This is a genomic window from Neisseria sp. WLZKY-1 (assembly GCF_046546535.1).
In the GTDB taxonomy this organism is placed as follows: Bacteria; Pseudomonadota; Gammaproteobacteria; order Burkholderiales; family Neisseriaceae; genus Neisseria.
Window position 1 is genome coordinate 56146 of sequence record NZ_JBKGTW010000005.1, and the last position, 45098, is coordinate 101243.

Annotated in this window: 46 protein-coding genes, 1 tRNA gene and 1 pseudogene (1 of these 48 running past the window's edge); 14 read left to right on the forward strand and 34 right to left on the reverse strand. The window is 60.0% G+C overall.

Annotated features, from left to right (window positions below):
• From aroB to folP, 5 genes are all read right to left on the reverse strand, one after another.
• Window positions 1–506, reverse strand: the 5' portion of a protein-coding gene (gene aroB / locus ACLD9W_RS02895; protein WP_410840612.1) for a 3-dehydroquinate synthase. The gene continues 574 nt to the left of window position 1, outside the view; the window shows 506 of its 1080 coding nt (coding positions 1–506); it begins with the start codon at window positions 504–506; the stop codon falls past the left edge of the window.
• Between the two features lie 3 nt (window positions 507–509).
• Window positions 510–1031, reverse strand: a complete 522-nt coding sequence (locus ACLD9W_RS02900) for a shikimate kinase (RefSeq protein WP_410840613.1) — start codon at window positions 1029–1031, stop codon at window positions 510–512.
• 85 nt (window positions 1032–1116) lie between these two features.
• Window positions 1117–1809, reverse strand: a complete 693-nt coding sequence (locus ACLD9W_RS02905; RefSeq protein WP_410840614.1) for a DedA family protein — start codon at window positions 1807–1809, stop codon at window positions 1117–1119.
• 240 nt (window positions 1810–2049) lie between these two features.
• Window positions 2050–3387 (reverse strand): phosphoglucosamine mutase, encoded by a 1338-nt coding sequence (gene glmM / locus ACLD9W_RS02910; protein WP_036495708.1) that lies wholly within the window; start codon window positions 3385–3387, stop codon window positions 2050–2052.
• A 172-nt stretch (window positions 3388–3559) separates the two neighbouring features.
• Window positions 3560–4411 (reverse strand): dihydropteroate synthase, encoded by an 852-nt coding sequence (gene folP, locus ACLD9W_RS02915; RefSeq protein ID WP_410840615.1) that lies wholly within the window; start codon window positions 4409–4411, stop codon window positions 3560–3562.
• A 175-nt stretch (window positions 4412–4586) separates the two neighbouring features.
• On the opposite strand from folP, the gene rnc reads away from it, so the two are divergent.
• Both rnc and ACLD9W_RS02925 read left to right on the forward strand, forming a co-directional pair.
• Window positions 4587–5339, forward strand: a complete 753-nt coding sequence (gene rnc / locus ACLD9W_RS02920; RefSeq protein WP_410840616.1) for a ribonuclease III — start codon at window positions 4587–4589, stop codon at window positions 5337–5339.
• Window positions 5340–5364: 25 nt separating this feature from the next.
• Window positions 5365–5700 carry a hypothetical protein gene (locus ACLD9W_RS02925; RefSeq protein WP_410840617.1) on the forward strand — a complete coding sequence of 112 codons (336 nt, stop codon included), beginning with the start codon at window positions 5365–5367 and terminating at the stop codon, window positions 5698–5700.
• Window positions 5701–5810: 110 nt separating this feature from the next.
• Here the strand turns inward: ACLD9W_RS02925 and ACLD9W_RS02930 are convergent, their stop codons facing one another.
• The 8 genes from ACLD9W_RS02930 to ACLD9W_RS02965 all read right to left on the reverse strand — a co-directional run bounded on the left by ACLD9W_RS02930 (window position 5811) and on the right by ACLD9W_RS02965 (window position 10788).
• Window positions 5811–5966, reverse strand: coding sequence for a hypothetical protein (locus ACLD9W_RS02930; RefSeq protein ID WP_410840618.1), 156 nt, complete (start codon window positions 5964–5966; stop codon window positions 5811–5813).
• 238 nt (window positions 5967–6204) lie between these two features.
• The gene (locus ACLD9W_RS02935) at window positions 6205–7056 is read right to left on the reverse strand and encodes a DUF1853 family protein (protein WP_410840619.1); all 852 of its coding nucleotides are present in this window, start codon (window positions 7054–7056) and stop codon (window positions 6205–6207) included.
• Between the two features lie 73 nt (window positions 7057–7129).
• Complete coding sequence (locus tag ACLD9W_RS02940) at window positions 7130–7717, reverse strand: aminodeoxychorismate/anthranilate synthase component II (protein WP_410840620.1); 588 nt, start codon at window positions 7715–7717, stop codon at window positions 7130–7132.
• Between the two features lie 137 nt (window positions 7718–7854).
• Window positions 7855–8616: a 3-deoxy-manno-octulosonate cytidylyltransferase gene (gene kdsB, locus ACLD9W_RS02945; protein ID WP_410840621.1), complete on the reverse strand. Its 762-nt coding sequence runs from the start codon at window positions 8614–8616 to the stop codon at window positions 7855–7857.
• A complete protein-coding gene (locus tag ACLD9W_RS02950) occupies window positions 8613–8795 on the reverse strand; it encodes a Trm112 family protein (RefSeq protein ID WP_395429540.1) in 183 nt (60 codons plus the stop codon). Before ACLD9W_RS02950 ends, kdsB begins: the two co-directional genes overlap by 4 nt.
• 10 nt (window positions 8796–8805) lie before the next feature.
• Window positions 8806–9333, reverse strand: a complete 528-nt coding sequence (locus tag ACLD9W_RS02955; protein ID WP_410840622.1) for a DUF2059 domain-containing protein — start codon at window positions 9331–9333, stop codon at window positions 8806–8808.
• Window positions 9330–10391, reverse strand: coding sequence for a tetraacyldisaccharide 4'-kinase (lpxK, locus tag ACLD9W_RS02960; protein WP_410840623.1), 1062 nt, complete (start codon window positions 10389–10391; stop codon window positions 9330–9332). The genes ACLD9W_RS02955 and lpxK overlap by 4 nt, the downstream gene beginning before the upstream one ends.
• A 10-nt stretch (window positions 10392–10401) precedes the next feature.
• Complete coding sequence (locus ACLD9W_RS02965; RefSeq protein ID WP_410840624.1) at window positions 10402–10788, reverse strand: Spx/MgsR family RNA polymerase-binding regulatory protein; 387 nt, start codon at window positions 10786–10788, stop codon at window positions 10402–10404.
• A gap of 121 nt (window positions 10789–10909) precedes the next feature.
• Between ACLD9W_RS02965 and ACLD9W_RS02970 the strand changes: the two genes are divergently transcribed.
• Window positions 10910–11548, forward strand: a complete 639-nt coding sequence (locus ACLD9W_RS02970) for a hypothetical protein (protein ID WP_410840625.1) — start codon at window positions 10910–10912, stop codon at window positions 11546–11548.
• A gap of 206 nt (window positions 11549–11754) precedes the next feature.
• On the opposite strand, the gene nadB is transcribed toward ACLD9W_RS02970, so the two are convergent.
• Both nadB and nadA read right to left on the reverse strand, forming a co-directional pair.
• Entirely contained in the window at window positions 11755–13278 is a 1524-nt protein-coding gene (gene nadB, locus ACLD9W_RS02975) for an L-aspartate oxidase (protein ID WP_410840626.1), read from the reverse strand.
• A 51-nt stretch (window positions 13279–13329) separates the two neighbouring features.
• Window positions 13330–14442, reverse strand: a complete 1113-nt coding sequence (nadA, locus tag ACLD9W_RS02980) for a quinolinate synthase NadA (RefSeq protein WP_410840627.1) — start codon at window positions 14440–14442, stop codon at window positions 13330–13332.
• 200 nt (window positions 14443–14642) lie between these two features.
• Between nadA and ACLD9W_RS02985 the strand changes: the two genes are divergently transcribed.
• Both ACLD9W_RS02985 and nadC read left to right on the forward strand, forming a co-directional pair.
• Entirely contained in the window at window positions 14643–15581 is a 939-nt protein-coding gene (locus tag ACLD9W_RS02985; protein ID WP_410840628.1) for an NUDIX hydrolase, read from the forward strand.
• A 63-nt stretch (window positions 15582–15644) separates the two neighbouring features.
• The gene (gene nadC / locus ACLD9W_RS02990) at window positions 15645–16526 is read left to right on the forward strand and encodes a carboxylating nicotinate-nucleotide diphosphorylase (RefSeq protein WP_410840629.1); all 882 of its coding nucleotides are present in this window, start codon (window positions 15645–15647) and stop codon (window positions 16524–16526) included.
• Window positions 16527–16581: 55 nt separating this feature from the next.
• Here the strand turns inward: nadC and ACLD9W_RS02995 are convergent.
• Window positions 16582–16693 (reverse strand): annotated as a pseudogene (locus tag ACLD9W_RS02995) (arsenate reductase); the annotation flags it as partial.
• Window positions 16694–16804: 111 nt separating this feature from the next.
• On the opposite strand from ACLD9W_RS02995, the gene ACLD9W_RS03000 reads away from it, so the two are divergent.
• Window positions 16805–17437 carry a hypothetical protein gene (locus ACLD9W_RS03000; protein ID WP_410840630.1) on the forward strand — a complete coding sequence of 211 codons (633 nt, stop codon included), beginning with the start codon at window positions 16805–16807 and terminating at the stop codon, window positions 17435–17437.
• Between the two features lie 234 nt (window positions 17438–17671).
• On the opposite strand, the gene ACLD9W_RS03005 is transcribed toward ACLD9W_RS03000, so the two are convergent.
• Window positions 17672–18988: a DEAD/DEAH box helicase gene (locus ACLD9W_RS03005; protein WP_410840631.1), complete on the reverse strand. Its 1317-nt coding sequence runs from the start codon at window positions 18986–18988 to the stop codon at window positions 17672–17674.
• Between the two features lie 365 nt (window positions 18989–19353).
• Between ACLD9W_RS03005 and ACLD9W_RS03010 the strand changes: the two genes are divergently transcribed.
• The 4 genes from ACLD9W_RS03010 (at window position 19354) to ACLD9W_RS03025 (ending at window position 22905) form a co-directional block, all read left to right on the forward strand.
• Complete coding sequence (locus tag ACLD9W_RS03010) at window positions 19354–20304, forward strand: class I SAM-dependent methyltransferase (protein ID WP_410840632.1); 951 nt, start codon at window positions 19354–19356, stop codon at window positions 20302–20304.
• A gap of 91 nt (window positions 20305–20395) precedes the next feature.
• On the forward strand, window positions 20396–21625 hold the full coding sequence (locus ACLD9W_RS03015; protein ID WP_410840633.1) for a multifunctional CCA addition/repair protein: 1230 nt from the start codon (window positions 20396–20398) through the stop codon (window positions 21623–21625).
• 75 nt (window positions 21626–21700) lie between these two features.
• On the forward strand, window positions 21701–22345 hold the full coding sequence (locus ACLD9W_RS03020) for a TetR/AcrR family transcriptional regulator (RefSeq protein ID WP_410840634.1): 645 nt from the start codon (window positions 21701–21703) through the stop codon (window positions 22343–22345).
• Between the two features lie 77 nt (window positions 22346–22422).
• Complete coding sequence (locus tag ACLD9W_RS03025; RefSeq protein ID WP_410840635.1) at window positions 22423–22905, forward strand: aminoacyl-tRNA deacylase; 483 nt, start codon at window positions 22423–22425, stop codon at window positions 22903–22905.
• 217 nt (window positions 22906–23122) lie between these two features.
• Here ACLD9W_RS03025 and nudB read toward each other — a convergent pair whose 3' ends face one another.
• From nudB to yajC, 8 genes are all read right to left on the reverse strand, one after another.
• On the reverse strand, window positions 23123–23584 hold the full coding sequence (gene nudB, locus ACLD9W_RS03030) for a dihydroneopterin triphosphate diphosphatase (protein ID WP_410840636.1): 462 nt from the start codon (window positions 23582–23584) through the stop codon (window positions 23123–23125).
• Window positions 23574–24971, reverse strand: coding sequence for a mechanosensitive ion channel domain-containing protein (locus ACLD9W_RS03035; RefSeq protein ID WP_410840637.1), 1398 nt, complete (start codon window positions 24969–24971; stop codon window positions 23574–23576). The genes nudB and ACLD9W_RS03035 overlap by 11 nt, the downstream gene beginning before the upstream one ends.
• 210 nt (window positions 24972–25181) lie before the next feature.
• On the reverse strand, window positions 25182–25664 hold the full coding sequence (locus ACLD9W_RS03040; protein ID WP_410840638.1) for a GNAT family N-acetyltransferase: 483 nt from the start codon (window positions 25662–25664) through the stop codon (window positions 25182–25184).
• Between the two features lie 142 nt (window positions 25665–25806).
• Window positions 25807–26952, reverse strand: a complete 1146-nt coding sequence (locus ACLD9W_RS03045) for a 5-(carboxyamino)imidazole ribonucleotide synthase (protein WP_410840639.1) — start codon at window positions 26950–26952, stop codon at window positions 25807–25809.
• Window positions 26953–27036: 84 nt separating this feature from the next.
• A complete protein-coding gene (gene trpE / locus ACLD9W_RS03050; RefSeq protein WP_410840640.1) occupies window positions 27037–28512 on the reverse strand; it encodes an anthranilate synthase component I in 1476 nt (491 codons plus the stop codon).
• A gap of 93 nt (window positions 28513–28605) precedes the next feature.
• On the reverse strand, window positions 28606–29541 hold the full coding sequence (gene secF / locus ACLD9W_RS03055) for a protein translocase subunit SecF (protein WP_410840641.1): 936 nt from the start codon (window positions 29539–29541) through the stop codon (window positions 28606–28608).
• Between the two features lie 4 nt (window positions 29542–29545).
• A complete protein-coding gene (secD, locus tag ACLD9W_RS03060; RefSeq protein ID WP_410840642.1) occupies window positions 29546–31393 on the reverse strand; it encodes a protein translocase subunit SecD in 1848 nt (615 codons plus the stop codon).
• An 82-nt stretch (window positions 31394–31475) separates the two neighbouring features.
• Complete coding sequence (yajC, locus tag ACLD9W_RS03065; protein ID WP_410840643.1) at window positions 31476–31775, reverse strand: preprotein translocase subunit YajC; 300 nt, start codon at window positions 31773–31775, stop codon at window positions 31476–31478.
• A 226-nt stretch (window positions 31776–32001) separates the two neighbouring features.
• Between yajC and ACLD9W_RS03070 the strand changes: the two genes are divergently transcribed.
• Window positions 32002–32979, forward strand: coding sequence for a class 1 fructose-bisphosphatase (locus ACLD9W_RS03070; RefSeq protein WP_410840644.1), 978 nt, complete (start codon window positions 32002–32004; stop codon window positions 32977–32979).
• 196 nt (window positions 32980–33175) lie between these two features.
• Here the strand turns inward: ACLD9W_RS03070 and rho are convergent, their stop codons facing one another.
• From rho to argH, 3 genes are all read right to left on the reverse strand, one after another.
• The gene (rho, locus tag ACLD9W_RS03075) at window positions 33176–34435 is read right to left on the reverse strand and encodes a transcription termination factor Rho (protein ID WP_410840645.1); all 1260 of its coding nucleotides are present in this window, start codon (window positions 34433–34435) and stop codon (window positions 33176–33178) included.
• 227 nt (window positions 34436–34662) lie between these two features.
• Window positions 34663–34753, reverse strand: a tRNA-Ser gene (locus ACLD9W_RS03080).
• Between the two features lie 100 nt (window positions 34754–34853).
• Entirely contained in the window at window positions 34854–36242 is a 1389-nt protein-coding gene (argH, locus tag ACLD9W_RS03085; RefSeq protein ID WP_410840646.1) for an argininosuccinate lyase, read from the reverse strand.
• A 142-nt stretch (window positions 36243–36384) separates the two neighbouring features.
• On the opposite strand from argH, the gene ACLD9W_RS03090 reads away from it, so the two are divergent.
• Window positions 36385–37425 (forward strand): sensor histidine kinase, encoded by a 1041-nt coding sequence (locus ACLD9W_RS03090; RefSeq protein WP_410840647.1) that lies wholly within the window; start codon window positions 36385–36387, stop codon window positions 37423–37425.
• A gap of 173 nt (window positions 37426–37598) precedes the next feature.
• Here ACLD9W_RS03090 and ACLD9W_RS03095 read toward each other — a convergent pair whose 3' ends face one another.
• The 5 genes from ACLD9W_RS03095 to grxD form a co-directional block, all read right to left on the reverse strand.
• On the reverse strand, window positions 37599–37793 hold the full coding sequence (locus ACLD9W_RS03095) for a hypothetical protein (protein ID WP_410840648.1): 195 nt from the start codon (window positions 37791–37793) through the stop codon (window positions 37599–37601).
• 63 nt (window positions 37794–37856) lie between these two features.
• Entirely contained in the window at window positions 37857–38585 is a 729-nt protein-coding gene (gene pdxJ / locus ACLD9W_RS03100) for a pyridoxine 5'-phosphate synthase (RefSeq protein WP_410840649.1), read from the reverse strand.
• 268 nt (window positions 38586–38853) lie between these two features.
• Window positions 38854–41028, reverse strand: coding sequence for a malate synthase G (locus ACLD9W_RS03105; RefSeq protein ID WP_410840650.1), 2175 nt, complete (start codon window positions 41026–41028; stop codon window positions 38854–38856).
• A 136-nt stretch (window positions 41029–41164) separates the two neighbouring features.
• On the reverse strand, window positions 41165–41398 hold the full coding sequence (locus ACLD9W_RS03110; RefSeq protein ID WP_410840651.1) for a hexameric tyrosine-coordinated heme protein: 234 nt from the start codon (window positions 41396–41398) through the stop codon (window positions 41165–41167).
• Between the two features lie 148 nt (window positions 41399–41546).
• The gene (gene grxD, locus ACLD9W_RS03115; RefSeq protein WP_009427191.1) at window positions 41547–41855 is read right to left on the reverse strand and encodes a Grx4 family monothiol glutaredoxin; all 309 of its coding nucleotides are present in this window, start codon (window positions 41853–41855) and stop codon (window positions 41547–41549) included.
• Window positions 41856–41984: 129 nt separating this feature from the next.
• Here grxD and ACLD9W_RS03120 point away from each other — a divergent pair, with 129 nt between their 5' ends.
• Both ACLD9W_RS03120 and ACLD9W_RS03125 read left to right on the forward strand, forming a co-directional pair.
• Window positions 41985–43913: an ATP-binding cassette domain-containing protein gene (locus ACLD9W_RS03120; RefSeq protein ID WP_410840654.1), complete on the forward strand. Its 1929-nt coding sequence runs from the start codon at window positions 41985–41987 to the stop codon at window positions 43911–43913.
• A gap of 14 nt (window positions 43914–43927) precedes the next feature.
• Window positions 43928–44446 (forward strand): hypothetical protein, encoded by a 519-nt coding sequence (locus ACLD9W_RS03125; protein ID WP_410840652.1) that lies wholly within the window; start codon window positions 43928–43930, stop codon window positions 44444–44446.
• Window positions 44447–44538: 92 nt separating this feature from the next.
• On the opposite strand, the gene ACLD9W_RS03130 is transcribed toward ACLD9W_RS03125, so the two are convergent.
• On the reverse strand, window positions 44539–45009 hold the full coding sequence (locus tag ACLD9W_RS03130; RefSeq protein ID WP_410840655.1) for a C39 family peptidase: 471 nt from the start codon (window positions 45007–45009) through the stop codon (window positions 44539–44541).
• Window positions 45010–45098: the final 89 nt, after the last annotated feature.

A 45098-nucleotide genomic window follows, 5' to 3' on the forward strand; every position in this document is an offset into this window, starting at 1 on the left:
GCGGTGAGGTCGGCGAAGACAGCCTGCGGCTGGTAGAACGCGCCGATCATGTTTTTGCCCAACGGGTGGTTGACGGCGGTTTTGCCGCCGACGGAGGAGTCGACCTGGCTTAGGAGGGTGGTGGGGATTTGGACGAAGGGGGCGCCGCGCTGGTAGGTGGCGGCAGCAAAGCCTGCGGTGTCGCCGATAACGCCGCCGCCGAGGGCGATAAGGGTGGTGCCGCGTTCGGCGTGCCGGCGCAGGAGTTCGTCGTAGATCAGGTTGAGGGAGTCGAAGGTTTTGTAGGCTTCGCCGTCGGGCAGGATGACGGGGAAATGTTCGACGCCGAGGCTGTCTAAGGCCGTCTGAACGTGTTTGAGGTAGAGGGGGGCGACGGTGGTGTTGGTGATGACGGCGGCTTTTTTGCCGACGTAGGGGGCAAGGTGCGGCGCGAGGCCGGACAGCAGGTTTTCGCCGATAAAGATGGGGTAGCTGTGGGAGGGGGCGGCGACGGTGAGGGTGCGCATGGTTTATTCCTGTTGGAGAAGTTGCAGGATGCGGGCGACGGTTTTGCGGCCGTCGTGTTGGTCGGCTTCGACGACAAGGTGGGCGGCGGCACGGTAGACGGCGTCGCGCGCGTCGTAGAGGGCGCGCAGTTTGGCCAGCGGGTCGGCCACTTGCAGCAGGGGGCGGTTTTTGTCGCAGCGGGTGCGCTCGAGCAGGATTTCGGGCGCGGCGTGCAGGTAGACAACGGTGCCGCGCTCGTGCAGGCGGCGACGGTTTTCTTCGCGCATGGCCGCGCCGCCGCCGGTGGCCAGCACGATGCCGTCGAGTGAGGTCAGTTCGTCGATAACGGCGGCTTCGCGGGCGCGGAAGCCCGCTTCGCCTTCCATTTCGAAGATGGTGGGGATGGAGACGCCGGTGCGCTCGCAGATGATTTGGTCGCTGTCGTAAAACGGACGGTCGAGGCGTTGGGCGAGGCGGCGGCCGAGGGTGGTTTTGCCCGCGCCCGGCAGGCCGATCAGGAAAAGGTTGTTTTTGGCTGGGTTCATGGCAACGTATTTTAACCGAAAAATACGGAAATCTGCGCTGCGTGAAAAAGGCTTTCAGACGGCCGTCTGAAAGCCTTTTTCCGGGTTATTTTTTGTCGGCGTTTTGTTTCGCCGCTTTTTTCTCCGCCTTGGCGGCTTTGCGTTTGGCGCGGGATTCGGCCAGTTTTTCGCGGTAAAAGCGAATGCGGGTGCGTTTTTTCCACCAAAACCAGCCGATAACGGCCGCGCCGATGCCGATGGCGGCAAACAGACCGTGTTGCAGTTGGTGGACGGTTTTCATCAGCCATTCGCGGTTGGTGGCGCCGTAGTCGCCGAGATAGACCCAGATGGGCACGGAAATCAGGGCGGCGAGGCCGTCCATAACGATAAAACGCAAAACGGACACTTTGCCGCTGATGCCGGCAGTCATATAGATGGGCGTGCGCAGGCCGGGCAGGAAGCGGGCGACGAAGAGCACCCAGTTGCCGTATTTTTCAAATTTTTCTTCCACCTGCGCGTAGCGTTTGGGCGTCATGACGCGGGCGATGGGTTTGAATTTGAGGATGTTGTCGCCCCAGATGCGTCCGGCGGCAAACACCAGCCCGTCGCCCGCCAAGACGCCCGCCATGCCCACGGCCACCATGATGTGCACGTCGGTGTAGCCGAGGCCGGAGATGATGCCGCCGGTAACGAGGGTGATGTCTTCGGGGATGGGCACGCCGAAACCGCAGGCGATGAGCACCGAGAACACGGCTGCGTATCCGTATTGGAGGAAGAAACTTTCTAAAAAGGCAGCCATAAATCCTGTTTCCTGTCGGGCGTTGTCGAAAAACCGAAACCTGATGCCGCGCGGCATCAGGCCGTCTGAAAGAAGCGGCGGATTATACCGTATCACAAGCCGCGCGGCGCGCCGTTTTTACACCGTTTAGCCCTGCGGGCGCAGCAGCAAATCCGCGCAGAAAAACCGTCTGCGCCGCACAGCTGCGCGGTTCAGACGGCCTGTTTCAGAAACGTCATTCCCGCGCAGGCGGGAACGGCCTTATCCGGCCGCTTGGCGGATGGCGTCGGCGATTTTCTCCGCGCCCTGTTTGGCGGCGTCGGCGCGGCGTGCTTCGACCATCACGCGCACTACCGGCTCGGTGCCCGATGCGCGCAGCACCACGCGGCCTTCGCCCGCAAGGCTCTGCTCCACTTCGGCCAGCACGGCGGCCGACGCGCCCTGCCAGTCGCGCCCTTTTTCGATGCGCACGTTGATCATGGTTTGCGGAAAGGCTTTCCAGTCCACCGCCGTTTCCAAGTCCTGCCCCAGAATTTGCAGGGCGGCGAACACTTGCAGGGCGGAGATGATGCCGTCGCCCGTGTTGTGTTTGTCCATGCACAGCACATGGCCGGAAGCCTCGCCGCCCACCAGCCAGCCGCGCTCGTGCAATTGTTCGAGCACGTAGCGGTCGCCGACTTTGGCGCGTGCGAAGGGGATGTTTTTTTCCTGCAAGGCCAGCTCCATCGCCATATTGGTCATGACCGTGCCGACCACGCCGCCCAACGGCAGCCCTTCCTGCGCGCGGGCTTTGGCGATCACGTAGATGAGTTTGTCGCCGTCGTAGACGCGGCCGTTTTTGTCGGCCATCAGCAGGCGGTCGCCGTCGCCGTCGAGGGCGATGCCGTAGTCGGCTTCGTTCTGCAAAACGGCGGCCTGCAGGTTTTTCGCATAGGTTGCGCCGCAGCGCTCGTTGATGTTGTAGCCGTTGGGTTCGTCGGCGATGCTTACCACTTCCGCGCCCAGCTCGTGGAACACTTTCGGCGCGACGCCGTAGCCCGCGCCGTTGGCACTGTCTACCACCAGTTTCAGGCCGCGCAGGTCGAAATGGTTGGGGAAGGTGGATTTGCAGAACTCGATGTAGCGGTCGTCGGCACCGTTGATGCGGCGGGCGCGGCCGAGGCGGTCGGAATGCTCGGTTTGCGCCGTTTTGTCCAATTCGGCCTCGATTTCCAGCTCGATTTTGTCGGACAGCTTCACGCCGCCTTCAGCAAAAAACTTGATGCCGTTGTCGGCATAGCCGTTGTGCGAGGCGGAAATCATCACGCCCGCCGCCAGCCGCAGCGCGCGCGTCAGATAGGCGATGCCGGGCGTGGGCAGCGGGCCGGTTTGGATAACGTTGACGCCTGCCGAGGTAAAGCCCGCCACCAACGCCGCTTCCAGCATATAACCGGAAATGCGCGTGTCCTTGCCGATAATCACCGTCGGCCTGCCCTTGCCGTCGTGTTTTACCAGCACGCGCCCGGCGGCATAGCCCAGTTTCAACACGAAATCGGGGGTAATCGGAAATTTGCCCACCTCGCCGCGCACGCCGTCGGTGCCGAAATATTTTTTAGCCATGATTCTGCTCCTTTTTTATAGAATGAAAATATAGAATGAAAACGGAAAAATAATTTTGAAAAACAGCAGTTAATCGCGTAATAAACCGCCATATTGAGCCATGCACCACGCTTTCTTGGTCTTTGCGCATCGGAGGCCGTCTGAAAGGCTTTTCAGACGGCCTCATATCCCGTCAAGCCAAATCCCCACCCAGCGCCGCCCACACTTTCAGCGCGTCGGCGGTTTCCTTCACATCGTGCACGCGCAGGATGTTTGCGCCGCGCGACAGCGCCGCCAGCGCCGCCGCCACGCTGCCCGCCGCCCGTTCAGACGGTCTCTCTTCACCCGTCAGCGCGCCTATCATGCGTTTGCGCGACACGCCGATCAAAAGCGGCAGGCCGCATTCCTGCGCCAGCAACCGCAGGCCGCGCATCAGCGCGGTATTGTGTTCCAGCGTTTTGCCGAAACCGAAACCCGGATCGAGCACCAGCCGCCGCCGCGCAATGCCCGCCGCTTCGCAGGCCGCCACGCGTTCGTTCAGATAGGCCGCCACTTCCGCCACCACATCGCCGTAGGCGGGATTGTCCTGCATCGTCTGCGGCAAACCCTTCATGTGCATCAGGCAGACGCCGACCGTCGGATGCCGCGCCAAAAGCGCCGCTGCGCCCGCGTCTTCCAGCGCCTGCACATCATTAATCACGTCCGCCCAGCCCGCATCCAGCAGCAGCCGCATAATCTCCGTGCGCCGCGTGTCCACGCTGAGCGGCACATTCCATTTCACCAGCTCGGGCAACACCGCCGACAGCCGCCGCCATTCCTCTTCCACCGGCACGAAATCCGCGCCCGGCCGCGTCGATTCGCCGCCCACGTCCAAAATGTCCGCGCCGCCGCGCAGCAGCTTTTCCGCGTGCGCGAGCGTGTTTTTCACGTCCGCCGCATAAGTGCCGCCGTCGGAAAACGAATCGGGCGTCACGTTCACAATACCCATGATTTTCGGCGCGGCCAAATCCAATTCAAACCGCCCCGCCTGCCAAATCCGTTCCATACCCTGCCCCGCCCTTGTGAAAAAGGCGCGATTATACAGTAGAGCGCGCAAGACCACGGCAGACTAATCCGCTACAATGCCGCCTTTTTCCGACACGCTTTCAGACGGCCTTTTCACCCGCAAAAGGCCGTCTGAAAGTCATGTTCCAACCCGGTTAAAAACCGCTCCAAATACCATGAACAAAACCCTCCACGCCGCCGCCCTGCGCCGCATCGAAGACAAAATCGGCCACCGCTTCGCCGATCCCGCCCTGCTCTTGCGCGCCCTCACCCACCGCAGCCACTCGTCGGCCCACAACGAGCGCTTCGAGTTTGTCGGCGACTCCATCCTCAACTACACCGTCGCCAAAATGCTGTTCGACGCCTATCCCGACCTGCCCGAAGGCCGCCTCTCCCGCCTCAGAGCCAACCTCGTCAACCAAGACACGCTGGCCGAAACCGCCGCCACCATCGGCCTGGGCGACGGCCTGCTTCTGGGCGCGGGCGAACTCAAAAGCGGCGGTTTCAGACGGCCTTCCATCCTCGCCGACGCCCTCGAAGCCCTGTTTGCCGCCGTCAGCTTCGACGCAGATTTTGCCGCCGCCGAAGCCGTCGTCCGCCGCTTGTTTGCCGAGCGCGTCCGATCCGCCGACTGCGGCGAAACCGAAGCCAAAGACGCCAAAACCCGTTTGCAGGAAGCCTTGCAGGCACACCGCTTCGCCCTGCCCAAATACCGCATCGAACATCAGGAAGGCGAAGGCAGCGACGCCCGTTTTACCGTTTCCTGCGACTTGGGCGAACTCGGCTTCATCTCCACCGCCGAAGCATCCAGCCGCCGCGCCGCCGAACAGCAGGCCGCCGCCGAAGCCTTCACCTGGCTCGCCGAACGCCATCCGGTTTCCGCCCCCGCGAAAAAACGCAAAAGCCGCCACGGCAAAAAGGCCGTCTGAAAGCAAAGTTCCAGCGGAGCGAACAATGAACAGCTTCTCCCCCGATTTGCACGACCGCAAAATCCTCGGCGCCCGCCACCACCCGCAGCAGGAAACATTGGACATCTTCCTCGACGGCGGTACCCTGCATCTCACCGCCACCGTCTCCTTCCTGCTGGAAACGCTGACCGAACAAAACATCATCCTCGACGTCTACACCTGCCCGTCCCGCCAAGCTCCGCAAAGCTGGCTGGACGAATACCCGTGGCTGGAAGACTTCACAGACGACGCCTACCGCTTCGTCTTTATCTGCCCGTCCGCAGGCTGCATCGGCATCATCGTCCAACGCACAGACGGCAGCATCGAATATTCGGCGGAGTAAAACCGATTTCAGACGGCCTTTGCCCGTAAGGCCGTCTGAAAAACAAAAAGGCCGTCTGAAAAGCATTTTGCTGCTTTTCAGACGGCCTTTTTGTTTGCCGACGGCCTGCGTTACGACGGCACAAAAGCGCCGATAAGAGGTTTCAGACGGTCTGCCTGCTGCGCGTTCAGGCGGATTTGAATCAGGGAAATGCCGCTGGATTGCCGAACTTCTGGCGTCGGCCACAACATCAGCAGGCCGCCGCAGGTAAATTCGAGGGTTTTCATGATGCATTCAAACCGTTCGGGGGTGGGTCAAAAATACTGTTGTGTGCGGCAACGCCTGCCTTAGGGCGTGTTGACAATCAACATTTTGGCGGCTTTTCCGTCCTAAAACGGCATCTGCCGCGTTGAAAATACTCGCCTATGGGCGGCATAGGCTCGCATTTTCGCCTTGCATCTGCCGTTTTATGCCAAAAAATCCGCTTCAAAAGTTGAATGTCAACACGCCCTAGCACGGCTGCGTTCAGCCGCGTTTCATTATCCGCACGGTTTCGTGCCAGAAGCCGTCGGGGCGGCGTTCGAGGGCGGCGAAGAGGCCGTGCGGTTCTTGGCGGATTTGCCGCCAGTCTTGCGTTTCATCTTCGCGCACCCGTGCGGGGGCGAGGTAGGACAGGCGTGGCAGGCGGGTGTAGCGCAGGCCGTCTGAAAACCCGTTTTCAGACGGCCATTGGTCGAAATAAAGGCCGTGCCAGCCCAACGGGTTGAGCGGGCTCTGCCAAACGGTGGAGGCGGGGGCGAACAGGGTGCCGCGCAGGATGCTGACGCTGCGCGGTGCAGTGTGGATGCCCGCTGCGGCCAGTGCCGCCCGCCCTGCCCTGCCCTGCGCGGCGGCAAGCTGGTGTTGCAGCTTGGCGGCTTTGGCGGCAAGGCTGTCTTGCGGGTTGAGGCCGACGAAGCTGTCGTATCCGCCGTCGGCCGCGCCGTAGTATTTGCAGGCCAGTTCGATGTGGTAAGGTGTGCCGTCGAGTTCGGCGATGAAATCAAGCTCGCCAGCCGTGTTCAGGCCGTCTGAAAGGCGGAGGTTGCGGGCGATCAGGCGGCTGTGCGGGGCGGTGTCCAGCCAGAAGGCGAGCAGGCTTTCGGCGTAGCGGCCGAGGCGGCCGTGGTGCGGGGCGTCGGCGGCGAGACGGACGACAAGCGGCGCGGGGTCGTCGTCCAAAGCCAAAAGATAGCGGAAGCCGTGTCCACCCAGCAGGGTGCGCACGGGCAGCTCGCAGCCGCTGTGCCACGGGGCGGGGGCAGTGAGGACGGCGGCAAGGGCGCGGACGTGCGGGTCGGCGAGCCGCCACCAGAGGGCGTCGAGGGCGTAGTTCATGGTTCGGCAAAAGTGGGCGGACGGAATGTTTCAAACGGCCTCAAAGTATGTTTGAGGCCGTCTGAAAAAAAGTTTAGCGTTGCGCTTGGAAGGCGGCAAATTCGCGCAGGAAGTTGGCGAGCATGTCGTGGCCGTGTTCGGTGAGCAGGGCTTCGGGGTGGAACTGCACGCCTTCGACGGCGTATTCTTTGTGGCGCAGCCCCATGATTTCGCCGTCCTGCGTCCATGCGGAGATTTCGAGGCAGTCGGGCAGGCTTGCGCGTTCGACGGCGAGGCTGTGGTAGCGCGTGCAGGTAACGGGGTTGGGCAGATTGGCGAAGACGCCGCCGTTGTTGTGGTAGACGGGCGAGACTTTGCCGTGCATCAGCTCTTGGGCGCGCACGACGCGGCCGCCGAAGGCTTCGCCTATGGCCTGGTGGCCGAGGCACACGCCCAAAACAGGCAGCCTGCCCGCGAAATAGCGTATCGCCTCCACCGACACGCCCGCTTCTTTGGGCGAGCAGGGGCCGGGGCCGATCACGAGATACTGCGGCGCGAGGGCGGCGATTTCTTCAAGGGTGATGCCGTCGTTGCTGCGTACCAGCACTTCTTGTCCGAGTTCGCCGAAGTATTGGACGATGTTGTAGGTGAAGCTGTCGTAGTTGTCGATAAAGAGTAGCATGGTTCACTAAGCATTTGATTGGGTTGAAGACGCGGTTTGGCGGGAGGCCGTTCCCGCCTGTGCGGGAATGACGTTTCTGAAAACCGGCGTACCGTCTGCCTTGCTTTTCAGACGGCCTTTTTATCTGCCTGCACGGTTCAGGCCGTCTGAAAAATCTGCCGCACGCGTTCGAGGTCTTCTTGGGTGTCGACGCCGGGGGCGGGGGCTTGGGCGGTGATGCCGACGGCGATGGCGCGGCCGTGCCAGAGAACGCGCAGTTGTTCCAGCGATTCGGTGTGCTCCAAGGGCGAGGGCGGCATGGCGGCGTATTCCTGCAAAAATCCGGCGCGGTAGGCGTAGATGCCGATGTGGCGCAGCGGCAGGGGCTGCGGCAGTTTGCGTTCTCCGGCGCGCATGGTGTCGCGCGGGTAGGCGATGGGGGCGCGGCTGAAATAGAGTGCCTGCCCCTGCGCGTTGGGCACGACTTTGACGACGTTGGGGTTGAGGAATTCGTCGAAATCGTTGATTTCGTGGGCGGCGGTGGCCATCGGTGCCCGGCCGTCGGCAAGGGCGGCGGCGGTTTGGCGGATGAGTTCGGGATCGATCAGCGGCTCGTCGCCCTGCACGTTGACGACGACGGTTTGCGGCGGCAGGCCGAGGATTTGTGCGGCTTCGGCCAGGCGGGTGGTGCCGCTTTCGTGGCTTTCGGCGGTGAGCACGGTTTCGATGCCGTGCGCTTGGCAGGCCGTCTGAATTTCGGCGGCGTCGGTGGCGACGACGATGCGCGCCGCGCCGCTTTTGCCTGCCTGTTCGGCGACGCGCACGACCATCGGTTTGCCGCCGATGTCGGCCAGCGCTTTGCGCGGCAGGCGGCTGGACGAGAGGCGGGCGGGGATGATAACGGTGAATTCGGTGTTCATGCGGCCAGCTCCTCTTCGCTCAGTTCGCGCGCTTCGCTTTCGAGCATATAGGGGATGCCGTCTTTAATCGGGAAGGCGAGTTTGGCCTGGCGGCTCCACAGCTCCTGTTTGTCGCGGCGGTATTCGAGTCTGCCTTTGGTAACGGGGCAGACGAGGATGTCGAAGTATTTTTGTTCCATGGCGGATTCCTTATTTTTCGGGGCGGGCGGAGAGGCGCTCGAGTTCTTTGATGTAGGCGCGGGCGTGGCGGGCGGTGGTTTCCTGCGTCATTTTCATCACCTGCGGCATGATTTTTTTGGCGAAGCCGACCTGTTTGCCGAGTATCGACTGGCCGACGGGTGTGCCGAAGAAGGCGGTCATGGCGTCCACTTCTTCCTGCGTGTAGGTGGCTTTCATTTCCTGCATAACGTATTTTTTCAGACGGCCTTGAAAGGCGGGTGAAGCAGTTTCGGCGGCGGTGTCGCGCAGGAATTTTTCGGTGATTTGGGCAAACCGCTCTTTTTTGCTTTCGGGTACGCGCTCCAACACGGCCTTCATTTCGCCGCTGTCGGCGATGATTTGCTTGGCCATGTCGGGAATGGCGGCGGACATGTTTTTCCACATCTCGTCGATGTGCTGCACTTCCATCAGTTTTTCCAGCGAGGCGTCGGTGGGCGGCGCGGCGAAGGCGGCGGCGCAGACGCAGGAGAGCACGGCGGCCAGCAGGTTTTTTTTCACGGTGTTGTCCTTTCGTTCGGTTCGCAAACGGGTTGCGGGTTTTTCAGACGGCCTGCAAGCTGCGCCGCCAAATCGGGGCGGATTATCGCACAAACGGGCAGCACCCAAACGTTTTCGGGGATGGGGCCGTCTGAAAGTTTGGCCGCGTCTTTTTCGGTGACGAACACCGTATCGGCTGCGGGCAGATCGGCGGCGGACAGGGCGGCATGGTCGGGCAGGGACACGGTTTCGTCGGGCACGATACCCAGCGCGCTCAGGCTGCGGAAAAAGCGTTCGGGCTTGGCAATGGCGGCCAGGGCGGCGGTTTTGCCCGTTTTCAGACGGCCTGTATCGAAGGTTTCGCCGGGGTCGGCGAGGCGGTAGATTGCGCCTGTCTGTACGGTTGAAAAAAACACTTTTTCCGGCGGCAGGCGCAGCGGCGCGGCGTCGGTGTCGTCCGTGCTGCCGCTGATGACGACGTAATCGGCCTGCGCCAGACGGGAGATCGGCTCGCGCAGGCCGCCGTTGGGCAGCAAATCCAAATTGCGCCGCGCCAAATCGGCGGCGGGGAAGACGGCGATTTCGATGTCGCGCGCCAGTGCGTAATGCTGCAAACCGTCGTCGGCGACAACGGCATCCAAATCGGGATGCGCCGCCAACAGGGCGCGGGCGGCATCGGCGCGGCGGCTGCCGACGGCGGCGGGCGCGGCGGTTTGCCGGTAGAGCATCAAAGGCTCGTCGCCCGCCTCGGCGGCGGTGCTGCGCGGGTGTAAAACGTGAACGCCGCCGCCCTGCCGCCCGTAGCCGCGGCTGACGATGCCCACTTTCAGCCCCTGCGCCTGCAAGCCTTTGACCAGCGCGGCGGTAACAGGCGTTTTGCCCGTGCCGCCCGCGTGGATGTTGCCGACGACGATTACGGGCACGGGCAGTTTTTCGCTTTTCAGACGGCCTGTGCGGTACAGATAACGGCGCAGGGCAGAGGCCGTCTGAAACAGGCGAGCAAGCGGCCACAGCAGCAGGGTGAGCGGCAGGCGCGGCCACTGCCAGTGGCTTTCGATGATTTGGTGGAGCTTGGGCATTTCAGACGGCCTATCCGGCAGACGGCGGGTTGCGGCCGTCTGAAAGGAGCGGGGCGAAGAGTTCTTCGTACAAGGCCGTCTGAAAGCCGCAGTGGAAGGCGCCGCCGTGTTCGAGTACGGGGCGTTTGATCAGGCTCGGTTCGGCGGCCATCAGGGCGACGGCAGCCGCGGGATTGTCGGCGGCGGCCTGCTGTTCGGGCGTCAGTCTGCGCCAGGTTGTGCCGCGCCGGTTGAGCAACACGGATAAAGGAATGTCGGCCAGCCAGGCTTGGATTTGGTTTTCAGACGGCCTCTGTTTTTTAAAGTCGGAAAATTCGTAAGCGATGCCGTGTTCCTGCAACCAGAGGCGCACTTTTTTCACCGTGCCGCAGTTGGGGATGCCGTATAAAACCGTCATGTACCGATTCCTTATTTCGCAAAAGCCGCGATTGTAGCAAAGCCGCGCGGCGGTTGCCTCGCGGCGGGATTCTCTATATGCTTGCGGCGTTTTCCGTAAACATATTGCCTTGGAGAGAAACATGAAAAAAACCGTATTCCTGCCCGCTGCCGCCCTGCTGCTGCTTGCCGCCTGCGGCAGCGGCAACGAGGCGGGCGAAGCGAATTTTAAAAAAGCGCTGGAAGAGTCGGGCGGCGGACGCCATGTCTGCCTGCCGCTGGTGCTCGACGTGCAGACGCCCGACGGCCAGCCGGCCTTCCGCAATGTGACGGTGGGCGAGCCGCTGCTGCAATACGCCGTGCGCGATGTATCGGGCAAACGCATCAACGAAACGGCGGCCAAACAGGTTGAAATCCTGGCCAAAGAAGGCTTCTACCGCAAAGTGAAAGCGCAGGGCGGCGAAGACAAAAACGCCCCCGCCGTTTTCGAGCTGACCGAAAAAGGCGCGGATCAGGCACGCGGTACGCCACGCGGGCCGCTATTCTGCGTCGGCAAACAGAAAATCGGCAAAATCAACTGGTTCACCACACCGACGCCCGACAACGGTTTCACCGTGTCCGAGGTGTCCTATCAGGCCGAATTGGACGCGGAAAAATGGGCGGACAAGCTGATTAAGGCGGGCGGCAAGGATTGGGAGAGCCTGCTGGAACCCGGCAACCGCAGCATAACGCTGGTGCAGACCAACAAAGGCTGGAAGGATATGCGCGACTTGAGCCGTTAGGCCGTCTGAAACATATTTTGATATGACAAAAGGCCGTCTGAAAACGGGTTATCCGGTTTTCAGACGGCCTTTTGTGTATCAATGAATAAGAAATGTAGCTTGGGTTGAAAACCCGACAATATTAATGAAAGGCCGTCTGAAGACAAGGTTTCAGACGGCTTCTTCTTCCCATTAGGGAAAAACTGTCAGCCCGCTTTCCGCTCCTGTCAGTTGAAACATGCCGCCAAATCGGTATTGAAATGCGCGCCGATGTTTTGCCGCCTTGCGTATGCGGCTTGGGCGACGGCGAGGCTGCATTCGAGCAGGTTGCGGTTTTCGTATTCGGACGCGGTGTGCGGCTCGGCTTGGTTTTGCTTCCAAAGCCGCAGTTGGGCGATGGCGCGGCGCAGGCCGGTATCGTTGCGGAGGATGCCGAGATGGCGTTGGTTGAACGCTTGCAGGACGGGGCGGCTGAATGTGTTTTGGAGGTCGTCTGAAAAGATGCCTGCTCCGGCGGAGGGGTTTTCAGACGACCTTTGGGGCGGTGCGGTTTGGAACGCTTGCCCATCTGCGATGGTTTGGGCGGCAAGCCTGGCGGTAACGACGCATTCGAGCAGGGAGTTGCTGGCGAGGCGGTTGGCTCCGTGCAGCCCTGTGCAGGCGGTTTCGCCTAAGGCGTAGAGCTGCGGCAGGGAGGTTCTGCCACTGGGGTCGGTTTGGATGCCGCCGCAGGTGTAGTGTTGCACGGGGCGGACGGGGATGGCTTGGCGCGTGATGTCCAAACCGCATTGGGACAGGCAGTGCCGATGGATGGACGGGAAATGCTGACGGACGAACTCTGCAGGTTGATGGCTGATGTCGAGCGAGACGAAATCTTGCGTTTGTTTGGCGATTTCGGCGGCGATGGCGCGGGCAACGATGTCGCGCGGCGCGAGTTCGGCGCGGCGGTCGTAATGCGGCATAAACCGTTCGCCCGCTTGGTTGGTCAGAATGCCGCCTTCGCCGCGCACGGCTTCGGAAATCAGGAAGGTGCGTCCGTTTTCAGACGACCTTGCCAAGCCTGTGGGGTGGAATTGGATAAATTCGAGGTTTTCGACTGCGCAGCCTGCGCGTATCGCCATGGCGATGGCATCGCCCGTGCATTCGGGCGGTGTGGTGGTGGCGGCGTAAATTTGCCCGAGGCCGCCGCCTGCGAGTACGGTATGGCGGGCGCGGATGCGGTAGGTTTCTTGCGTTTGGCGGTCGAGGACGGTCAGTCCGCACGCTGCGCCTGATTCGGTTTGAACGTCCAACGCCATCTGCCGCTCGCAAACGCGGATGTTCGGGCGGCGGCGTATTTGGGCAATCAGGCTCTGCATGACGGCTTCGCCCGTGTAGTCGGCGACGTGGGCGATTCGGCGGCAGGTATGCCCGCCTTCGCGCGTCAGGTGCAGGTCGTTATGATTCCGGTCGAACGCCACGCCCTGCGCCAGCAGCCATTCGATTGCCGGTTTGCCCTGCGACAGGATGGCGCGGACGGCGGCTTCGTCGCACAAACCCGCGCCCGCTTCTAAGGTATCGGCAACGTGTTTTTCGATGTCGTCCTCTCCCGACCACGCCGCCGCAATCCCGCCTTGCGCATGACGGCTTGCGGTGTCGTCCAGCCGGTTCTTGCACAAAATGACGATGCGGAACGATTCAGGCAGAGACAGGGCGAGCGTCAGTGCCGCCAGCCCGTTTCCGGCAATCAATACGTCGCAATCGGTTTGCATGGTGTTGTCCTTGTTTGAGAGGTCGTCTGAAACGGCAATATTGACGGCAAATCAGGCAGGGCCCATGCCGTTGAACACATCCCCGCGTTTGAGTCCTGCCGCGAAGTCGAGCATACGCTGCAAAGGCAGTTTGGCGGCTTCGCCCAGCTTTCTGTCCAACAGGATTTCGTTGTGTCCGCTTGTCAGGGCGTATTTGATGCCGCCCAGCGAATTCATCGCCATCCACGGGCAGAACGCGCAGCTTTTGCAGCTTCCGCCGTTGCCCGCCGTCGGTGCGGCGATAAATTCTTTGTCGGGCGCCTGCTTTTGCATTTCGTGCAGGATGCCTAAATCGGTTGCCACGATGAATTTTTTTTCGGGACGCGATACGGCGGCTTTGAGCAGTTTGCTGGTCGAACCGACCACGTCGCCCAGTTCGATGACGCTTTGCGGCGATTCGGGATGAACCAGCACCACCGCGTCGGGGTGTTCCGCTTTCAACACCGCCAGTTCTTGCCCTTTGAATTCGTTATGGACGATGCACGAACCCTGCCACAACAGCATATCCGCGTCCGTTTCGCGGCGGATGTAGTCGCCGAGGTGGCGGTCGGGTCCCCAAATCAGTTTCTCGCCGCGCGATTTCAGATACGACACGATTTCCAACGCCACCGAAGACGTTACCACCCAATCGGCACGCGCTTTCACGGCGGCGGAAGTGTTGGCGTACACTACCACCGTACGGTCGGGGTGTTGGTCGCAAAACGCCGAAAACGCTTCTTCCGGACAACCCAAATCCAAAGAACATTCCGCTTCCAAATCAGGCATCAGCACCGTTTTTTCAGGGCAGAGGATTTTCGCGCTCTCGCCCATGAAGCGCACGCCCGCCACCACCAATGTACCGGCTTCATGTTCCGCACCGAAGCGCGCCATTTCCAGCGAATCGCCCACACATCCGCCCGTTTCCAAAGCCAAATCCTGAATCAGCGGATCAACATAATAATGCGCCACCAAAACCGCGTTTTTCTCCTTCAGCAAAGCCTTGATTTCGTCTTTCAGACGACCTGCCGTCTCGCGGTCGGGCGTATCGGCAACCTTCGCCCACGCCTGACGGATTTGGCAGGCGGAAGTCGGCGTTTGGATGAGGGGCATATCGTAGTCGAACGAGCGGCGGGCGGCGGTTTGCATGATGTTTCCTTGTAGCTGGTTTTCAGACGACATGAAGGTTTACCGTCTGTTTTTCAAACTGTTTTATATTATGCTCAATTTGAGTATAATATGCAAGGTCGTCTGAAAACAGGTTTGCGATACCGCAAAACCGACCCGCTTCGTTCCGACAAACCGCTTTGGTTTACAATAAAACCTTTCCCACCCGCAGAAAGCCGAGCATGGACGCCTACCCCGAAGCCGAAGCCCCGCCGGAAAGCATCGTCGAGCTGGTTCCTGTATTGATTGCCGTTACCGATGGCGGCCTGCGGGTATTGACCGTCGCCCGGGGCGAACTCCTGCCCAACGGCCCGCTCTCCCCCCTGCGCAACTCCCTGCAGGCGGGCGTGAAACTGTGGGTCGCCAAACAGACTTCGCAGCCCATGGGCTATGTGGAACAGCTTTACACCTTTGTGGATACGCGTCGTCAAAACGGGCAAGGCCTGCCGGTCTTATACGTCAGCTATTTGGGGCTGGTGCGCGAGGCCGCCGACAGCATCCTGCACCCGGATGCGAAATGGCAAGACTGCTACGGCTATTTCCCGTGGGAAGATTTGCGCACCGACGGCGGGCAGCGCGATGCCCTTGTCGGCCGCTTGCGCATTTGGGCCAACTCGGCGGACACGGAGGAAGTGCGCCAAAAGCGGCTCAAGCGCATTCATTTGTGCTGGGGGGTCGAACCAGAAAACTGGTCGGAAGAATACGTTTTGCAACGCTATGAAATGCTGTATGAAAGCGGCCTGATAGCGGAAGCCGCCGAGCCGCAGGCAAACTTCGACTTCGCGCCCACGGGGCAGCCCATGCGTCATGACCACCGCCGCGTGCTGGCAACTGCCCTGTCCCGCCTGCGCGCCAAAATCAAATACCGCCCCGTGATTTTCGAACTGATGCCGCCCGAATTCACGCTGCTGCAACTGCAAAGCAGCGTCGAAGCCATCAGCGGCTGCCTGCTGCACAAGCAAAACTTCCGCCGCCAGATTCAGCAGCAAAACCTCATCGAGCCGTCGGATACCGGCGTATCGGGCGGCAAAGGCCGCCCTGCGCAGCTGTACCGCTTCCGCGACGACGTCCTGCCCGACAGGCTGATTTCGGACATAGGCCTGCCACTGGGCAGCCGTTAGCCCGCTTCCGGACGGCCTCGGAACTGCCGCCTGCTGCCGCCTTCTTTCAACAAAGGAAATCTCATGCCGCTAGAAAACACCCTCTTCCCCCTGCCCGACACCCTGCTGCGCCCCATGGTGGAGCAAGCCCTGAGCGAAGACTTGGGCAGGCGCGGCGACATTACGTCCGCCGCCGTCATCGCGCCCGACAAAACCGCCAAACTCTTCCTCGTCAGCCGCGAAGACGGCGTCATCGCCGGCATGGACTTGGCGCGCCTCGCCTTTCAGACGATGAATCCGTCCGTCCGCTTCCAAGCCGAAATCCACGACGGGCAAGCCGTCCGCGCAGGTCAGACGCTGGCCGCCGTCGAAGGCAATGCCCGCGCCCTGCTCGCCGCCGAACGCACCGCACTCAACTACCTCACCCACCTGAGCGGCATCGCCACCGCCACCGCACTTGCCGTTGCCGAAGTCGCCGAATACGGCACAGACATCGTGTGCAGCCGCAAAACCATCCCCCTGCTGCGCATCCTGCAAAAATACGCCGTCAGGGCGGGCGGCGGCACAAACCACCGCATGGGCTTGGACGACGCCGTGCTCATCAAAGACAACCACCTCGCCTATTGCGGTAGCATCGCCCAAGCCGTGCGGCAGGCAAAACAGGCGGTCAGACCGTTGACCTGCGTGGAAATCGAAGTGGACACGCTGGCACAACTAGACGAAGCCCTCGCGGCGGGCGCGGAACGGATTTTGCTGGACAACATGGACGATGAAACCCTGAAAGAAGCGGCAAACCGCTGCCACACGCAAACCACCCACACACACACCATCTATTGTGAAGCATCGGGCGGCATCGGCTTCGACCGCCTGAAGCGCGTAGCGCAAACCGGCGTGGACGGCATCGCCCTCGGCTATCTGACTCACAGCAGCCGATCGCTGGACATAGGTTTGGATTTCGTGGCGTAAGTTCAATTACACATCGATATCCAATTTCCCCCAAAATAGAAAAATAGAAAAGGAGGGGTCTCTGTTTTTTAAAATCGGCAAATGCAAAAGCCACGCCGTGCGTTTCCAGCCATGTCCGCGCTTTTTTCACCGTGTCGCAGTTGGGGGATGCCGTATAAAACCGTCATGCTTGTTCTCCGTATTGAAAAGAAACGATTGTAGCAAAGCCCGCGGTTGCTTATTGCTCCGATCCTCTATATGCTTGCCGCGTTTTCCGCAAACCGTATTTGGAGAAAAATATGAAAAAAACCATATTTCTACCCGCCGCCCTGCTGCTTGCCGCCTGTAGCAGCAGCAACGAGGCAGGCGAAGCGAACTTCAAAAAAGCGCTGGAAGAGTCGGGCGGCGGACGCCATGTCTGCCTGCCGCTGGTGCTCGACGTGCAGACGCCCGACGGCCAAGCCGCTTTCCGTCATGTCACGATAGGTGAACCGGTACTCGAATTTGCCAAACGCGATTTGGCCGGTCAGCGTATTAACGAGACAGCGGAAAAACAAACCGAAATCTTGGTAAAAGAAGGTTTCTATAAAAAAGTGAAAGCAGACAGGGATACAGACAAAAACGCCCCCGCCGTTTTCGAGCTGACCGAAAAAGGCGCGGCACAGGCACGCGGCACGCCGCGCGGCCCGCTGTTCTGCGTCGGCAAACAGAAAATCGGCAAAATCAACTGGTTCACCACGCCGACGCCCGACAACGGTTTCACCGTATCGGAAGTGTCTTATCAGGCCGAATTGGACGCGGAAAAATGGGCGTTTAAACTGATTAAGGCGGGCGGCAAGGATTGGGAGAGCCTGCTGGAACCCGGCAACCGCAGCATAACGCTGGTGCAGACCAACAAAGGCTGGAAGGATATGCGCGACTTGAGCCGTTAGGCCGTCTGAAACATATTTTGATATGACAAAAGGCCGTCTGAAAACGGGTTATCCGGTTTTCAGACGGCCTTTTGTGTATCAATGAATAAGAAATGTAGCTTGGGTTGAAAACCCGACAATATCAATGAATTTACAGTTTTGTTGGGTCTCGACCCAATCTACGCTGCTTAATTTTCAAGCTAAAAGGCCGTCTGAACATCTTTCAGACGGCCTTTGGCGTATCAGCAGCTAAATTTAACCGCGTTTGGCGGCAGACGGTTTTTTGCCTTTGAAACCGTCGCGTTTTTTGAAGCCGCCTTCTTTTTTAAACCCGCCCTCGCGGCGGCCGAATTTTTTGTCTTTGTCGAAGCCGCCTTTGCCGCCCCAGCCGCCGCGTGATTTGGGCTTGCCGCCTGCGGCTTTGCGTTTACGGGTCGGCTCCATGCCTTCGATGGTCAGCTCGGGCAGTTTGCGGCCGATGTATTTTTCGATTTTGTGCACTTTCACATATTCGTTGACTTCGGCAAACGTGATGGCGATGCCGGTGCGGCCTGCGCGGCCGGTGCGGCCGATGCGGTGCACGTAGTCTTCGGCCTGTTTGGGCAGGTCGTAGTTGATAACGTGGGTGATGGTGGGCACGTCGATGCCGCGTGCGGCGACGTCGGTGGCAACGAGGATTTTGCAGCGGCCTTTGCGCAAGTCCATCAGCGTGCGGTTGCGCCAGCCCTGCGGCATGTCGCCGTGCAGGCAGTTGGCGGCGAAACCTTTTTCATACAAATCGTCGGCGATGACTTCGGTCATGGCTTTGGTGGAAGTGAAAATCACGCATTGGTCGATGTTGGCATCGCGCAAAATATGGTCGAGCAGGCGGTTTTTGTGGCGCATGTCGTCGCAGTACAAAAGCTGCTCTTCGATTTTGCCCTGCTCGTCAACGCGTTCGATTTCGACGATTTCGGGATTTTGGGTCAGGCTGCGGGCGAGTTTGCCGACTTCGCCGTCCCATGTGGCGGAAAACAGCAGGGTTTGGCGGTCTTTTGGGGTGGCGGCGACGATGGTTTTGATGTCGTCGATGAAGCCCATGTCAAGCATACGGTCTGCTTCGTCGAGAATCAGCACTTCGAGGCGCTCGAAATCGACTTTGCCGCTTTTCATCAAGTCCATCAGGCGGCCGGGCGTGGCCACAATCAGATCAACCGGTTTGCTCAATGCTCGGGTTTGGTAGCCGAACGATGCGCCGCCGACGATGCTGACGGTGCGGAACCATTTCATGTTTTTGGCGTAGGTGAGCGCGTTTTTTTCCACTTGGGCGGCCAATTCGCGCGTGGGCGTGAGCACGAGGGCGCGCGCGCCTTTGCCGGGTTTGTCGCTGCGGCGGGTCAAGCGTTGCAGCGTGGGCAGCAGAAAGGCGGCGGTTTTGCCCGAGCCGGTTTGCGCCGAGGCCATCAGGTCGCGGCCTTCAAGCGCCAGCGGCACGGCCTGCGCCTGAATCGGCGTGGGCGTTTCGTAGCCCGCGCTGGTCAGGGCGGAGAGAATGTTTTTATCGAGGTGTAAATCGGAGAATTTAATAGACACGGCTATCCTTCAAAGACAACAACACGCTTCCGTCTGCAAGGTTTTCAGACGGCCTGAAGCTCGGATGGGTAACGTCAATGAGGATTGGCGGTACAGGGTTGTCGCAAGCGGCTTGGGCTTGTGGTTAACATCGACAACAACCTGCAAGATACGTTTTCCGCAAGGGAAAAGACAAAAGAAACGCGCCCATCGGGGCGGTTTGAGAATCTGTAAACAATCAAATTCTTAGGTTGGTAGACGATGGCTTCGGATAAAAAGGCGAATGGCGGATAATATAGTCGCAGGGCGACGCGGTCAAGCGCGGCGGGGTTAATTACGGTAAAATCAAGCCCTTTGCAACCCTGCCGCACGAAAGGCCGTCTGAAATGACCGACATCACCCCCTTTGCCAACCGCTTGGGCAAAAACATCAAACACCTGATGAAATGGGCTAGGCGCAACGGCCTCGAAGCGTGGCGCATTTACGACCGCGACATTCCGCAGTTTCCCTTTGCCGTCGATGTGTACGGCAGCCAAATCCATTTGCAGGAATACGATACCGGCTGGCTGATGGCGGATGACGAATACGAAGACTGGCTCGCGCAGGTTATCGAAGCCGTTGTTTTCGTAACCGGTTTTTCGCCCAACGACATCCACCTCAAGAGGCGCGAGCGGCAAAAGGGCGCGCAGCAGTATGAAAAAACCGGCCGCGCGGGCGAAGATTTTGTTGTGGCCGAACACGGACGCAGGTTTTGGGTCAACCTCGACAAATACCTCGACACCGGCCTGTTTCTCGACCACCGCAACACACGCAAACAAGTCGGCGACAGCGCGGAGGGCAAACGCTTTCTCAACCTGTTTTCCTACACCGGCAGCTTTACCGTGTACGCCGCAACGGGTGGCGCGGCATCCAGCGAAACCGTAGATTTGTCCAACACTTACCTTGATTGGGCAAAGCGCAATTTTGAGCTCAACGGCATCGATGCCGCGCAGCACCGAATCATCCGCGCCGACGTGTTCCAATACCTTCAGACGGCCTCGCAGGAGGGCAAGCGGTTTGACCTCATCGTGATGGACCCGCCCAGCTTCTCCAACAGCAAAAAAATGCCCGACACGCTCGACATCCAGCGCGACCACGCCCGCCTCATCGACGGCGCCATGAGCCTGCTCGATTCAGACGGCCTTTTGTATTTTTCCAACAACCTGCGCAGCTTCACGCTGGACGAAGCCGTAGCCCAACGCTATGAAACCAAAGATATTTCCAAACAATCCGTACCCGACGATTTCCGCAACAAAAAAATCCACCAGTGTTGGGAAATCCGCCATAAGGCCGTCTGAAACGGCAGCACGAAGGCCGTCTGAAAGTGCGTTTCAGACGGCCTTTCGCATATAATCCGCCCCCTCAAAGGGCATCAGCAAAGGGCAGAACATGCAAACCTATCTCGTCGGCGGCGCGGTGCGCGACGCCCTGCTCGGATTGGCAGTAAAAGACCGCGACTGGGTGGTCGTTGGTGCGGACGCCGCAGCCATGCTGGCGCAGGGCTATCAGCCCGTCGGCAGAGACTTTCCCGTCTTTCTCCATCCCGAAACGCACGAAGAATACGCCCTCGCCCGCACCGAACGCAAAACCGGCAAAGGCTACGCAGGCTTTACCTTCCACGCCAACAAAAGCGTCACCCTCGAACAAGACCTGATGCGGCGCGACCTCACCATCAACGCCATGGCACAGGACAAAGACGGCCGCATCATCGACCCCTTCGGCGGACAGGCCGACCTGCGCGACAAAATCCTGCGCCACGTCTCCCCCGCCTTTGCCGAAGACCCCGTGCGCATCCTGCGCACCGCCCGCTTCGCCGCCCGCTACGGCTTTAACGTTGCCGAAGAAACCATGACCCTGATGAAACAAATGGTTGCCGACGGCGAGGCCGACGCCCTGGTTGCCGAACGCGTCTGGCAGGAGCTTGCCAAAGGACTGATGGAACAACAGCCGCGCCGCATGATCGAAGTTTTGCGCGAATGCGGCGCGCTCAAAATCATCCTGCCCGAAGTCGACGCCCTTTTCGGCGTGCCGCAGCGTGCCGAACACCACCCCGAAATCGACAGCGGCATCCACACACTCATGACCCTGCAACGCGCCGCCGACCTCGGACTGAGCCTGCCCGAACGCTACGCCGCCCTGCTGCACGATTTGGGCAAAGCCCTCACCCCGCCCGACATCCTGCCGCGCCACCACGGCCACGACATCGCGGGCGTCAAACCCGTCCAAGCCGTCAACCGCCGCTGGCGCGTACCCAAAGCCTGCGCCGAGTTGGCCGAACTCGTCTGCCGTTGGCACATCATCCTCCACAGCGTCAAAACCCTGCGCTCTGACACCGCCCTCGACGTTTTGCAGCGCACCGACGCCTTTCGCCGCCCCGACCGTTTTCAGACGGCCTTAAACGTCTGCCTGGCCGACGTGCAGGGACGCCTGGGCAGGGAACGCGAACCCTACCCGCAAATGGCGCACTGGCTCGCCCTCCTGTCTGCCGCCAACGAAGCCGACACCGCCGCCGTCGCCGCCTCCTGCACCGACCCCGCGCGGATACCCGAAGCCGTCAGACGCGCGCGCCTGGCAAAACTCCAAGCCGTGCACGAGCCCTATCGCCATGCGGCCGTCTGAAAGCGAATCCTCAACGAAGTGAAAACGCCAAACACCCCTTTCAGACGGCCTCAAACAAACCGAACGGAAAAAACCATGACCAAAGAAACCCGCCCCAACACCTACAACCGCATCCTCGACGCTGCCCTCAAACTCTTCAACGAAGAAAGCGAACGCGCCACCACCACCAACCACATCGCCGCCTACCTCGGCATCAGCCCCGGCAACCTCTACTACCACTTCCGCAACAAAGACGAAATCATCCTCCAGCTCCACCGCCGCTACAGCAGCACCATGATGGCGCAAATCCGCGAAGCCGACGCCCCGCAAAACCTGTCCGACGTCGCCGCCTACCTCGACGGCATCTTCGCCACCATGTGGGACTACCGCTTCCTGTTCAGCGACACCAACGCCCTCCTCTCGCGCAACGCCGAACTTCTGGGCGACTACAACGAATTCACCCGTGCCAAAGCCTCGCCCGTCGTCCTGCGCTACCTCGAATACCTCGCCGCCACCGACATCCTGCAGGCCGACAAAGAAGACCTGCAAAACCTCGCCCTCAACATGTGGATCATCACCAAATACTGGTTCGACCTGCACGGCTCCGTGCGCCGCAGCGGCAAACTGCCCGAAGACACCAAACGCCTGGGCGTGCTGCGCAACCTCAGCCTGCTCAAACCCTATATCCACCCCGACCACCGCGCCGAGTTCGCCGCTATCACCGCCAAACTCAAAGCCTGAAAACCCCTTTATCAAAAATACCGTCCCGCATTAATCCCCGAACGGATACAGGCGGGAACAGCCGCCCGAGCCGCACCATGAGCAAACCCGATTACCCCGTCACCCCCGCCGTCCGCTTCCTGCGCGCCGCCCGCGCCGCCTTCACCCCCCGCCTCTACCCCTACGAAGAACATGGCGGCACGGCGCATTCTGCCGCCTGCCTGGGCGTCCCCGAACACCAAGTCGTCAAAACCATCGTCCTGCAAAACGAAGCCAAAAAAGGCCTCATCGTCCTCATGCACGGCGACCGGCAAATCTCCACCCGCAACCTCGCCCGCCAACTGGGCATGAAACACATCGAACCGGCCAGCCCGCAGCAGGCCGCCAAATGGACGGGCTACCTCGTCGGCGGCACCAGCCCTTTCGGCACAAAAACCGCCCTGCCCGTCTTCGTCGAACGCAGCATCTGGGATTTGGACACCATTTACATCAACGGCGGCAAACGCGGCTTCCTCGTCGAAATCAGCCCGCAAGTGCTGCACACCCTCCACCCGCAAAGCGTCAACGCGGCAACGGATTAGCACTTCCGAACCAGCAAGCAAAAGGCCGTCTGAAAACCCGTTTCGCAGGTTTTCAGACGGCCTTTTTCTACCTTTTTCTATAGTGAGTCAAAATAAAAAAGATACAAGGCTGCAAGCCGCAGACAGTACAGGTAGTACGGGGCAGGTTTTCTTGGCATTTCCAATGCCGTAGAAAACCGCCCTCTTCGAGCTAAGGCACAGTAACGCCGTAGATTTTTTATTTTGGCTCACTATATATGAAACGCAGCAGGGCGTCGCGGTTGGAAGGGGAGAAGGCTTTTTCGGCGGCTTTTTCGGCGGGCAGCCAGAGGGAGGCGGTGTGTTCGCTCAGGCGGATCGGGGTGTCGCGCGGGATTTGGGCGGAGAAGAGATGTTCGGTGTTGCGGGTGACGCCTGCGGGGTAGCGGTGGCGCCAGTGCGGGTAGATTTCGTATTCGGTGCTGTATTGCCAGTCGCGCAGGTTTTCGCGCGCAAGGGCAATGCCGGTTTCTTCGTACACTTCGCGCAGGGCGGCTTGGGCGGGGGTTTCGCCCGCTTCGAGGCTGCCGGTGACGGACTGCCAGAAGCCTGCGCGGTCGGCACGTTCGAGCAGCAGGGCGTTGCCGTGTCCGTCGTGCAGGACGACGAGGACGGATATGGGGATTTTCGGCGCTTTGGCGGGGCGGTTTTCAGACGGCATGGTCGTTTTCCTGCTGCTTGGTCTGCGCATCGGCCTGTCCGCCTGCGGTGTGAGGGAGGTCGTTGAGGATGCGTACCTCGCGCTGGGGGTAGGGGAAGGAGATATTTTCTTCTTTGAAGCGCTGCCAGATGTCGAGGCGGATGGCGGAGAAGAGGTCGAGGAAGCCGTTTTCGGGGTCTTTCACCCAAAAGCCCAGCTGCAGGTCGATGCCGTCGGCGGCAAAGCCGGTGAGGTAGGCTTTGGGGCGGCTGCCTTCGCTAGTGTCGATGCGGCTTTGTTTGGCGGCGGCTTCGGTCATGATTTGCATGGCGCGCAGGATGTCGGAGTCGTAGGAGACTTGGATGTCGATGCTCTGGCGCAGGGCTTTGGAGGTGTAGGATTCGTTGATCACCATGTTGGTGATAAAGGTTTCGTTGGGTATCAGCGCTTCCGTGCCCGCGCCGCTGCGCAATACGACGAAGCGGGAGGTGATTTTGGTGACGTAGCCGGTGAAGCTGTTGACGGTGAGGCGGTCGCCGGGGCGGATGGAGCGGTCGCCCAAGATAAGGAAACCGGAGATGTAGTTGCTCGCCACTTTCTGCAGGCCGAAACCGATGCCGACGCCGAGCGCGCCGCCGAAGACGGAAAGCACGGTGAGGTCTATGCCCACCAGCGGCAGGGCGATCAGCACGGAGAGGACGATGAGCACGATGCGTACGATGTTGGACAGCATGATGCGCAGGCTCAAATCCAGATGGGTGTTGGCCATCAGCCGCGCCTGCACAAACTGCGCCAGCCACATGGTGAAGACCAGTATCACGCCTATCCACAGCAGGCCGGTGCTCACCGTCCACAGGCTCAATTTGGCCGAGCCGACGGAGAAAACAAGCCCCTGCATCCAGCGGATGATGATGTCGTCGATGCCCGACACCCACAGCACGAAGGCGCACCACAAAACGGCGGACAGGCTGCGTTCGAGGCGGTCGCTCCACGGTTTGTCGGGCAACGCGGCATGGAGCACGGCCATGACGATGCGGATGGCGAACATCCAGTTGGCGGCCAAGAGCAGCAGGCGCAGCCACACGGAGCGCAGGTCGAAGGCGTTCCACGCCGCCAGCACCAGCGCCGCCACCACCCACATCAGCAGCGGCCAGAGGACGCGCCTGCCGATATGCCGCAGCAGGTTGTGTTTGGCCAGCGCGGGGCGGATGCTGCGTTTGAGCAGCCATTCGGAGAGCTGCCACATTGCCGCCATCAGCGCCAGCGCGATGCCCAGCTCCACCCAGCCCGAAGGCTGGCGGATGCTGCTTTCGAGCAGGTGGGAGGTAAATTCGGACGGGGCGAACAGGCCGGCGAGAAAGCTGTAGAGGCCGTCTGAAAAAGCGGCGGCGGGGAGGTGTGCGGTCATGGGAAAAAAATGTGCGGGGTGTGAAAAAGAAGGCGGATTATACAGATTTTGCACGGCGGCGGAGGTTCGGGCGGAAAGGCCGTCTGAAAAGGAGAAACGGGCTTTCAGACGGCCTGAACGGGTTTGGTTTTCATCAGGCGGCGCAGGGTTGGCGCAGCAGATGCCCCGGAGGCCGTCTGAAACCTTATCCGCTTGCGGCCGCGTGCCGCGTTACAGGTTTTTGCGCATCAGTTCGCAGCCGACGGAAACGGAGGGGTTGAGCGGCAGCACGGCTTTGCCCAGCGATTCGTAGCCGTTGAGGCGGTAGAAGCTGACGGAGTTGGTGGAGGCGTAGAGTTTGAGAAAGCCCAGCGAGGCTTGTTCGGCCAGGGTTTCGGCGCGTTGCAGCAGGGCGGTGCCCAGCCCCTGGTTGTGCATGAAGGGATGGACGTAGAGAGCGTCGAGCTGCGCCTCTTTCAAATCGAGCTGGAAGAAACCCTGTATGTTGCCTTTGAATTCGGCCACCCACAGCTCGCGTTTGGGGTCGGAGAGCGTTTCCAGATAGCTGTCGGGCGCGAGCAGTTCGCGCCAGGCTTCGAGGACGGTGGCGTCGTAGCTGCTGCGGCAGGTGTATTGGACGGCGTATTCGTGGACGTGGTAGATGTCGGCGCAGTCGGCCGATGCGGCGGGGCGCAGTACGGTTAGGATAGCCATGGCATTCCTGCGGGGATGGGTAAAACGGCGGTGCTTTGCATTTCAGACGGCCTCCGAGGCAGAAAGGCCGTCTGAAAAACGGGCGGCGGCGATTATATAACACGGCTGCCGCGCCCTTCAAAACACGGCTCGGCGGCGCGGATTATGCGTTTTTCAGCAGGCCGTGCAGCTTTTGCGCTTGGGCAAATGCGGCCTCGGCATCGTTGGCCAATACGGTGAAATGCCCCATTTTGCGGCCGAGTCGTGCGGCTTTTTTGCCGTAAAGGTGCAGATGGGCACGCGCGTCGCTTTGCAGCGGCAGCCAATTCGGTTCGCTGCCGTCTGCGCCCCATACGTCGCCCAAAATATTGGCCATGCAGCAGGACGAAAGCAAACGGGTATCCGCAGGCGGCAGGCCGCACATCAGGCGCACTTGCTGTTGGAACTGGCTGGCGGCGCAGGCATCGATGGTGTGGTGGCCGGAATTGTGCGGGCGCGGCGCGATTTCGTTGACAACCAGCTCTTTCGTGTCGCCGACGACAAACATTTCCACCGCCAACACGCCGACATAGTCCAACTCGTCGGCCAAGCGCACGGCCATTTGCCGCGCCTGCTGCTGGATGTCCGCACTCAAACGGGCGGGCACAACGGAATAAGCCAAGATGCCGTTTTCGTGGATGTTTTCGGCCGGGTCATAGGTGTGCACGTTTTCGCTGTTCAGACGGCATACGACGACGGAAATCTCGCCGCGCAAATCCACCATTTTTTCCAACACGCACGCCACGCCGCCCAATCGGGCAAACGCGGCTTTGGCTTCGTCCAAAGTGTTGACGCGGATTTGGCCTTTGCCGTCGTAGCCCAGCGTGGCGGTTTTCAAAATACCGGGTAGCAGCGCGGCGCTCTCTTCGTTGAGGCCGTCTGAAGATTCGACGGCCTGATACGGCGCGGTGTGCAAACCGGCGGCGCGGATGCGCGCTTTTTCCAAAATGCGGTTTTGCGCCACGGCCACGCAGTCGCCGCTTGGCGAGACAACGGTGTGCCGCGCCAGATTGCGCATTGCGTCGGCATTGACGTTTTCAAATTCGGTGGTTACGGCGGCGCATTTGGCCAACTCGGCAAGCGCGGCCGCATCGTCAAACGGCGCGCACAAATGGCGGTCGGCAAAAGCGGCGGCAGGCGCGTTCGGATCGGGGTCGAGCACGGTGACGCCGTAGCCCATGGTTTTGGCGGCAATAGCAAACATACGGCCGAGCTGGCCGCCGCCGAGTATGCCGAGCATGGCGGGGGGGAGGATGGGAGTCGGGTTCATATTGCGTATCTCTTTTGATGGGGCGGGTGCAGGTTGCCGGCAATGTTTTCAGACGGCCTCAAGCTGTATTGAGGCCATCTGAAACTATTTGTCCAGCCCTTCCTGCACCATCTGTGCGGCGCGGATGACGGCGCGGGCTTTGTTTTGCGTTTCCTGCCATTCGGCTTCGGGGTCGGAATCGGCGACGACGCCCGCGCCGCTTTGCACGTGCAGTGTGCCGTTTTTAATCACGGCGGTGCGGATGGCGATGGCCAGGTCCATGTCGTTGTTGAAGCTCCATACGCCGACTGCGCCGCCGTAGATGCCGCGTTTTTCGGGCTCGAGCTCTTCGATGATTTCCATCGCGCGCACTTTGGGCGCGCCAGAGAGCGTGCCGGCGGGGAAGGCAGCGGCGAGGATGTCGATGTTGCTGACGCCTTCTTTCAGACGGCCTTCGACGTTGGAAACGATGTGCATCACGTGCGAGTATTTTTCGACGGTCATTTTTTCGGTCACGCGCACTTGGCCGGTTTGGCTGATGCGGCCGACGTCGTTGCGGCCGAGGTCGATGAGCATGACGTGTTCTGCAATTTCTTTAGCGTCGTTCAGCAAATCCTGTTCGTTGGCGGCATCTTCTTCGGGCGTGGCGCCGCGCAGGCGGGTGCCGGCGATGGGGCGGACGATGACTTTGTCTTTTTCGCGGCGCACGAGTATTTCGGGCGATGAGCCAACGATGTGGAAGTCGTCGAAATTGTAATAAAACAGATAGGGTGAGGGGTTGAGCGTGCGCAGGGCGCGGTAGAGCGAGAGCGGGCTGTCGGCAAAGGGCATGCCCATGCGTTGGCTGGGAACGACCTGCATGCAGTCGCCTGAACAGATGTAGTCTTTGATTTTTTCGACACAGGCTTTAAACGGTTCTTGGCCGAAGCTGCTAGCGGCTTCGGTTTTGTCGCTGCCCAGGGAAAGCGGGATGGCGCAGTTTTGCCGCAGCTGGACGCGGATGTCTTCGAGGCGGGCGCGGGCGCGCTCGTATGCGTCGGCCTCGCCCGGGTCGGCGTAAACGATAAGGTGGATTTTGCCGCTGAGGTTGTCGATAACGGCCAACTCTTCGGAGAGCATCATGAGGATGTCGGGCGCGCCGATGCGGTCGGCTTTGACGGGGTGTTTCAGACGGCCTGCGAGGTGTTCGAAGTAATAGACGGTTTCGTAGCCGAAATAGCCGACGAGGCCGCCGGTGAAGCGCGGCAGACCGGGGATTTCGGGCGTGTGGAAACGCTTGTGGAAGGCTTCGATAAATTCCAGCGGGTTGCCCCTGTGCTGTTCGATAATGACGCCGTCTTCATACAGGCTGATTTCGCGGCCGGAGGCTTTGATGTAGGTGTTCGAGCCGAGGCCGACGAAGGAGTAGCGGCCGAAGCGTTCGCCGCCGACGACGGATTCGAGCAGGTAGGTGTAGGGGCGGTTGGCGAGTTTGAGGTAGATGGACAGCGGGGTATCCAGGTCGGCCAGCAGCTCCTGCACGAGGGGGATGCGGTTGTAGCCGGCGGCGGCTTGGGCGAGATATTCTTGTTTGCTGATCATGGTTTCAGACGGCCTCTCGGAATATGGCGGTTGCGGGACGGGATGGAATAAAGGCCGTCTGAAAGCGGTTTTCAGACGGCCTCTTTGTCTGAATCAGACGACGGCTTCTTCTTTTTTCTCTTTGACGCGGGCGATGTTTTCGCGGCTGAGGCCAAACAGCAGCAGCAGCGGGCTGGCAACGAGAACGGAAGAATAGACGCCGAAAACGATGCCGATGGTGAGTGCCATCGAGAAGCCGTGCAGGGCGGCGCCGCCGAAGAGGAGCATGGAGAGCACCATCGCCTCGGTCGAGCCGTGGGTGATGACGGTACGGCTCATGGTGGCGGTGATGGCGTTGTCGATCACTTCGGGCACGCTGTGGTTGCGCATGGTGCTTTTGCGGAAGTTTTCGCGGATACGGTCGAACACCACCACCGATTCGTTCACCGAGTAGCCCAAAACGGCCAGCACGCCGGCCAGCACGGTGAGGGAAAATTCCCACTGAAAGAGGGCGAAGCAGCCGAGGATGATGACGACGTCGTGCATATTGGCGATGATGGCCGACACGGCAAAGCGCCATTCGAAACGCATGGACAGATAGATGATGATGCCGACGACCACCATGCCCAGCGCAATCAGGCCGTTGTGCACCAGCTCGTCGCCGACCTGCGGGCCGATGAATTCGACCTGACGCAGCTGCACGGAAGCATCGCTTTTTTTCAGGATGTCCATGGTTTGGTTGGAGAGCTGGGCGGTGGTGGTGCCCGCTTTGTTGGGCAGGCGGATCATCAGGTGGCGGTCGCTGTTGACGGTTTGCACCTGCACGTCGCCCAGATTGAGCGCGTCGAGATCCGTGCGCACTTTGTCGACGTCGGCCGCTTGGGCGTATTCGACTTCCATCACCGTGCCGCCGGTGAATTCCACCGAGAAATTCAAGCCTTTGACGGCAAGGAAAACGACGGCGAGGATAAAGGTGGCAAGCGAGATGAAGGTGGTGAGCTTGCCGTATTTCATAAACGGGATGTCGCGTTTGAAGCGGAACAGTTCCATTGGTTTACTCCTTGTCTGCCGCGGCGGCGGGACAGATGTCGCCGCCGATGGAAATGCTTTGCAGCTTGCGTTTGCGGCCGTACCACAGGTTGACGAACATGCGCGACACGACCACCGACGAGAACATCGAGGTCAGAATGCCCAGGCAGTGCACCACGGCGAAGCCGCGAACGGGACCGGAGCCGAACAGCAAGAGGGCGATACCGGCAATCAGTGAGGTGATGTTGGAATCGACGATGGTGTCCCAGGCGTGTTTGTAGCCTTCGGCAATGGCGGCCTGCGGCTTGACGCCGTCGCGCAATTCTTCGCGGATACGCTCGTTAATCAATACGTTGGAGTCGATGGCCATACCCAGCGTCAGCGCCATGGCGGCGATGCCGGGCAGAGTGAGCGTGGCACCCAGCCAGGAGAGCGCGGCCACCAAAAGCAGCAGGTTGGACACCAGTGCAATCACCGAGAAAACGCCCATCAGGCGGTAGTAGACCACCATGAACACGGCTACGACGACAAAGCCCCACAGCGTCGAATCCATACCTTTTTTGATGTTTTCCGCACCGAGCGAAGCACCGATGGTGCGCTCTTCGACGATTTCCATCGGCGCGGCCAGCGAACCGGCGCGCAGCAGCAGTGCAATGTCTTCGGCTTCGGCACGGCTCATGCTGCCTGAGATGATGGTTTTACCGTTGGGAATCGGCTCGTTGATAACCGGCGCGGTCACGACTTCGGCCTTGCCCTGCTCCACCAGCACCATCGCCATGCGTTTGCCGACGTTGTTACGGGTGAGATCGGCGAAGATGACGGCACCGGAGTTGTTGAAGCTGACGTTGACGCCAGGCTGTCCGCGGTCGTTTTGTCCGGCCTGCGCGTCGTCGATATTGTCGCCGGTCAGCTCTACCTGTTTGCTCAGCAGCAGTTGGGCGGGCTGCTCGCCGGCGGTTTTCAGCAGCTCGTAGCCTTCGGGCACATTGCCCTCGAGCGCGGCAAAGAAGGCCGACTGGTCTTCATTGACCATGCGCACTTCCAGCGTGGCGGTACGGCCGATGATGTCTTTGGCCTTGGCGGTGTCCTGCACGCCGGGCAGTTGGACGACGATGCGGTCGGCACCCGCCTGCTGGATCACCGGCTCGGCCACGCCCAATTCGTTGACGCGGTTATGCAGGGTGGTGATGTTCTGCTCGACGGCCTGCTTGCGGATATTGGCGATTGCCTGTTCGGACAGGGTGAGAATCAAGCGGCTGCCGTCGGAAGTGAGGGTAGCTTCGGGAAACAGGCGCTGTAGCTGCGGCAGGATTTTTTCCAGCTCGGCCGCGTCTTGGAAGGGCACGGCCAAACTGTTGTCGTTGACGGCAATCTGGCCGCTGCGGATTTTCTCTTTGCGCAACTCGCGGCGGATATCGCCCGCGTAGCGCTCGAAGGTTTTCTGCATCGCCGCCTTCATGTCCACCTGCATGGTGAAGTGCACGCCACCGCGCAGGTCGAGGCCGAGGAACATCGGTTTCGCGCCGATTTTTGCCATCCATTCGGGCGTGTTGGCGATTTGGTTCAAAGCCGTGATATAGCCTTCGCCCAGCGCGTTTTCAATCACGGAGCGGGCTTTCATCTGCGTTTGCGAGTCTTTGAAACGCACTTTGAGCGAGCCCTCGGCAATAAACATGCCATCGTCGGCAATGCCCGCCGCTTTGAGCGCTTGGGCAACGCGCGCTTCCGTGCGACTGTCGATGGCGAGCGACTGGCGGTTGGTGGACACCTGCACCGCCAGCGTGTCGCCGTAGAAATTCGGTATGGTGTAGAGCAGCCCCAGCGCGAGCACGGCTGTGACCAGGAGATATTTCCACAGGGGATAACGGTTCATAATCAAACCTTCAAAGGGAAAACCGTCTGATGCCTGCAACCGCAAGCGGTGTTTTCAGACGGCCTTATCGGAAAGAAACGGCTTATTCGGGGTTTTTCGCGGCCACGGCGTTGCGTTCGACCTGCACTTCGACATTGCGGGCGATTTCCACCGTGAAGAATTTTTCGCCGGTTTTGGTGATTTTGCCGGCGAAGCCCGAGGCCAGCAGCACTTTGTCACCAACTTTCAATGCGGCCAGCATTTCCTGATGGGCTTTAAATTTCTTTTGCTGCGGCCGCATAATCAGGAAGTAAAACACCACCAGAATCAGCGCGAGGGGTGCAAACTTCATCAGGGCGCCGGGCTGTTGCACGGCATCGGCGGCGTAGGCTAATCCAATCATGGTTCTGTCCTTGTCTCGTGTGGAAAAAACGGCCGCGGCGCCTGCGCCGCGAAAAACGGCGTATTCTAAATGGCGCGCGATTTTTTTCCAAGAATTTTCGCCTCCCCGCCTTTCAGACGGCCATACGGGCAAAACCGCGCTTGTTGCGGCCGTCTGAAACGGGTATAAACCGCAGCTTTCGTTTTCAGACGGCCTTTTTCAGACGGCCACAGCAAAGGATCAAGCCATGAACACTACCTTCCCCGAATTCCTGCAACAACAGATCGCGCAACACGACCTGAGTGCCGAACTGGTCAGCGTCGCGCAAACCATAGCTGCCGCCTGCGTGAACATCGGCGCACAAGTGCGCCTCGGCGCACTGGCGGGCGTGCTCGGCACGGCGGGCAGCGGCAATATCCAGGGCGAAGAGCAGAAAAAGCTCGACGTGATTGCCAACGACATCCTGATTAACGCGCTCAAAGCCAATCCCCATGTGGCAGGTCTCGCCAGCGAAGAAGAAGACAGCTTCGTCGCCTGCGCTTCAGACGGCCGCTACCTCGTGCTGTTCGACCCGCTCGACGGCTCGTCCAATATCGACGTCAACATCTCCGTCGGCACGATATTCTCCGTGCTCGCCAAACCCGCAGGCGCGCTCGACACCGCCTCCTTCCTGCAAAGCGGCAGTAAGCAGCTTGCCGCAGGCTATGTGCTCTACGGCCCGCAAACCCAGCTGGTTGTCACCTTCGGCCGCGGCGTCAACGTCTTTACGCTCAACGCCGATAACCAATTCATCCTCACACAGAGCAATCCGCAAGTGCCGCCGCAGACGAAGGAATTCGCCATCAACGCCTCCAACAGCCGCCACTGGTTCGCCCCCGTGCGGCAATATATCGACGAACTGCTGGCGGGCGAAACCGGGCCGCGCGGCAAAAATTACAATATGCGCTGGGTGGCCAGCATGGTGGCCGAAGTGCACCGCATCCTGATGCGCGGCGGCGTGTTCATGTATCCGCAGGACGCGCGGGACCCGTCCAAGCCCGGCAAACTGCGCCTGATGTACGAAGCCAACCCCATGAGCCTGATTATGCGCGAAGCGGGCGGCGCGGCCTCCGATACCGCGCGGCAGATACTCGACATCGAGCCGCAGGGGCTGCACCAGCGCGTCGCCGTCGTCCTCGGCAGCCGCGACGAAGTAGCCTATGTCGATGCCCTGCACGCGCGGTAAACGCGGCGGGTAGCGAGTACCCGACACATCCAAAGGCCGTCTGAAAAGCCCCAATCGGCTTTTTCAGACGGCCTTTTGTCTGTCTGCATGATTTTCCACAGGCACCAAGCCGTGTGTGTGGTTGCGCGGCACGTCCTTCATGACACAAAGGCCGTCTGAAAAATCATTTCAGACGGCCTTTAAGCGGCGGGCGGCTTTATTTGCCGCGCATCAGTTCGAAGAAATCGTTGTTGTCTTTCGAGGCTTTGAGTTTGTCGACCAAAAACTCGGCCGCTTCGATTTCGTCCATCGGGTGCAGGAATTTGCGCAGCAGCCACATGCGTTGGAGCTGGTCGTTGGGCACGAGCAGTTCTTCGCGGCGGGTGCCGGATTTGTTGATGTTGATGGCGGGGAACAGGCGTTTTTCAGCCATGCGGCGGTCGAGGTGCAGCTCCATATTGCCCGTGCCTTTGAATTCTTCGTAAATCACGTCGTCCATGCGGCTGCCGGTTTCCACCAGCGCGGTGGCGATGATGGTGAGCGAGCCGCCTTCTTCGATGTTGCGTGCCGCGCCGAAAAAGCGTTTGGGGCGGTGCAGCGCGTGCGCGTCGACGCCGCCGGTGAGGATTTTGCCCGAGGTGGGGACAACGGTGTTGTAGGCGCGGGCGAGACGGGTGATGGAATCGAGCAGGATGACCACGTCTTTTTTGTGTTCGACCATGCGCTTAGCTTTTTCAATCACCATTTCGGCCACCTGCACATGGCGCGTTGCCGGTTCGTCAAAGGTAGAGGCCACCACTTCGCCGCGCACGGAGCGGCTCATTTCGGTCACTTCTTCGGGACGCTCGTCAATCAGCAATACGATCAGTTCGGCTTCGGGATAATTGGCGGTAATGGCGTGGGCGATGTTTTGCAGCATCACGGTTTTGCCCGATTTGGGCGGGGCAACCAAGAGCGCGCGCTGGCCGCGGCCGATGGGGGAAATCAGGTCGATGGCGCGGCCGGTGATGTTTTCTTCGGATTTGATGTCGCGCTCGAGCTTGAGCTGTTTGTTGGGAAACAGCGGCGTGAGGTTTTCAAACAGGATTTTGTGGCGGCACACTTCGGGATGGTCGCCGTTGATGGTGTTGAGGTGCACTAGGGCGAAGTAGCGTTCGTCGTTTTTCGGCACGCGCACGGTGCCTTCGATGGTGTCGCCGGTGTGCAGGTTGAAGCGGCGGATTTGGTTGGGTGATACGTAAATATCGTCGGGGCCGGCGAGGTAGGAGGTGTCGGCGCTGCGCAGGAAACCGAAGCCGTCGGGCAGGATTTCCAGCGTGCCCGAGCAGGTGAAGTCTAGTCCCTGCTGCATCAGCTGGCGCACGATGGCGAAGACGAGGTCTTGTTTGCGCAGGCGGTTGGCGCCTTCGATGCCGAGTTGTTCGGCCTGTTCGAGCAGTTTGGAGATGTGTTGGGTTTGTAGTTCGGAGACGTGCATAGGACTGGGTTTGGTCGGGTTGGAGAAAGCGGCCTTTGCGGCCGTCTGAAAGCGAAGTTAAAAGGCAAAGGCGCGCGGCGGCGCGTATCGGCGTATGCGTTTTTATCGGGTTGCTGTTTTGGAGAATACCGGTTTGATTGGTGATGCGGATATGCTTGGGTGCGGCCGCGGGCGCGGCGTTTCTGAAACCTGAAAAAAGACAAGCCGGACGGCTTGTCTTTCGAATGTGGCGGAAAGGAAGGGATTCGAACCCTCGATACGCTATTCACGTATACACGCTTTCCAGGCGTGCGACTTCAACCACTCATCCACCTTTCCGTGAAGCTGCGCATTATACGGTTAAGCCGTGCGGCGGGCAACCGCTATTTTCGCAATGTTTTCAGACGGCCTCTATACGCGGCGACGAAAAACCTGCTTTTCAGACGGCCTTTTCCAGCAGCCTGCGCCAGCGTTCGGCTTGGAAACGCACCTGTTCGGGTGCGGTGCCGCCCAGATGGTTGCGGGCGGCGAGGCTGCCTTCGGGCGTGAGCACTTGGTACACGTCGTCTGAAATCAAGCTGCTGAAACCCTGCAATACTTCCAGCGGCAGTTCGCTCAAATCTGCGCCGCTTTGGTCGGCATGGCGCACGGCTTGGGCGACGACTTCGTGGCTGTCGCGGAAGGGCATACCTTTTTTCACCAGATAATCGGCCAGGTCGGTGGCGGTGGCAAAGCCCTGCATCACGGCTGCGCGCATGTTTTCCGGTTTTACCGTTACGCCGCGCATCATGTCGGCGTAAATCCGCAATGTGTCGATAAGCGTGTCAACCGTGTCAAACAGCGGCTCTTTGTCTTCCTGATTGTCTTTGTTGTAGGCCAGAGGCTGAGATTTCATCAGCGTAATCAGTCCGATAAGGTGGCCGATGACGCGGCCGGACTTGCCGCGCACGAGTTCGGGCACGTCGGGGTTTTTCTTTTGCGGCATGATGGACGAGCCGGTGCAGAAGCGGTCGGCAATGTCGATAAAGGCAAAACGCGGACTCATCCACAAAATCAATTCTTCCGACAGGCGGCTCAAGTGCACCATCACCAGCGAGGCGGCGGCGGCGAACTCGACGGCAAAATCGCGGTCTGATACGGCATCGAGGGAGTTTTGGCAGATTTGCTCAAAACCCAAGATTTCGGCGGTAATCTCACGCCGAATCGGATAGGTTGTGCCCGCCAGCGCGGCCGCGCCCAAGGGCATACGGTTGACGCGGCCTCGGCAGTCGGCCATGCGTTCGTCGTCGCGGCCGAGCATTTCCACATAGGCCAGCATATGGTGGCCGAAGCTCACGGGCTGGGCGACTTGCAGATGGGTAAAACCGGGCATCACGGTATCGGCGTGTTGCTCGGCCAGCTCGATTAAGGCCGTCTGAAGGTCGCGTATCAGGCTGCGGATGATGCTGATCTGGTCGCGCAGCCACAGGCGGATGTCGGTAGCGACTTGGTCGTTGCGGCTGCGGCCGGTGTGCAGGCGTTTGCCCGCGTCGCCGATTTTGTCGGTGAGGCGGCGCTCGATGTTCATGTGCACGTCTTCCAAATCAAGCGACCAGGCCATTTTGCCCGCTGCAATTTCGGCGAGGATTTCTTCCATGCCCTGCCGTATGGCGGCGGTGTCTTCGTCCGACAACACGCCTGCCCGGTGCAGCATTTGCGCGTGCGCCAGCGAGCCTTGGATATCCCATTCGGCCAGACGTTTGTCAAAATCTATCGAACCGGTGTATTTCTTTACCAATTCCGAAACCGGTTCGCCGAATCTTCCCGACCATGTTTTGTTGCTGTTCATCAAATATTTCCTTGAAGGTTGAAGCCCTGCCGCTTTGCGGCGGGAGAATCTGACTTATCCCAATCAGGGGTTTGAATGTATAGCCCGGAGTGCCGAAACATATATAATGCACGGGTTTTGTCAGTCAAATTTCTATTAAGAAATGCACATTATACGTCAAATAAACGCCTGGTTCGCCGTTCCCGACATGCGCAATTTAGGCACCGCCGCGCGGATTTTCTTTTTCTGCGCCGCCGGCGTGCTGCTGCTGCCGCTGATTTCCGGCAGCGGCGCGCCCTATGGGATGCTGGTGTGGCAGCACGCCGCCTGGCTCGTGCCGCTGGTGACGGCCAACGCCGTTACCGGTTATTTCACCGACCGCTATCTCGTCCGCCATCCGCAGGGAGCAGCGCTCAACCTGCTGTTTTGCCTGGTGCAGCTTTTCGTCGTCGATTTCGTCATATTGGGCGAGCGCACCCATTTCGTGCAGCATTTGGTTATCTACACCGTAGGCGTGCTCTTTGCCATGTATTTCGAGGCCAACCGCCTGCGCGCCCTGTCGCCCGCCGTTTCCGAAGCGCGGCTCACCGCGCTCACCGCCCGCATCCGCCCGCATTTTCTCTTTAACAGCCTCAACGCCGCCATCAGCCTCATCCGCCTGCGTCCGTATGACGCGGAAACCCTGCTGGAAAACCTCGCCAACCTGTTCCGCGCCCAGCTGCGCGAGGGCAACCAGTTCAGCACGCTGGGACAGGAAATCGAATGGGCGCAGGAATACATCGCCATTGAACAAATCCGCATGGGGCCGCACCGCGTGCAGGTCGAGTGGCTGCACGAAGCGCCCGACGACGCGGAAACGCCGCAACTGCTGTTGCAGCCGCTGCTGGAAAACGCCGTTTTCCACGGCGTGGAAACCACCGCCCGCCCCGGCAATATCGTGGTAAAAACCGCCTTGCAGGGACACTGGCTGTATATCCGCATCGAAAATCCCTACACGCCGCACGAAAACATGGAAAACACGCAAAAAGCGCACCGCGGCAACTCGATGGCGCTGAAAAACCTGCAAGAGCGCCTGGACATCATGTACGACAAAGACGCCGAGCTGGAACTGTCCGCGCTCGACGACATCGGCATCTACCGCGTCGACATCCGCCTACCCTACCGCAAACAGGAAAGCGATTACGGCGCATTGTTCGGCGCGTAATACGGCTTTGAGGCCGTCTGAAAGAAAGGGCAAAACGTGCTTTCAGACGGCCTCTGCCGTTGTAGGATCTGTTGACAATCAGCCTTGCGGCGGTATTTTTCCCGCCTGCCGCATCAAAAATGCCCGCAGGTGTCCAAGATTGCTGTGCTTTTTTCCTTGCATTCGAGCATTTTTTACTCAAAAAACCGTCTCGCAAGCTGATTGCCAACAGACCCTAGCAGGATGTGCCGCCAACGCACGCGGTTTCCGTTCTGCGTCAGCCACGCGGCAAAGGGTTTGAACGCGCCCATCAAAAGGCCGTCTGAAAATCCCGATTCAAGGCTTTCAGACGGCCTTTTTTTGCGGATGGCGGTATCGCAAATGCGCATACGCCGCTCCAATGCCTTGCACACCGCCCTTGCAGGCTTTCAGACGGCCTCTGCCGCAGGGGCTTACACGGCGCTGCGGGCGCGGTGCATGGTTTCTTTCATTTGGGCGATGGCGGCGGGCAGGCCGATGAAGAGGGCTTGGGCGATGAGGGCGTGGCCGATGTTGAGTTCGGCGATGGGGAGGATTTTGGCGACGGGGGTGACGTTGTGGATGTTCAGCCCGTGGCCGGCATTGACAATCAGGCCGCGTTCGGAGGCGAAGTAGGCGGCTTCTTCGATTTGCGCGAGCCTTTGGGCGCGTTCGTTGTGGTTTGCGGCGTCGGCGTAGGCGCCGGTGTGCAGTTCGATTACGGGTGCGCCTAGGTCGGCGGCAGCTTGGATTTGCGCTTCGTCGGCGTCGATAAAGAGGGAGACACGGATGCCCGCTTCGGCGAGCGTGCGGGTGTAGTCGGCGATTTTCTGCTGCTGCGCCAGGACGTCGAGGCCGCCTTCGGTGGTGATTTCCTGCCGTTTTTCGGGGACGATGCACACGTCGCGCGGGCGCACGGCTAGGGCGTGGTCGAGCATTTCGGGGGTGAGCGCCATTTCGAGGTTGATGTGGGTGCGTACGGCGCGGGCGATGGCGGCGACGTCGTCGTCGCGGATGTGGCGGCGGTCTTCGCGCAGGTGCAGGGTGATGTAGTCCGCGCCGTGGGTTTCGGCCAGCAGGGCGGCTTCGAGCGGGCTGGGGTAGACCGTGCCGCGCGCGTTGCGCAGGGTGGCGACGTGGTCGATGTTGACGCCTAAGAGCATGGGGATTCCTTTTTTGGTGGTTGGTCGGATTCGGCGGCCGCACTTCAACTTTGTTGGCGTTTCGGTTTCAGACGGCCTTAACGGGTTTGAGGCCGTCTGAAAAGGGTTTTCCCGTTCAGACGGCCTTTTTGCTGCTTTGGTTTTTTTCAGACGGCCTTAGCATTTGCAAAGCAGGAAACATAAAACCGCGTGCATCGCTGGGCGGCACAGCCTACTGATGAGACCGTTCCCCTTTTCGCGGGGATAACGTTTCTGAAAGCACCCTGCCCTACTTTGCCGCTTTGGCGACGCGCCGCCAGTGGTGCAGCAGGGGTTCGGTGTAGCCGTTGGGCTGTTCGGTGCCTTTGAAGACGAGGTCGCAGGCGGCGAGGAAGGCGGGGGAGGTGTCGAAGCGTCCGGCCATCGGGGTGTAGGCGGGGTCGCCTGCGTTTTGCCGGTCGACGACGGCGGCCATGCGTTCGAGGGCGGCGCGCACTTCGGCGGCGGAAACGATGCCGTGCAGCAGCCAGTTGGCGATGTGCTGGCTGGAAATGCGTAAGGTGGCGCGGTCTTCCATCAGGCCGACGTTGTGGATGTCGGGCACTTTGGAGCAGCCGACGCCCTGTTCCACCCAGCGCACGACGTAGCCGAGGATGCCCTGGCAGTTGTTGTCGAGTTCCTGCCGTTTTTCTTCGTCGCTCCAATTGGTGTCGGCGGCGACGGGGATGGCGAGCAGGTCGGGCAGGTAGTCGGCGGCGGGGGCGGCGGCCAGTTCGCGCTGTACGTCGAAGACGTTTACCTGATGGTAATGCAGGGCGTGCAGGGTGGCGGCGGTGGGCGATGGCACCCAGGCGGTGGTGGCGCCGGATTTGGGGTGGCTGATTTTTTGTTTGAGCATTTCGGCCATCAAATCAGGCATCGCCCACATACCTTTGCCGATTTGCGCTTTGCCGCTCAGGCCGCATTGCAGGCCGGTTTGCACGTTGCCCGCTTCGTAGGCGGCGATCCAGCGGCTGGTTTTCATGTCGCCTTTGCGGATCATGGCGCCGGCGTGCATGGAGGTGTGCATTTCGTCGCCGGTGCGGTCGAGGAAGCCGGTGTTGATGAAGACGGTGCGGTCGGCGGCGGCGAGGATGCAGGCGGCGAGGTTGGCGGAGGTGCGGCGCTCTTCGTCCATGATGCCCATTTTGAGGGTGTGGCGCGGCAGGCGGCAGAGGTCTTCGATGGCGGCGAAGAGTTCGTCGGCAAAGCGCACTTCTTCGGGGCCGTGCATTTTGGGTTTGACGATGTACACGGAGCCGCTGCGGCTGTTTTTGTTTTCGCTGCGTGCGAAGTCGAAGGGGGCGGTGAGGGCGGTGATGACGCCGTCGAGGATGCCTTCGGGGATTTCGTTGCCCTCGGCATCCAGCACGGCGGGGGTGGTCATCAGGTGGCCGACGTTGCGGATGAAGAGCAGCGAGCGGCCGGGCAGGGTGAAGGTGCCGCTGCCGTCGGGCTTGGTGTATTGGCGGTCGGGGTTGAGGCGGCGGACGAAGGTTTTGCCGTTTTTCTCGACGCTTTCTTCGAGTGTGCCGCGCATCAGGCCGAGCCAGTTGGCGTAGACGAGGGCTTTGTCTTCGCCGTCGACAGCGGCAACAGAGTCTTCGCAGTCCATGATGGTGGAGAGGGCGGCTTCAAGGACGATGTCTTTGATGCCTGCGGGGTCTTGGCTGCCGATGGGGCTGGTTTTGTCGATGAGGATGTCGATGTGCAGGCCGTTGTGCAGGAAGAGGAGCGAGGTCGGCGCGGCTTCGCCGCCGTTGTAGCCGGCAAAGAGTTCGGGCGATTTGAGGCCGGTTTCGCTGCCGTTGATCAGGCGCACTTTCAGACGGCCTGCGCCGACGTAATACAGGGCGGCGTCTTTGTGGCTGCCGTGTTCGAGGGGCAGGCTTTGGTCGAGGAAATCGCGGGCGAAGGCGATAACGGCTTCGCCGCGCTGCGGGTTGTAGGTTTTGCCGGGGGCGAGGCTGCCGCTTTGGTCTATCGCGTCTGTGCCGTAAAGGGCGTCGTAGAGGCTGCCCCAGCGGGCGTTGGCGGCGTTGAGGGCGTAGCGGGCGTTGTTGATGGGGACGACGAGCTGGGGGCCGGCCTGTTCGGACAGTTCGCGGTCAACGTTTTGCGTGGCGATTGTGAAGGGGGCGGGTTCGTCGGCAAGATAGCCGATGTCTTTGAGGAAGGCGTGGTAGGCCGCGGCGTCGCTGAGGCCGTGTTCTTTGTGCCATTGGTCGATTTTGGCTTGGATTTCGTCGCGTTTTGCCAAGAGTTCGCGGTTGCGCGGGGCGAAGCGTCCGACGAGTTCGGCAAAGCCCTGCCAGAAGGCTTCGGCCTGAACGTCGGGATGGTTCGCCAGAAGGTTTTCGCTGATGAAACGGTAGAGATGGGAGTCGATTTGCAGACCGGCTGCGGGGATGTAGCTGTACGCCATGTTGGTTCTCCTAAAACGGTTTTTCTTATGGATGCCGCGTTGCCGCAGCACGGCGCAACCTTAACAGTTTTTTGCAGACGAGAAAAGGCCGTCTGAAAACGCGGCGGCGCTTTCAGACGGCCTCTGCCGTTTGGCTTTAGCCGCGCCAGTAGTTGTTGGCGGCAGCGATGGTTTGGAAGTTGATGGCGATTACCTGCGAGGCGGCGGTGAGGCTGTCGGCATCATTGGCATAAACCGAACGCAGCTTTTTCAGCACTTCGACATCGGGCTGGGTGGTTTTCACGCCGCGGCGGCTGAGGGTAACGGCCAGTTCGAAACCGGCCTGCGGCGTGTCGGTGATAAGGGTGGTGAGCCAGGGTTGGTCGCTCATTTTTGTGTCCTTTTATATATGGTTATTGTGAAAAGAAAGCCCGCGCGGGGCGCTGCTGCGGCCTTGGTGCGACGGGGAAACTGCCCCGCCGCTACCGCAAAAGGCCGTCTGAAACGGGTTTCAGACGGCCTCGATACCTGAATCCGGATTACTTCGCGGCCACCAGCTCCTGCAATTCGCCCGCTTCGTACATTTCCTGCAAAATGTCCGCGCCGCCGACGAATTCGCCGTTGACATAAAGCTGCGGGATGGTCGGCCAGTCGCTGTATTCCTTGATGCCTTGGCGCACTTCGGGGTTTTCCAACACGTTAACGGTAACGTATTGCGCACCAGCCGCGTTCAGCAGCTGCACCGCGCGCGAAGAAAAGCCGCACTGCGGAAACTGTTTGGTGCCCTTCATAAACAGCACGATGGGATGGGTGGTAACCACTTCTTTGATTTGCTCTTGAATGCTCATGTTTGGTTCCTTAAAAAACCGTTGGCGAAAAACGGCGGCATTATACGCGCCATTTTGATGAATTTGAAACGAATGTTTCGGCCGCCGCGCGGAACGGCTAAAATGCCGCCTTTTTCCGCCCGCCTCCTCATGATCGAACTGAAAAACCTCACCCTGCAACGCGGCAGCAAACTGCTGCTCGAGCAAGCCAACCTCACCATACCTCCCGGCAAACGCATCGGCCTGATCGGGCGCAACGGCAGCGGCAAATCCAGCCTGTTCGCCCTGATAAAAGGCGAAATCGCGCAGGATAGCGGCGACATTGTCCTGCCGCCGCACTGGAAAACCGCCTCCGTCGCCCAGGAAACCCCCGCCCTCGACACCTCCGCGCTGGATTACGTTTTGCAGGGCGACAAAGAATTGCAGGCTTTTCAGACGGCCTTAAAGGAAGCCGAAGCGCAAAACGACGGCATGAAACAGGCCGAATGCCACGCCAAACTCGAAGAAATCGACGCCTACACCGCCCCCGCCCGCGCCGCCAAACTCCTCAGCGGCCTCGGTTTCGCCCAAGAAGAACACGGCCGCCCCGTCAAATCCTTCTCCGGCGGCTGGCGCATGCGCCTCAACCTCGCCCAAGCCCTGATGTGCCGCGCCGACCTGCTCCTGCTCGACGAACCCACCAACCACCTCGATTTGGAAACCGTCCTCTGGCTGGAAAACCACCTCTCCTCCTTGCACTGCACGCAAATCATCATCTCCCACGACCGCGACTTCCTCAACGCCGCCACGACCCAAACCGTCGAACTCTCCGGCCGCAAACTCACCCTCTACGGCGGCAACTACGACTTCTACCAAAGCGAACGCGCCCGCCGCCTCGCCCAACAGCAGGCTGCCTACGCCAAACAGCAGGCACACATCAAACACCTGCAATCCTTTATCGACCGCTTCAAAGCCAAAGCCACCAAAGCCGTGCAGGCACAAAGCCGCATGAAAGCCCTCGACCGGCTCGAACGCATCGCCCCCGCCCACCTCGACAGCGGCTTCTCCTTCCGCTTCGACACCCCCGAACACCTGCCCAACCCCCTGCTCAAACTCGAAAAAGCCGATCTCGGCTACAACGGCGAAACCATCCTGCGCGGCATCTCCCTCTCCCTCGAAAGCGGCGCCCGCTACGGCCTTTTGGGCGTCAACGGCAGCGGCAAATCCACCTTCATCAAAACACTGGCCGGCAGCCTGCCCCTGATTGCCGGCGGCATCGTCCGTGCCGAAAAACTCAACATCGGCTACTTCGCCCAACACCAGCTCGACACCCTGCGCCCCGACCAAAGCCCCCTGTGGCACATCCAAACACTCTCCCCCGAAGCCAAAGAACAAGACATCCGCAACTTCCTCGGCGGCTTCAACTTCACCGGCGATGCCGCCCTGCAAAACACCGCCCCCTTCTCCGGCGGCGAAAAAGCCCGCCTCGCCCTCGCCATGCTCGTCTGGCAGAAACCCAATCTGCTGCTGCTCGACGAACCCACCAACCACCTCGACCTCGACATGCGCCACGCCCTCACCCTCGCCCTGCAAAGCTTCCAAGGTGCACTCATCACCGTCTCCCACGACCGCAGCCTGCTCGAAGCCACCACCGACAGCTTCCTCCTCATCGAAGAAGGCCGTCTGAAAACCTTCGACGGCGATTTGGAAGACTACCGCCGCTACCGCCTCGCCCGCGAAAACGCCGCCGCCTCGCCCGCCGCCTCCGCGCAAAACCAAAACCGCAAAGACAGCAAACGACTCGAAGCGCAAATCCGCCAGGAAAAAGCCAAACGCGGCAAACCCCTGCAACAGAAAATCGACCAAGCCGAAAAAGAAATCGCCGCCCTCAGCGAAATTCAGACGGCCTGTGAAGCATTTTTGGTACAGGAAAACGCCTACAACGAAGAAAACAAAGGCAAATTGCAGCAAACCCTTAGCCAACTGGCGCAAACCAAAGTAAAATTAGGACAAATGGAAGAAAACTGGCTTGCCTGGCAGGAAGAACTCGAAAGCATCCTGCTCGCCGTCGAAGAAGAACTACGGGGAATATCCGAATGACGAAACGAAACACCATGAAACCCAGCACCCTCACCCTCACCCTCACCCTTGCCGCCGCCGCATTCTCCGGCGCGGCCGAAGCCAAAGTCTACGAATGCAGCGTCGGCGGCGTTACCGTCTACACCTCCCGCCCCTCCCCCAGCTGCCGCGCGTCCGACCTACCCAAAATCGGCAGCTATTCCAGCCTGCCCGTCCCGCGCAGCGCGCCGCAGCAGTTTGCCGCCCGCCAAGACACCCCCAATGCGACAAGGCGTGTTTCCGTCAACAAAGCCTCCGCGGCCCCTGTACGCAACGCCCCGCCCCTGCAAGCCGCCGACGCCGCCCTTCTGCCCCGCCCCTCCGGCAGCAGCGGCCGCCGCACCATCTTGGAACAGGAGCTGGCCAACGAGCGCCAAGCGCTCAATCTGGCGCAAAACGAACTGAGCACCGCCCGCGCCCAGAAAAACCAAAACCGCGCCAGCCAGCTCACCGCCAGCATCCAAGACCGCCAGCAAAACATCCAGGCGCTGCAACGCGAACTGAGTAGAATGTAAACCGCCGCTTTCAGACGACCAATACCCCGAAACCTGCCGGTTTCGGGGTATTTAATATCCAAGCAGTCTGAAAAAATCAGTAATGAAAAAACCTAATAACGCTCTCCTATCTGAAGCAAACCTACCGCCATTTCCGTTTGTCTGTGCAGATTGCGGGTAAAAAAACCATGGTTTGATGCTACGTTGTTTTTTGGTACAACTGCAAGAATTTTTCCCGATAACGTACCGCTGCGCGTATTCCACGCAGCTAGAAATTGTTCTTTACTCACAGATACATGACCTAAGGACGGATCGGCCAGCAATACGGTATTGCCGTTTATGCCGCGCAATACAGAAAAATGATCATACCTGCGGTATCTCAGATAAACGATTACGGGAATTTTCAACTGCCGCAGCTGCTCGAAAGACAAAGCATAACCTCTTGCCTGAAAGCCCATCTCAGGCAATATGCGCTGCATATCGTCAAACGAAGCTTGTAATTCCTGTTTGTTCATTTTTACCAGAATTTCACGCTCGGTCAGCTTCTGTCCGTAAAAATTATGGGGCTGTCCTAGATAACTCAGGAGATTCCGTTTAAGTTAGAATTTTCCTTATGAGAAAAAGTCGTCTGAGTCAGTACAAACAAAACAAACTGATTGAGCTATTCGTAGCA

Coding starts and splice junctions, on each gene's coding strand:
- ACLD9W_RS02900 (WP_410840613.1), bottom strand. CDS start 1,031: ATGAACCCAGCCAAAAACAACCTTTTCCTGATCGGCCTGCCGGGCGCG.
- ACLD9W_RS02905 (WP_410840614.1), bottom strand. CDS start 1,809: ATGGCTGCCTTTTTAGAAAGTTTCTTCCTCCAATACGGATACGCAGCC.
- glmM (WP_036495708.1), bottom strand. CDS start 3,387: ATGGCTAAAAAATATTTCGGCACCGACGGCGTGCGCGGCGAGGTGGGC.
- folP (WP_410840615.1), bottom strand. CDS start 4,411: ATGGAACGGATTTGGCAGGCGGGGCGGTTTGAATTGGATTTGGCCGCG.
- rnc (WP_410840616.1), top strand. CDS start 4,587: ATGAACAAAACCCTCCACGCCGCCGCCCTGCGCCGCATCGAAGACAAA.
- ACLD9W_RS02925 (WP_410840617.1), top strand. CDS start 5,365: ATGAACAGCTTCTCCCCCGATTTGCACGACCGCAAAATCCTCGGCGCC.
- ACLD9W_RS02930 (WP_410840618.1), bottom strand. CDS start 5,966: ATGAAAACCCTCGAATTTACCTGCGGCGGCCTGCTGATGTTGTGGCCG.
- ACLD9W_RS02935 (WP_410840619.1), bottom strand. CDS start 7,056: ATGAACTACGCCCTCGACGCCCTCTGGTGGCGGCTCGCCGACCCGCAC.
- ACLD9W_RS02940 (WP_410840620.1), bottom strand. CDS start 7,717: ATGCTACTCTTTATCGACAACTACGACAGCTTCACCTACAACATCGTC.
- kdsB (WP_410840621.1), bottom strand. CDS start 8,616: ATGAACACCGAATTCACCGTTATCATCCCCGCCCGCCTCTCGTCCAGC.
- ACLD9W_RS02950 (WP_395429540.1), bottom strand. CDS start 8,795: ATGGAACAAAAATACTTCGACATCCTCGTCTGCCCCGTTACCAAAGGC.
- lpxK (WP_410840623.1), bottom strand. CDS start 10,391: ATGCCCAAGCTCCACCAAATCATCGAAAGCCACTGGCAGTGGCCGCGC.
- ACLD9W_RS02965 (WP_410840624.1), bottom strand. CDS start 10,788: ATGACGGTTTTATACGGCATCCCCAACTGCGGCACGGTGAAAAAAGTG.
- ACLD9W_RS02970 (WP_410840625.1), top strand. CDS start 10,910: ATGAAAAAAACCGTATTCCTGCCCGCTGCCGCCCTGCTGCTGCTTGCC.
- nadB (WP_410840626.1), bottom strand. CDS start 13,278: ATGCAAACCGATTGCGACGTATTGATTGCCGGAAACGGGCTGGCGGCA.
- nadA (WP_410840627.1), bottom strand. CDS start 14,442: ATGCAAACCGCCGCCCGCCGCTCGTTCGACTACGATATGCCCCTCATC.
- ACLD9W_RS02985 (WP_410840628.1), top strand. CDS start 14,643: ATGGACGCCTACCCCGAAGCCGAAGCCCCGCCGGAAAGCATCGTCGAG.
- nadC (WP_410840629.1), top strand. CDS start 15,645: ATGCCGCTAGAAAACACCCTCTTCCCCCTGCCCGACACCCTGCTGCGC.
- ACLD9W_RS03000 (WP_410840630.1), top strand. CDS start 16,805: ATGAAAAAAACCATATTTCTACCCGCCGCCCTGCTGCTTGCCGCCTGT.
- ACLD9W_RS03010 (WP_410840632.1), top strand. CDS start 19,354: ATGACCGACATCACCCCCTTTGCCAACCGCTTGGGCAAAAACATCAAA.
- ACLD9W_RS03015 (WP_410840633.1), top strand. CDS start 20,396: ATGCAAACCTATCTCGTCGGCGGCGCGGTGCGCGACGCCCTGCTCGGA.
- ACLD9W_RS03020 (WP_410840634.1), top strand. CDS start 21,701: ATGACCAAAGAAACCCGCCCCAACACCTACAACCGCATCCTCGACGCT.
- ACLD9W_RS03025 (WP_410840635.1), top strand. CDS start 22,423: ATGAGCAAACCCGATTACCCCGTCACCCCCGCCGTCCGCTTCCTGCGC.
- nudB (WP_410840636.1), bottom strand. CDS start 23,584: ATGCCGTCTGAAAACCGCCCCGCCAAAGCGCCGAAAATCCCCATATCC.
- ACLD9W_RS03035 (WP_410840637.1), bottom strand. CDS start 24,971: ATGACCGCACACCTCCCCGCCGCCGCTTTTTCAGACGGCCTCTACAGC.
- ACLD9W_RS03040 (WP_410840638.1), bottom strand. CDS start 25,664: ATGGCTATCCTAACCGTACTGCGCCCCGCCGCATCGGCCGACTGCGCC.
- ACLD9W_RS03045 (WP_410840639.1), bottom strand. CDS start 26,952: ATGAACCCGACTCCCATCCTCCCCCCCGCCATGCTCGGCATACTCGGC.
- trpE (WP_410840640.1), bottom strand. CDS start 28,512: ATGATCAGCAAACAAGAATATCTCGCCCAAGCCGCCGCCGGCTACAAC.
- secF (WP_410840641.1), bottom strand. CDS start 29,541: ATGGAACTGTTCCGCTTCAAACGCGACATCCCGTTTATGAAATACGGC.
- secD (WP_410840642.1), bottom strand. CDS start 31,393: ATGAACCGTTATCCCCTGTGGAAATATCTCCTGGTCACAGCCGTGCTC.
- yajC (WP_410840643.1), bottom strand. CDS start 31,775: ATGATTGGATTAGCCTACGCCGCCGATGCCGTGCAACAGCCCGGCGCC.
- ACLD9W_RS03070 (WP_410840644.1), top strand. CDS start 32,002: ATGAACACTACCTTCCCCGAATTCCTGCAACAACAGATCGCGCAACAC.
- rho (WP_410840645.1), bottom strand. CDS start 34,435: ATGCACGTCTCCGAACTACAAACCCAACACATCTCCAAACTGCTCGAA.
- argH (WP_410840646.1), bottom strand. CDS start 36,242: ATGAACAGCAACAAAACATGGTCGGGAAGATTCGGCGAACCGGTTTCG.
- ACLD9W_RS03090 (WP_410840647.1), top strand. CDS start 36,385: ATGCACATTATACGTCAAATAAACGCCTGGTTCGCCGTTCCCGACATG.
- ACLD9W_RS03095 (WP_410840648.1), bottom strand. CDS start 37,793: ATGCGCATTTGCGATACCGCCATCCGCAAAAAAAGGCCGTCTGAAAGC.
- pdxJ (WP_410840649.1), bottom strand. CDS start 38,585: ATGCTCTTAGGCGTCAACATCGACCACGTCGCCACCCTGCGCAACGCG.
- ACLD9W_RS03105 (WP_410840650.1), bottom strand. CDS start 41,028: ATGGCGTACAGCTACATCCCCGCAGCCGGTCTGCAAATCGACTCCCAT.
- ACLD9W_RS03110 (WP_410840651.1), bottom strand. CDS start 41,398: ATGAGCGACCAACCCTGGCTCACCACCCTTATCACCGACACGCCGCAG.
- grxD (WP_009427191.1), bottom strand. CDS start 41,855: ATGAGCATTCAAGAGCAAATCAAAGAAGTGGTTACCACCCATCCCATC.
- ACLD9W_RS03120 (WP_410840654.1), top strand. CDS start 41,985: ATGATCGAACTGAAAAACCTCACCCTGCAACGCGGCAGCAAACTGCTG.
- ACLD9W_RS03125 (WP_410840652.1), top strand. CDS start 43,928: ATGAAACCCAGCACCCTCACCCTCACCCTCACCCTTGCCGCCGCCGCA.